Origin of the sequence: Duganella sp. 1411 (genome assembly GCF_017833525.1) — a bacterium.
GTDB lineage: Bacteria > Pseudomonadota > Gammaproteobacteria > Burkholderiales > Burkholderiaceae_D > Rugamonas.
Genome location: NZ_JAFICD010000001.1, coordinates 173,015 through 230,685 on the forward strand (window position 1 = coordinate 173,015; position 57,671 = coordinate 230,685).

At 65.6% G+C, this 57,671-nt stretch carries 45 protein-coding genes (2 of these 45 running past the window's edge); 20 read left to right on the forward strand and 25 right to left on the reverse strand.

Annotated elements, in window-relative coordinates:
• Together JOD97_RS00660 and JOD97_RS00665 are read right to left on the reverse strand one after the other, a co-directional pair.
• A protein-coding gene (locus JOD97_RS00660; protein WP_209712717.1) for an ATP-binding protein crosses the window boundary here: on the reverse strand, window positions 1-992 show its 5' portion. The gene continues 1,213 nt to the left of window position 1, outside the view; only the first 992 of its 2,205 coding nucleotides appear in the window; the start codon lies at window positions 990-992; its stop codon lies beyond the left edge, outside the window.
• A gap of 6 nt (window positions 993-998) precedes the next feature.
• The gene (locus JOD97_RS00665) at window positions 999-2,150 is read right to left on the reverse strand and encodes a pyridoxal phosphate-dependent aminotransferase (protein WP_209712718.1); all 1,152 of its coding nucleotides are present in this window, start codon (window positions 2,148-2,150) and stop codon (window positions 999-1,001) included.
• A gap of 123 nt (window positions 2,151-2,273) precedes the next feature.
• On the opposite strand from JOD97_RS00665, the gene JOD97_RS00670 reads away from it, so the two are divergent.
• On the forward strand, window positions 2,274-3,449 hold the full coding sequence (locus tag JOD97_RS00670) for a branched-chain amino acid ABC transporter substrate-binding protein (protein WP_209712719.1): 1,176 nt from the start codon (window positions 2,274-2,276) through the stop codon (window positions 3,447-3,449).
• Window positions 3,450-3,520: 71 nt separating this feature from the next.
• On the opposite strand, the gene JOD97_RS00675 is transcribed toward JOD97_RS00670, so the two are convergent.
• Window positions 3,521-5,779: an outer membrane beta-barrel family protein gene (locus JOD97_RS00675; RefSeq protein ID WP_209712720.1), complete on the reverse strand. Its 2,259-nt coding sequence runs from the start codon at window positions 5,777-5,779 to the stop codon at window positions 3,521-3,523.
• 223 nt (window positions 5,780-6,002) lie between these two features.
• Here JOD97_RS00675 and JOD97_RS00680 point away from each other — a divergent pair, with 223 nt between their 5' ends.
• The 4 genes from JOD97_RS00680 to JOD97_RS00695 all read left to right on the forward strand — a co-directional run bounded on the left by JOD97_RS00680 (window position 6,003) and on the right by JOD97_RS00695 (window position 10,064).
• Window positions 6,003-6,392 carry an OsmC family protein gene (locus tag JOD97_RS00680; protein ID WP_209712721.1) on the forward strand — a complete coding sequence of 130 codons (390 nt, stop codon included), beginning with the start codon at window positions 6,003-6,005 and terminating at the stop codon, window positions 6,390-6,392.
• 152 nt (window positions 6,393-6,544) lie between these two features.
• Entirely contained in the window at window positions 6,545-6,973 is a 429-nt protein-coding gene (locus JOD97_RS00685) for a post-PEP-CTERM-1 domain-containing protein (protein WP_209712722.1), read from the forward strand.
• A complete protein-coding gene (locus tag JOD97_RS00690; protein WP_209712723.1) occupies window positions 6,960-8,375 on the forward strand; it encodes a PA domain-containing protein in 1,416 nt (471 codons plus the stop codon). Before JOD97_RS00685 ends, JOD97_RS00690 begins: the two co-directional genes overlap by 14 nt.
• Window positions 8,376-8,483: 108 nt before the next feature.
• The gene (locus JOD97_RS00695; protein ID WP_209712724.1) at window positions 8,484-10,064 is read left to right on the forward strand and encodes an ATP-dependent DNA helicase RecQ; all 1,581 of its coding nucleotides are present in this window, start codon (window positions 8,484-8,486) and stop codon (window positions 10,062-10,064) included.
• On the opposite strand, the gene JOD97_RS00700 is transcribed toward JOD97_RS00695, so the two are convergent.
• The 8 genes from JOD97_RS00700 to hmpA form a co-directional block, all read right to left on the reverse strand.
• Entirely contained in the window at window positions 10,030-11,196 is a 1,167-nt protein-coding gene (locus JOD97_RS00700; RefSeq protein ID WP_209712725.1) for an esterase-like activity of phytase family protein, read from the reverse strand. The two genes, JOD97_RS00695 and JOD97_RS00700, sit on opposite strands and share 35 nt — an antisense overlap.
• 48 nt (window positions 11,197-11,244) lie before the next feature.
• On the reverse strand, window positions 11,245-12,738 hold the full coding sequence (locus tag JOD97_RS00705; RefSeq protein ID WP_209712726.1) for a DUF3526 domain-containing protein: 1,494 nt from the start codon (window positions 12,736-12,738) through the stop codon (window positions 11,245-11,247).
• A complete protein-coding gene (locus tag JOD97_RS00710; RefSeq protein WP_209712727.1) occupies window positions 12,735-14,237 on the reverse strand; it encodes a DUF3526 domain-containing protein in 1,503 nt (500 codons plus the stop codon). The genes JOD97_RS00705 and JOD97_RS00710 overlap by 4 nt, the downstream gene beginning before the upstream one ends.
• Window positions 14,185-14,889, reverse strand: coding sequence for an ABC transporter ATP-binding protein (locus tag JOD97_RS00715; protein WP_209712728.1), 705 nt, complete (start codon window positions 14,887-14,889; stop codon window positions 14,185-14,187). The genes JOD97_RS00710 and JOD97_RS00715 overlap by 53 nt, the downstream gene beginning before the upstream one ends.
• 19 nt (window positions 14,890-14,908) lie before the next feature.
• Complete coding sequence (locus JOD97_RS00720) at window positions 14,909-17,221, reverse strand: TonB-dependent receptor (protein WP_209712729.1); 2,313 nt, start codon at window positions 17,219-17,221, stop codon at window positions 14,909-14,911.
• Window positions 17,222-17,243: 22 nt separating this feature from the next.
• The gene (locus tag JOD97_RS00725) at window positions 17,244-18,512 is read right to left on the reverse strand and encodes a GTP-binding protein (RefSeq protein WP_209712730.1); all 1,269 of its coding nucleotides are present in this window, start codon (window positions 18,510-18,512) and stop codon (window positions 17,244-17,246) included.
• A gap of 126 nt (window positions 18,513-18,638) precedes the next feature.
• Complete coding sequence (locus JOD97_RS00730) at window positions 18,639-19,070, reverse strand: Fur family transcriptional regulator (RefSeq protein WP_209712731.1); 432 nt, start codon at window positions 19,068-19,070, stop codon at window positions 18,639-18,641.
• A gap of 177 nt (window positions 19,071-19,247) precedes the next feature.
• Complete coding sequence (gene hmpA, locus JOD97_RS00735) at window positions 19,248-20,429, reverse strand: NO-inducible flavohemoprotein (protein WP_209712732.1); 1,182 nt, start codon at window positions 20,427-20,429, stop codon at window positions 19,248-19,250.
• A 206-nt stretch (window positions 20,430-20,635) separates the two neighbouring features.
• On the opposite strand from hmpA, the gene JOD97_RS00740 reads away from it, so the two are divergent.
• Window positions 20,636-22,672 (forward strand): TonB-dependent siderophore receptor, encoded by a 2,037-nt coding sequence (locus tag JOD97_RS00740; RefSeq protein WP_209712733.1) that lies wholly within the window; start codon window positions 20,636-20,638, stop codon window positions 22,670-22,672.
• Between the two features lie 47 nt (window positions 22,673-22,719).
• Here the strand turns inward: JOD97_RS00740 and JOD97_RS00745 are convergent, their stop codons facing one another.
• Entirely contained in the window at window positions 22,720-23,640 is a 921-nt protein-coding gene (locus JOD97_RS00745; protein WP_373999763.1) for a transposase, read from the reverse strand.
• Window positions 23,641-23,877: 237 nt separating this feature from the next.
• Here JOD97_RS00745 and JOD97_RS00750 point away from each other — a divergent pair, with 237 nt between their 5' ends.
• A complete protein-coding gene (locus tag JOD97_RS00750) occupies window positions 23,878-24,648 on the forward strand; it encodes a Crp/Fnr family transcriptional regulator (RefSeq protein ID WP_209712735.1) in 771 nt (256 codons plus the stop codon).
• Window positions 24,649-24,664: 16 nt separating this feature from the next.
• On the opposite strand, the gene JOD97_RS00755 is transcribed toward JOD97_RS00750, so the two are convergent.
• Window positions 24,665-24,892, reverse strand: coding sequence for a hypothetical protein (locus JOD97_RS00755; protein WP_209712736.1), 228 nt, complete (start codon window positions 24,890-24,892; stop codon window positions 24,665-24,667).
• A 161-nt stretch (window positions 24,893-25,053) separates the two neighbouring features.
• Here JOD97_RS00755 and JOD97_RS00760 point away from each other — a divergent pair, with 161 nt between their 5' ends.
• Window positions 25,054-26,502 carry a SulP family inorganic anion transporter gene (locus tag JOD97_RS00760; protein WP_209712737.1) on the forward strand — a complete coding sequence of 483 codons (1,449 nt, stop codon included), beginning with the start codon at window positions 25,054-25,056 and terminating at the stop codon, window positions 26,500-26,502.
• Between the two features lies 1 nt (window position 26,503).
• On the opposite strand, the gene JOD97_RS00765 is transcribed toward JOD97_RS00760, so the two are convergent.
• The 6 genes from JOD97_RS00765 to JOD97_RS00790 all read right to left on the reverse strand — a co-directional run bounded on the left by JOD97_RS00765 (window position 26,504) and on the right by JOD97_RS00790 (window position 35,261).
• Window positions 26,504-28,846 (reverse strand): hypothetical protein, encoded by a 2,343-nt coding sequence (locus tag JOD97_RS00765; protein ID WP_209712738.1) that lies wholly within the window; start codon window positions 28,844-28,846, stop codon window positions 26,504-26,506.
• Window positions 28,843-29,586 (reverse strand): hypothetical protein, encoded by a 744-nt coding sequence (locus JOD97_RS00770; RefSeq protein ID WP_209712739.1) that lies wholly within the window; start codon window positions 29,584-29,586, stop codon window positions 28,843-28,845. Before JOD97_RS00770 ends, JOD97_RS00765 begins: the two co-directional genes overlap by 4 nt.
• 112 nt (window positions 29,587-29,698) lie before the next feature.
• Window positions 29,699-31,138: a catalase gene (locus JOD97_RS00775; RefSeq protein WP_209712740.1), complete on the reverse strand. Its 1,440-nt coding sequence runs from the start codon at window positions 31,136-31,138 to the stop codon at window positions 29,699-29,701.
• A 173-nt stretch (window positions 31,139-31,311) separates the two neighbouring features.
• Window positions 31,312-31,845 carry a peptidoglycan-associated lipoprotein Pal gene (gene pal / locus JOD97_RS00780; RefSeq protein WP_209712741.1) on the reverse strand — a complete coding sequence of 178 codons (534 nt, stop codon included), beginning with the start codon at window positions 31,843-31,845 and terminating at the stop codon, window positions 31,312-31,314.
• A gap of 113 nt (window positions 31,846-31,958) precedes the next feature.
• Entirely contained in the window at window positions 31,959-34,133 is a 2,175-nt protein-coding gene (locus JOD97_RS00785; protein ID WP_209712742.1) for an ATP-dependent helicase, read from the reverse strand.
• Window positions 34,134-34,136: 3 nt separating this feature from the next.
• Window positions 34,137-35,261, reverse strand: a complete 1,125-nt coding sequence (locus JOD97_RS00790) for a LacI family DNA-binding transcriptional regulator (RefSeq protein ID WP_209712743.1) — start codon at window positions 35,259-35,261, stop codon at window positions 34,137-34,139.
• 226 nt (window positions 35,262-35,487) lie between these two features.
• Here JOD97_RS00790 and JOD97_RS00795 point away from each other — a divergent pair, with 226 nt between their 5' ends.
• From JOD97_RS00795 to JOD97_RS00810, 4 genes are all read left to right on the forward strand, one after another.
• Window positions 35,488-36,738: an Hsp70 family protein gene (locus tag JOD97_RS00795; protein WP_209712744.1), complete on the forward strand. Its 1,251-nt coding sequence runs from the start codon at window positions 35,488-35,490 to the stop codon at window positions 36,736-36,738.
• Between the two features lie 61 nt (window positions 36,739-36,799).
• Window positions 36,800-37,420 (forward strand): PolC-type DNA polymerase III, encoded by a 621-nt coding sequence (locus JOD97_RS00800; RefSeq protein WP_209712745.1) that lies wholly within the window; start codon window positions 36,800-36,802, stop codon window positions 37,418-37,420.
• A 116-nt stretch (window positions 37,421-37,536) separates the two neighbouring features.
• Window positions 37,537-38,931, forward strand: coding sequence for a tetratricopeptide repeat protein (locus JOD97_RS33070; protein WP_209712746.1), 1,395 nt, complete (start codon window positions 37,537-37,539; stop codon window positions 38,929-38,931).
• 168 nt (window positions 38,932-39,099) lie between these two features.
• Window positions 39,100-39,375, forward strand: a complete 276-nt coding sequence (locus JOD97_RS00810) for a HigA family addiction module antitoxin (RefSeq protein WP_209716974.1) — start codon at window positions 39,100-39,102, stop codon at window positions 39,373-39,375.
• Here the strand turns inward: JOD97_RS00810 and JOD97_RS00815 are convergent.
• Window positions 39,372-41,129 (reverse strand): GGDEF domain-containing protein, encoded by a 1,758-nt coding sequence (locus JOD97_RS00815; protein WP_209716977.1) that lies wholly within the window; start codon window positions 41,127-41,129, stop codon window positions 39,372-39,374. The two genes, JOD97_RS00810 and JOD97_RS00815, sit on opposite strands and share 4 nt — an antisense overlap.
• Window positions 41,130-41,376: 247 nt before the next feature.
• Here JOD97_RS00815 and JOD97_RS00820 point away from each other — a divergent pair, with 247 nt between their 5' ends.
• The 6 genes from JOD97_RS00820 (at window position 41,377) to JOD97_RS00845 (ending at window position 51,988) form a co-directional block, all read left to right on the forward strand.
• A complete protein-coding gene (locus JOD97_RS00820) occupies window positions 41,377-42,021 on the forward strand; it encodes a methylamine utilization protein (protein ID WP_209712747.1) in 645 nt (214 codons plus the stop codon).
• A gap of 15 nt (window positions 42,022-42,036) precedes the next feature.
• Entirely contained in the window at window positions 42,037-44,442 is a 2,406-nt protein-coding gene (locus JOD97_RS00825; protein ID WP_209712748.1) for a bifunctional diguanylate cyclase/phosphodiesterase, read from the forward strand.
• Between the two features lie 215 nt (window positions 44,443-44,657).
• Complete coding sequence (locus JOD97_RS00830) at window positions 44,658-45,740, forward strand: DUF5694 domain-containing protein (RefSeq protein WP_209712749.1); 1,083 nt, start codon at window positions 44,658-44,660, stop codon at window positions 45,738-45,740.
• A 154-nt stretch (window positions 45,741-45,894) separates the two neighbouring features.
• Window positions 45,895-48,093, forward strand: coding sequence for a prolyl oligopeptidase family protein (locus JOD97_RS00835; protein WP_229264129.1), 2,199 nt, complete (start codon window positions 45,895-45,897; stop codon window positions 48,091-48,093).
• A complete protein-coding gene (locus JOD97_RS00840) occupies window positions 48,090-50,591 on the forward strand; it encodes a zinc-dependent metalloprotease (RefSeq protein WP_209712750.1) in 2,502 nt (833 codons plus the stop codon). The genes JOD97_RS00835 and JOD97_RS00840 overlap by 4 nt, the downstream gene beginning before the upstream one ends.
• 194 nt (window positions 50,592-50,785) lie before the next feature.
• Entirely contained in the window at window positions 50,786-51,988 is a 1,203-nt protein-coding gene (locus JOD97_RS00845) for an ammonium transporter (RefSeq protein ID WP_209712751.1), read from the forward strand.
• 110 nt (window positions 51,989-52,098) lie between these two features.
• Here JOD97_RS00845 and JOD97_RS00850 read toward each other — a convergent pair whose 3' ends face one another.
• The 4 genes from JOD97_RS00850 to JOD97_RS00865 form a co-directional block, all read right to left on the reverse strand.
• Window positions 52,099-52,590, reverse strand: a complete 492-nt coding sequence (locus tag JOD97_RS00850) for an SRPBCC family protein (RefSeq protein WP_209712752.1) — start codon at window positions 52,588-52,590, stop codon at window positions 52,099-52,101.
• A complete protein-coding gene (locus tag JOD97_RS00855) occupies window positions 52,587-52,760 on the reverse strand; it encodes a hypothetical protein (RefSeq protein ID WP_209712753.1) in 174 nt (57 codons plus the stop codon). Before JOD97_RS00855 ends, JOD97_RS00850 begins: the two co-directional genes overlap by 4 nt.
• A gap of 79 nt (window positions 52,761-52,839) precedes the next feature.
• Window positions 52,840-53,925 carry a PHB depolymerase family esterase gene (locus JOD97_RS00860; protein ID WP_209712754.1) on the reverse strand — a complete coding sequence of 362 codons (1,086 nt, stop codon included), beginning with the start codon at window positions 53,923-53,925 and terminating at the stop codon, window positions 52,840-52,842.
• Between the two features lie 62 nt (window positions 53,926-53,987).
• The gene (locus JOD97_RS00865) at window positions 53,988-54,956 is read right to left on the reverse strand and encodes a PHB depolymerase family esterase (RefSeq protein WP_209712755.1); all 969 of its coding nucleotides are present in this window, start codon (window positions 54,954-54,956) and stop codon (window positions 53,988-53,990) included.
• A 163-nt stretch (window positions 54,957-55,119) separates the two neighbouring features.
• On the opposite strand from JOD97_RS00865, the gene JOD97_RS00870 reads away from it, so the two are divergent.
• A complete protein-coding gene (locus JOD97_RS00870) occupies window positions 55,120-55,833 on the forward strand; it encodes a response regulator (protein WP_209712756.1) in 714 nt (237 codons plus the stop codon).
• On the forward strand, window positions 55,830-57,245 hold the full coding sequence (locus tag JOD97_RS33205) for an ATP-binding protein (protein ID WP_209712757.1): 1,416 nt from the start codon (window positions 55,830-55,832) through the stop codon (window positions 57,243-57,245). Before JOD97_RS00870 ends, JOD97_RS33205 begins: the two co-directional genes overlap by 4 nt.
• 88 nt (window positions 57,246-57,333) lie before the next feature.
• On the opposite strand, the gene JOD97_RS00880 is transcribed toward JOD97_RS33205, so the two are convergent.
• Window positions 57,334-57,671 carry the 3' portion of a helix-turn-helix domain-containing protein gene (locus JOD97_RS00880; protein WP_209712758.1) on the reverse strand. 238 nt of this gene lie beyond the right edge of the window, so 338 of the gene's 576 nt are visible here — the last part of the coding sequence; its start codon lies beyond the right edge, outside the window; its stop codon occupies window positions 57,334-57,336.

Below are 57,671 nucleotides of genomic sequence, written 5' to 3' on the forward strand. Positions count from 1 at the left end.
CTGCGCGCGCCCAGCGAGCCGGAGGCGATGCTGTTGGCGGTGGTGGCCAGCCGCTTGACCCGGCGCAGCACCAGCACGTCGCCGACGAACCACGCCGCCAGCAGCGCCAGGATCAGCGTCGCCGACAGCGCCAGCAGGTCGAGCTTCTGGTCGCGCCGCGCGGCCCGGGTGATGTCGTCGGCCGGGATGCCGATCGTGACGATGTAGTCCGACAGCCCCTTGGCGCCGACGCGGGCGAAGCGGTGCAGCCGTTCGACGCCGTCCGGCCCGGTCAGCAGCACCGGCTTGCCCGGTTCGCCGGCCATCGCCGCGCGCATTTCGGGCCACACCTGCTTGCCGTACCATTGTTCCGGATGGGGCTTGCGGGCGATGATCAGGCCCTCGGAGTCGGCGGTCATCAGCAGCGAACCGGGTGGCAGCTGGATATCGGCGACGAAGCGATCGAGCTTGGTCAGGTCGAGCGCGGCGAACAGCACGGCCTGCACCTGCTGGCCCTCGTCGAGCAGCGGATAGGTGAGGTTGACGGTGTGCTTCTGGATCACCCGGCCGAAGACGTAGCCGCCGGCGACGAAACGGCGCAAATGGACGGCGCGGCGGAAATGCGTGCGGTCGCCCAGGTTGACCGGGGTCTTGGACGGGATGGCGCTGCAGGTGACGTCGCCGTTGAGCTGGATCAGGCCGAAGTTGGCGTAGTCGGGGTTTTGCCGCTGTATGCCGGCCAGCAGGCGGCTGCAATGGGCCTGGTCGCCCGTCAGATCGGGCACGCCGGCCAGGTCGCGCAGGATCTGGCGCGCGCTTTCGATCGATTGGGCCTCGTTGGCGGCGGCCAGGTTGGTCAGCCGCTGCAGATTTTCCTCGGCCACGCGGATGGCGTGTTCGCGTTCGCGCACGCCGCTGACGATGGTCATTACGGCGATCGGCGCGATCGCCAGCGCCACCAGCAAAATCAGCCGGCCGCGCAGCGTATTGAGTTGAAAAAGGAGGAAGGCCACAGCGGCTCAGTGGGCGCGGTAAAGCGCGTTGCCGAATTCGACGATGGACAGCACGCCGCGCCGCAGCGTGGCCACGTCGTCCGAGATGTAGCCGAGGCGGATGTGGCCCGGCACGCCCAGCGCCTCGCCCGGCATCACCGCCACCGAGCGCTCGGCCAGCAGCCGCTCGGCCAGCGCGTTGGTGTCCATGGTCAGCCGCGAGACGTCGGCCCACAGGTAAGGCCCGGAGGCGGGAGCGTGCATCGTCAGCCAGGGCAGGCCGGCGGTCAGCTCGAGCACCAGGTCGCGTCGGGCGCGGTAATCGGCCATCATGCCGGGCGGCTCGTCCGATTCGAAGGCCGCCGCCAGCGCCAGTTGGGTGAGCATCGGCGCGGCGGCCGTGATCGGGCCCTGCAAGGTCTCCATGGCCGTCACCAGCTGCGGCGGCGCCACCGCGAAACCGGCGCGCCAGCCCATCATCGCGTGGCTTTGCGAGGCCGAGAACAAGGTGACGACGCCCAGTTCGCGCCAGTCCGGGCGCGAGGCCAGGCTGACGTGGGCGCCGTCGAAGATCAGCTTCTCGTAGCTTTCGTCGACGATGGCGCGGGTGCCGGTGCGCTTGAGCCACGCGCCGACGCAGTCGATTTCGGCCGGCGTGAGCACCGCGCCGGTCGGGTTGTGCGGGTTGTTGATGATGAGGATGGCGGCCGGCGGCAGGCAGTCGAGCAGCTCGGTGGTGATGACGTCGGGCAGGTCGACCAGCACCGGTTGCAGCCCCAGCAGGCGGCTGGTGGCCACGTAGGCCGGCCAGTGCGGTTTGAAGATGATGACCCGGTCGCCCGGATCGGCCATCACGTACAGCGCCTGGTACAGCGCCTGTTTGGCGCCGTTGGTGACCAGGATGTCGGCCGGCGTGGCGTCGATGCGATTTTCCTTGACCAGCTTGGCGGCCAGCCGCGCGCGCACCGCCGCGTCGCCGACGACGGCGGTGTAGGCCAGCGCCGGCTGGCGCAAGCCCTCGCTGACGGCTTCGAGCACCGTCGCAGGGGCCTGGAAATGCGAGATCGCGATGGAAAAATCGATCACCTCCTCGCCGCCCGCCTTCATCGCCTCGACCCGGCCGTGCATGGCCGTCGTCGCGAGCGGCCTGGAACGGGCTATGCGTTGGGAAATTTCCATCTTGATATCCCTGAGGCAATTGTTTCGATAAATTATTTTACTGCACTTATACCGGGAGCAACGCACGGATGGCGTGCTCTGGTGTCGAATGGTATCCTTGCCAAGTTAACCATGAAGGATTGTATGAAGTTCCCAACAAAAGCAAGCGCAATAAATCCCGCAACGATCGCCGGCGCCGCCGCGCTGGCCCTGGCCCTGGCGCCGGCCGCACAGGCGCAGGACATCATTAAAATCGGCCACGTGGCCGCCACGTCGGGCCCGATCGCCCACCTGGGCAAGGACAACGAGAACGGCGCCCGCATGGCGGTCGAGGAGCTCAATGCCCAAGGAGTGGTCATCGGCGGCAAAAAATACAAGATCGTGCTGCAGGCGGAAGACGACGCCGCCGATCCGAAGCAGGGCACGGCCGTCGCGCAAAAACTGGCCGACGCCGGCGTGCAGGGCGTGATCGGGCACGAGACGTCCGGCACCACCATTCCGGCCTCGCGGATTTACCACGACGCCGGCATCCCGCAGATTTCGCCGTCGGCCAGCAATCCGCAATACACGCGCCAGCGCTACAACACCGCCTTCCGCAACATCGCCAACGACGAGCAGCTGGGCGCCGCGCTGGCGCGCTACGCCGTGCAAAGCGTCAAGGCCAAGCGCATCGCCGTCATCGACGACCGCACCGCCTACGGCAAGGGGCTGGCCGATGAATTCATCAAGAACGTCAAGCGCGGCGGCGCGGCGTCCGGATCGGCGATCGTCTCGACCCAGTTCACCAACGACAAGGCCACCGACTTCAGCGCCATCCTCACGGCGATCAAGGCCACCAAGCCGGATATGATTTTCTTCGGCGGCATGGACGCGGTGGCCGGCCCGATGCTGCGCCAGATGAAGCAACTGGCGATCCCGATCAAGTTCATGGGCGGCGACGGCATGTGTTCGGACTCGGTGCCGAGGTTGGCCGGTGACGCCATGAGCGACGGCCAGGTGATTTGCGCGGAAGCGGGCGGGGTCGAGCCGTCGCAGGAAAAAGGCATGGCCGATTTCCGCGTGGCGTACAAGAAGCGCTATGGGATCGAGGTGCAGACGTACGCGCCGTACACCTACGACGCGCTGATGACGATGGTGGCGGCGATGCGCAAGGCCGGCTCGCCGGAACCGGCCAGGTATCTGCCGGAGCTGGCCAAGATCCAGTACAAGGGCGTGACCGGCAATATCTCGTTCGACGCGCGCGGCGACGTGCGCGATGGCGTGCTGACGATTTACACGTTCAAGAACGGCCGCCGCGACAAGCTGGCGGTGGTCAAGTAAGGAGACACGTAGGGCGGATTAGCGAAGCGTAATCCGCCATGCATGCGCCGCCGGCGGCCCAAGATGGGGGCTTACGCGCCCGGTGGCGGACCGCCGCCCGGCCCCGGCCCGCCCGGCCCCATGCGCGGACCGAAACCGCCGCCTTCGCGCTCCGTCGAGCCGCCGGCGCCGCCGAAGCGGTACGACAATCCCAAATAAAACACCCGCCCGTCGAACCGGCGCGTGCTGGTCTCGCGCAGCGTCGCGCTGTTGATCACCGTTTCCATCTTGTTTTGATTGAACACGTCGGTGACGGTGGCCACCAGGCTCAGTCGCGGCGTCACCGCCTGGCGCGCGCTCAGGTTGAGGGTGCGGTTCGGCGAGCGGTAGCCCTGGCCCGACAAGGTCTTGCCCATCATCTGCAGCGCCATCTGCAGCTGGGTGGCGGCGCTGAGCTGGTAGTTCAAGCGCACCCGCCCGCTCAGCGAATTGGCGGTGCGCGTGCTGTAGGCGCCCGTGTCGTCCTGCGTGCGTTGCTGGCTGCGCGCCAGGTTGCCGCTGCCGTTGATCGTCAGCGTGGGCAGCAGTTTGCCGCTGATCGTGAATTCCAGCCCGCTGGCGTGGCTGCCTTCGCCGTTTTGCTTGGTGGTCAGCAGCACGTTGTTGGCGATGAAGTAGCGGTAGTCGACGATGGCGTCGGTGTCCTCGCGGTAGTAGGCGCGCAGGTTGGTCTCCAGGCCGGCCACCTTGGTCTCGTAGCCCACCTCGAACGAATCGGTCTTGGTCGGCATCAGCTGCGGATTGCCGGCCGAGACGTTGAATTCATCGCGGTAGACCTGGTAGGGATTGAGGTCGTTGGCGCCGGGGCGGCGGATGCGGCGCGCGTACGCGAAGCGCAGGTTGGCCGTGTCGTTGACCTTGTAGGTGGCGAACAGGCTGGGGATGAAGTTGACGTAGCTGTTCTTGTCGTCCGTGCCGCTTGTGATCTGGCGGATGTCCATGTCGGTGTATTCGGTGCGCAGGCCGGCCAGCGCGCCCCAGTTCTCGCTCAGGCGCATCTGGTAGGAGCCGTACAAGGCGAACACCGTCTCGTCGACCTCGAAGCGGTTGCTGCGCGCCGGGTTGACGATGGCGACCGATGTCAGCGGATCGATATCGGTGTACAAGGTGTCGAAGGTGCTCGTGGTGCGGGCCGCCTTGTAGCCGGCCTTGGCCGAGCCGCCCCACAGCGGGCGCTCGTAGTCGCCGGTGAAATCGACCACCTTGATGGTGGTGTCGCTGTGCTGGAAGGCGCGCGTGTCGGCGATGCCGGGCGTGGTGTAGTCGTTGGCGTAGTTGCTGTCGTTGTCGTTGTCCGACGACGACACGCGCAGGTCGATCTTGAGCGTCTCGCCGGGCAGCTCGCCCTTGTGGTCGTAGCGTCCGCCCCAGCTATAGTTCTTGCTGTCGCCGTTGCGCACCGTCGAGCGCGTGTAGTCGCTGGCCGGGATGAAGGCGGTGGCGCCGTTGGCGTAGACGTCGGTGGCGCGCTGGTCGTTGCTGCGGCCGTTGTAGGTGGCGCTGGCGGTCAAGGTGTCGGTCTGGTTGAGGTTGTAGCTCAAGGTGCCGTTGGCGCCCAGCATGTCGTTGAGGCCCTTGCCGACCGACGACTGGCTGCTGTGGACGAAGCGGCCGGTGACCGGATCGAGGCGGTCGCGGCTGACTTCGGCGGTCGAGTCGCGGCCGTCGTGCCGCACGTTGAGGCCGCCCTGGAAGCCCCAGGCGCCCTCGTTGTAGCTGCCGTTGACGGCGCTGTTGTAGCGGCCGTCCTTGCCGGCGTTGGCGTTGACGGTGGCAAAGCCGCCCGGCTTGCGGTTGCGCCGCATCACCAGGTTGAGGATGGGGCCGCCGCCGCCCTCGTTGCCGAACTGGGCGCCGGGGTTGTTGATGACCTCGACCGATTCGATATCGTCGGCGCCCATGGCCTGCAGCGCGGCGCCGCGGTTCTCGCCCTGCAGCATGGCCGACGGCTTGCCATCGACCAGGATCTGCACATTGGTGCTGCCGCGCAAGGAGACGGTGCCATCCGGATCGACGGCCACCGACGGCACGTTGTTGAGGGCGTCGGCGGCGGTGCCGTTGGTGCTGGAGACGTCGGATTTGACGTCATATACCTGGCGGTCGATGCGGTTGGTGGGGCGTTCGCCGGCGACGGTGACGGAGGGCACGACGGCCGCTTCCTTCGGTTTCGCCGTGACCGGCTTGGTGTCGGCCGTGGTTTGGGCCAGCGCGCCGAGCGGGGCGGCCAGCAGCACCCCGAGGGAGCCGCCGGTCAGGCACTGGGACAGGAGTTTCTTTTGTTTCTTTTGCATTATGCTGGCGGGCCGCCGGGCGGCGCCGTCTTATTCGACGTTGGAAGCCTGCTATTTTACAGAAGGCCGCCGCCAATTATTTCCATTTACAAATCTTTACCAATATGAAGCTTGCGTGAAGGACGGGCCTGGGCTAGGCGGCAACGGCCCGGCGTGCCGGTCCCTCCTTCGGCATACCCGAACCGGTGCCCGGCGCGATAAAATGGTGCCAAGGAGAATGACTATGGCACAAGGTATTGCACGCATCGGCAGGGATACTTATCAGACGGCGATCGAGGTCGGCGGCCACGCGCTGACCGGCGACGAGCCGGCCCGCAACGGCGGTGCCAACACCGGCCCGGCGCCTTACGATTTCGTGCTGGCCGGGTTGGGCGCTTGCACCGCGATCACGCTGCGCATGTACGCCGACCGCAAACAGTGGCCGATGGAGGCGGTGGACGTGGCGCTGCACCTGGCGCCCGACGCCGACGGCGCGCTGCGGATCAAGCGCGTGCTGACCTTCCACGGCGCCCTCGACGCCGATCAAATCGCCCGCATGGCGGAAATCGCCGAGAAGACCCCCGTGACGCTGACGCTCAAGGGCGGCGTGCGCATCGATACGACCGTCGGCTGACACACCCCGTCCACCATCCCGCTGTTGAACCAGATCAGGGAATCTGTCGGCCTGAAGTGGAACCAAATCGCGCTTCGCCTCGTCTAACCGTGGCAAGTTGAGCCATACCGATGGTTTTTGTTCGATTTGATGTTCTTACCCAAGGGCTTGATATGAACCTGACTACACATCTGGCGGGACTGTTCGGCGTCGCCGCCAGTCTTGGCGCGTCCGCCGCGCCGCAAGCGGCCGACACCGGCATCATGCAATTTCCCAACGTAACGCTGGCCGCGCAGGCGCCGCCGGCGCAGGGGCGGGCGGCGCCGCCGGGCGGCGGCGCCATGGCCTACAAGGACCCCGCGACCGGCAAGCTGACCGGCCCCACGCCCCAGCAGGCGGCGGCATTGGCCGGCCCGCCCCGCGCCGCCGCCACCGCGGGCGCCACGCCGAGGCCGTCGCTCAGGCGGCTGCCCAACGGCGGCGTCGCCATCATGCTCGACGAGCGCCACCAGCGCCACGCCGTCGCGCACAAGGATGCCGACGGCAAACTGGGCGAGACTTGCGAACCGGCAGGCCAGGCGGGAGGCCATGATGAAAAATAAACTGATCGCCATCTGCGGCGCCTTGGCCATGCTGTGCTGCTCGGCCGGCTGGGCCGCCGCCACCCTCACCATCGTCAACGGCGATCCGGCCGGCGTCGGCTTCAACGATCCGACGCCGGTGGCGCCCGTCGGCGGCAACGCCGGCACCACCTTGGGCGCGCAGCGCCTCAACGCTTTCCAGGCGGCCGCCAGCATTTGGGGCGCGACGCTCGACAGCAGCGTGCCGATCCGCGTGCTGGCGACCTGGGAGTCCCTGGCCTGCAACGATACCGGCGCGGTGCTCGGTTCGGCCGGCGCGTTGCAGGTGTTCGCCAATTTCCCCGGCGCCCCGCAGACCAACGCCTGGTACGGCGAGGCCGAGGCCAACAAGTTGACGGGCGTCGACAACGACCCCGACACCCCCGAGATCCGGGCCCGCTTCAACGTCAACCTCGGCCAGCCGGGATGCCTGACCGGCTTGCCGTTCTATCTCGGCCTGGACAACAACCATGGCGACAACGTCGATCTGGTGGCGGTGTTGCTGCACGAGTTCGGGCACGGCCTCGGCTTCCAGACCTACACCGACGACGCCACCGGCGAGCTGCTGCAGGGTATCCCCAGCATCTGGGATTACTTCCTGCTCGACAATTCCACCAACAAGCTGTGGAAGGACATGAGCGACGCCGAGCGGGCCGCGTCGGCCACCCGCGCCGGCCGGCTGGTCTGGAACGGCCCGGTCGTCACCGACGCGGCGCGCATCGTGTTGCGGCCCGGCACGCCGTTGCTGACGATCCTGTCGCCGGCCCGCGTGGCCGGAATCCAGCGGGTGGGCGTGGCCCAGTTCGGCCCGCCGCTGGCCAGTCCGGGCGTGACCGGCGAGGTGATGCCGGTGGTCGACACGCCGCCCGACACGGGACTGGCCTGCACGCCGTTGGCGCCGGCCAACGCGCGCGCGGTGGCCGGCAAGATCGCGCTGATCGACCGCGGCGTGTGCCCGTTCGTGGACAAGGTCAAGAATGCGCAGAACGCCGGCGCCATCGGTGTGATCATCGTCGACAACGCGCCCGGCTCGCCGCCGCCGGACCTGGGCGGCGACGATCCCGCCATCGTCATTCCGGCCGTGCGCATCACCTTGGAGGACGGCCGGGCGCTGAAGGCGGTGCTGGCCACGCGCTCGCGCACCCGTTCCGGCCTGGTCGCCAACCTGGGTGTGAATCTGGCCGTGCGCGCCGGCACCGATCTGGCGGGCAGGGTGCTGATGTACGCGACCGACCCCAATCAGCCAGGGTCGTCGGTGTCGCACTACGACATCAGCGCCATTCCCAACCAGCTGATGGAGCCGGCGATCAACCAGGACCAGCCGCACGCGGTCGCACCGCCGCGCGACCTGACGTATCCCTTGCTGCGCGACATAGGCTGGTGATCGCGAACGCGCCGGCCGGCCGAAACCGCCGGGCGGTGCGTTGGCGTACATACCAACATGGCTGCCTTGTCTACTCTTTCAGCAGTCCCGCTGAATAGAAAGAGTGTCATGGCAGCCCCGAAAAACAAACAAATCAACGACGTCCTGCGCAAGGTGTTCGGCATGGAGTCGCTGCGCGACGGCCAGCGCCACGTCATCGACAGCGTGCTGGCCGGCCAGGACACGCTGGCCGTCATGCCCACCGGTAGCGGCAAGTCGCTGTGCTACCAGTTGCCGGCGCGGCTGATGAAGGGCGTGACGGTGGTGGTGTCGCCGCTGATCTCGCTGATGAAGGACCAGGCCGAGAAGCTGGAGGAGGCCGGCATCGCCAGCGCCGCGCAGATCAACAGCAGCCTGTCGCGCGGCGACGAGCTGGCGGCGCTGGAGGGCATCGAGAGCGCCAACAAGGACATTATCTTCTGCACGCCGGAGCGGCTGGTGACGCCGGACTTCCTGGCGCTGCTCAAAAACAGCGACATCGCGCTGATGGTCATCGACGAGGCGCACTGCATTTCGCAATGGGGCCATGATTTCCGCCCGGCCTACCTGGAGATCGGCGCCGCCCTCAACGCGCTGGGCCGCCCGCCGGTGCTGGCGCTGACGGCGACCGCCACCGACGAGGTGATCGCCGACATCCGCGCGCAGCTGGGACGCCCGCGCATGGCCGTCATCAACACCGGCATCTACCGCCCCAATCTGCACTACCGCGTGCGCCAGGTGACCAATCCCGGCGAGAAGTGCGCGCAGGCGCTGCAACTGGTGCGCGAGACGGCCGGCGTGGGCATCATCTACGCCGCCACCGTCAAGGCGGCCGAGGAAATGCACGAGATGCTGCGCAACGCCGGCGAGAGCGTGACGCTCTACCACGGCAAGCTGAAAGCGGCCGAACGCAGCGAAAACCAGAACCTGTTCATGAGCGGCGAACGCCGTGTGATGGTGGCCACCAACGCCTTCGGCATGGGCATCGACAAGACCGACACGCGCTTCGTGATCCATCTGCAGGTGCCCGCCAATCTGGAGGCCTACTACCAGGAGTCCGGCCGCGCGGGGCGCGACGGCCTCGATGCCGAATGCACGCTGCTGTACTACCACGCGGACAAGCGCCTGCAGCAGTTTTTCCTGATCAAACACTATCCATCGGCCGAGGAGTTGAGGGCGGTGTACGAGGCGGCCGCCGCGTCGGAACAGCCGACCTTCACCGAGGCCGACCTGAAGCCGCGCCTGGAGCAGCTGCCCGCCAGCCAGTTGAAGATCTGCCTGAAGATGCTCAAGGATGGCAAGCTGTTAAACCGGAACAGCAAGCTGGCCTACCTGCTGGCGAAACAGCCGAAAGGCCCGCCCAAGGCGGCGGACTTCGAGCGGATGGCGCAAGTGTATGTGGACAAGCATGAGCGCGACCGCGAGGGGCTGGAGCAGATGGTGGCCTACGCGCAGAGCGGCTACTGCCGCTGGAAGCTGCTGCTGGATTACTTCGGCGATCTGGCGCCCGGCTTCGAGCGTTGCTGCAAGTGCGACAACTGCCTGTCGCCGCCGTCGATCCAGGAAAGCGGGCCGCTGCTGGCGGGCGAGCCCGAACCGGTAGCGCCAACGCCGCCGCTGCCCGGGTTGTTGACCGCTACGGGATCAGTTCAAACAGCAGCAGCTGCGTGACCTGGTCCTTGCCGAAGTTATCGTCCGAGATCAGCACCACGCTGGCGTGGCCGTTCGGCAGCGCCGGTCCCAGGGAGATGCCTTCCAGGTTGTCCACCCGCGGCATCTTGAGCTGGTTCAGGTCCAGCACCAGGCGCTTTTTCAGCATCGTATAGGAGGCGCCCTTGAGCGTGGCCAGGTTCTGGATGTCGCTGGCGCCATCGGTGCTGATCTCGTAGATGCGGACGTAATCCTGATAGCTGCCGTCGTCGGCCTGGACGCCGGAGCGTTCCATCGCTAGCAGACGGGTGTCGCTCAGGGCCAGGATCTCGGAGATGCCGTTGTCGGCGAACTTGCCTTTGCCGGGGACGGCGGGAATCGGTTCGAGCGGGTAGGCGAACTGGCCGAGCACCTTGCCGTCGCGGGCGAAGCGCGTGATGCGGTTGACGGCGCCGGTTTGCGGATTGGGCAGCGGGCCGTCCTGGATCATCGGCCCTTCCATCGACACCCATAGCGTTTTGCCGTCCGGGGAAAAGCTCAGCCCCTCGAAACTCTGGTTGTTGCGCGGGCCGGATTTGCCGTCGGCGGGGACGTCGAACATATCCGGCAGCGGCAGCTCCGACATGAAAGCGCCATCGGGCTTGGCCTGCCGCACGAACGGCGGCAAGCCGGCGGGGGCGTCGCCCTCGCTGGTGTACCAGATGCTTCCGTTCTGCGGATCGACCCGGATCGCTTCCAGATCGGGCACCACGCCGCCATGCCGCCTGAAGTTTTCCTTCGACGGATAGGCTTTGCCGTCCGGTTGCAGCAGCGTGACGACACTGGTCAGCTCGACCGACTTGAACGACTTGTCATCGTACGCGAGCCGCGCGCGGTAGTAGCGGGCCGGATTGTGCTCGGAGCGGTCGTCGGAGATCATCACCCAGTCGCCATGCACGGCGTCGTAGTCGATGCCGGACAGGCCGCCCACCATCGTATCGCGGAACTGCACGCGCCACGGCAGCCGCTGCTCGCCGATAAGGCGCATCGACGAGACGGTATCGGGCGTGGTTTTGGCAGTCGGCAGCTGGGCGCAGCCGCCCAGCGCCAGAAGCAGGGAGAGCGAGCCGGCCAGGGTTCGGAGGGAGCGGCGCGAGGGGTTTTGGGCCTTCATATTCTCTTGTCGTAAGCAGCAAACCCAGCAGTATAACGTGAGCCGGTGCTAGCCCCGCCGAACGCGCGCCATCAGGCCCGCCGCGAGCGCCAGCAGGACCGCGATCCACGCCGCCAGCGCCGCCAGTTGCGCCGGCGCGGCGGGCGCCTCCACCAGCGCCGCCGAGGCACTGAAGCGCGGCACCCGGTCGAAATCGCGGAAGCCGTAGCCGCCCAGGCAGGTGGCGGGGCAGGGGTGCTGTTCGTCGCCCAGCGCCGCCAGCTGGATCGCGCGCTGGAAGTAGTCGCGCAGCCGCTGCTGGTGGCGCCGCACCTCCGCCATGAATTGCTGATGGCGCCCGCCGTCGTTGCCGGCGATGGCCGACAAGGTTTGATACACCAGCGTCACGGGGCTCAATACGATCGCCTGGTCGAACAGGTTTTGCTGGCGCAGCCTGGCCTGCTCGAACTGGCGCTCGACGCCGGCCATGACCCGCTCCAGCTCCTGCGCGCGCTGCAGCCGCGTTACGGTCGACGATACCTTGGACAGCGGCGTGGCGGCCGGCTTCCATTCCGGATGGCTGTCGTAGAAGCGCGCCAGGCTGCCCAGTTTATCGGCGTTGACCTGGTCGCCGGCGTCGCGCAAGGCCTGGACGTAGCGCTCCCGCACCGGCACCGGCGCCCCCAGCTGGATCGCCGCCGTCATCGCGCCGGGCAGCAGCACCGCCAGCATCAGCCAGGCGCCGAAGCCGGCGAAAGCGGCCGTCATCCGGTTGCCGCACACGGCGCAGATGACGATGGTGACGGCCGCCCAGAACATCGAATACAGCAGCACCACGCCGGCCCATGCCGCCAGCGCGGCCAGGCCGGCGCCGTCGGCACTTATCGCGCCGGTGGCGAGCGCCGCGCCGCCGGTGGCCAGCACCAGCAGCAAGCTGGCGGCCAGCGTGCGCGCCGTGACCTGCGCCGCCAGCATGCGGCCAAGGCGTACTCCTTGCAGTTTCAGGGCGCGCAGCCGGTGGCTTTCGCGGTCCTGCGTCAGCACGGAGGTGCACAGCGCCAGCAGGATCAACGGCCACAGATAGACCACGAAGAACATCAGGTCGAAACGGCCGACCGCAAGGCGGCCCGGATGTTCGATCTCCAGCGCGGTGCGTGTCGATTCCATCGATTCGGCGCGCACGCGGACGTAGGCCGGCAGCAGGTCGGCCTGGCCTATCGCCAGCGCGGCGCCGGCCACGGGAGGCTTGCCGGCGAATCCGACGTGTTCGCGAAAGGCGTAGCCGCGCACATCGATCGGTGTCCGGTACCATTGCAGCGCGCTGAATTCGGGCGCCGCCGGGTCGGCGAAGTAGCGCCGCGCCAGCGCGATGGCATCGGCGCGGGCGGTGATTTCCTGGGCAGTGGCGGCGGCCACCGCCTGGCGCTGGTGGCGTTCGAAGCGCGATCCTTCGAACAGGCCGAAGCCGGCCAGCGCCAGGGCGGCCAGCAGCAGCGCGACGGTGCCGCGCTCGCGCAGCTGGCCGCGCAAATCGTAAGCGATCAAGGTGAACATCTGTGTCATCGTAAGTTTCCGCTGCGGAGATGGCGCAAGCCGGCGCCGCACAGCAGCAGGCTTGCGATGAAGAGGGCGATCAGGGGCAGGCCCTGGCGCAGTGCCAGCGCCTTCAGGTCGAGCGCCGCGAAGGTGAATCTGAAAGTTGGCACCTTGTCCCACAACGCTTGGTCGCCGTCGTGGCGCACGCCGTCGCGCTCGGGATGCTCGGTGATCGCCTGGTTCAGCACTTCCTGGATGCGGCGCCGTTGCTGCTCCGCGCCGTCGATGAACTGCAAGTGGTGGTTGGTGTCGCTGCCCGCCGCCGCGCTGGACAACCCGGCCATCGCCACCGCCGGCGACAGCCAGCCGGCCAGCGCCGAGGCGTCGCTTTGGCGCCGCATGGCGTCGAACAGGCGGCCGTAATGTTCGTCGAAGATGCGGTCGCCGTGGTGTTCGCCGCGTTGCAGGCTGATGCCGGCCCAGTTGACCGGCAGGTCCTTGACGTCCTTGACGCCGTATTCGCGCAGCAGTTGCTGCTTGTCGCGATTGGCCTGTTCGGGGTCGTCGGGCATGCCGAGCGCCGCATCGAGGCCGGCGCGGAACTGCTGCATGGTCGGCAGCGGCGCCGCCATTTGCGACAGTTCCACCGCCGCGCGCGGGACCACCAGCGTGGTCGCCGCCCATAATCCGATCAGGATGGCCAGGCTGGCGCGCAGCGTCGGCGCGCGCGCCGAGACGGCGGCGATCAGCGCGGCCCAGGTGCACAAATAGATCAAGTAGCCGACGCCGAACAACGCCATGCGCATTACGCCGTCGCTGAACGGACTGCGCGCCTCCAGCGTCCATTCCAGCACGCCGACGGCGACGCAGGCCGGCAGCACCAGCACCATCGCCAGGCAAAGCAGCACGGCGCCGCGCGCCAGCGCCAGGGCGCCCAGCGGCGCGGCGTTGATGCGCAGCGCGGCGAGCGTGCCCCGTTCGCGCTCCGCCGCGAACATGCCGAAGCCGAGGAAGATCATCGCCATCGGCGCCAGCACCTGCAGCACGAAGGCGGGATTCAGGCGGAACTGGCGGGTGACGCCGGGTTCGTCGTTGGCGGGGCGGTACACCAGTTCATTTTGCTTGTGCGCCTCCAGCCACACGCTGGCGCCGACGTAGTGCTCGACGCCGGGGTCGAGCGCGGCCAGCGCCGACAGCGGCTTGAACACGTAGACGCCGTAATGGGCCGCCGCGTGCGGGTATTTTTTGCCCTGCTGCGACCAGCGATGTTGCTCGGCCTGTTGCGCGACGGCGCGGCCATCGAGCGTGGCGCGCAGCTCCATCGACGACAACAGCGCCGCGCACGCGGCCAGCGCCAGGCCGACGCCAACCACCAGCCACACGCGCCAGTCGCGCCGTCGCTCGCGCCAGTCGGCCTGCCAGGCGCCGTGCAGCGCCCGCAGCCAGCCGCGCGGGCGGTGCCGGTCCAGCGCCTCAGGCGCGGCCGGCGAGGATGCCAAGGTAATTGCGTTCAAGTTCGCCTGCATTCAAATCTCCCAATTTCCATTCACCGGCCAGGCGGCCGCCCACCAGCATGCCGCAACGGTCCGCCAGCTCCTGCGCCCGAAACAGGTCGTGCGTCGCCATCAGCACGGCGGCGCCATCGTCGGCCAGCGCCCGCACCAGCGCGCCGAAGGTCACGCTGGCTTCCGGATCGAGGCCGGAGGTCGGCTCGTCGAGCACCAGTACCTGCGCGCCCTTGGCCAGCGCCATCACGATCCCCACTTTTTGCCGCATGCCCTTGGAATAGCCGGAGGCCAGCCGGTGCCACGCGTGTTCCGGCAGCCCGGCGCGGTCCAGCAGGGCCTCGATCTCGTCGCGCCGGGGCTTACCGCCCAACAGGCGCATGAAGAATTCGACGTTTTCGACACCGGTGAGGCGTTCGTACAGCGCCACGTTTTCCGCGATGTAGGCCGCATGCCGGATCGCCGCCTTCGCGGGCGGCAGCGTGGAGCCGGCCAGCCGGATGGTGCCGGCGTCGGCGTCCACAAACCCCAGCAGGCAGCCGATGGTGGTGGATTTGCCGGCGCCGTTGGGGCCGAGCAGCGCGTAGATCTCGCCTTCCTTGACTTGCAGGTCGAGCCCATCGACCACGGTCCTGCCTTCGTAGCTTTTGCTCAGTTTTTCAATGTGTATCATCCGTGCTCCCTGATTGGCCTTAGAAGGCGTAACGCATTTCCGCGAACAGCGTGCGCCCCGGATAGGGATGCATCTGATAGGCGTGATAGTTGGTGACGTTGTCGATACCGACGGCCAGTTCGGTGCCGCCGGCAGGTTTGAACAGCAGCCGCGCATCCAGCTGGCTGACGCGCGAGATGGCGCCGTAGACGTCCGTGTTGTAGTCCGCGTTGTTGGTTTCGTTGAACTGCGCGCCGGAATAGCGGTAGGTCGCCGAGGCGCTCCACGTCGCGCCCGGGGCGTAGGTCAGCGTGGTTGCCGAGCGCACGCGCGGCACGCGGGTCCAGTTCTTGCCCACGGACGGTTGGTAATTGGCGTTTTCCAGTATCGTCGATTTGCTGAAGGCGATATTGGCGTCCGCGCTGAGCCCCGGCACGCCCAAGCGGTCGACTTGCGCCACCAGTTCCAGCCCGCGCGTGCGCACCCGGCCGACGTTTTGCACGTTGGTCACGTTGGGGAAGACGGTCAGATTGAGCTGGCTCCAAATGGCGTCGCGCACGTCGTCCTGGAACAGCGAGGCGCGCAGCGTGCCGAAGTCGTGCCGTTGTTCGCCCATCAGTTCGAGCGCGTTCGAGCGTTCCGGTTTCAGATTCGGATCGTTGACGACGATGGCGCTGCCGACGGCGGTTCCCTGGAACAGTTCCGCGACGGTGGCAAAGCGCGTGCCACGGCCGGCCGACAGCCGCAACGTGGTGTCGGCCGCCACGTCCCAGCCCAGCGAGAGTTTGGGCGACCAGGCCTGGTCGCTGCGGCGCGGGTAGTTCAGCGCGGTGCCCGGTGCGCGTTGCGCGCCGTTGGTGGCCTCCCACGATTCCGCGCGCAGGCCGAACGTGGCCTGCCAGCGCGGCGCGAAACGCCACGCGTCCTGGCCGTAAAGCGCCACGATGCGCGTCTCGCCGCCGATGAACTGGGTCTCCGGGCCGTCGGCATCGCGCCAGTCGGCGCTGGCGCGCGTCGATTGTTTGAGTTTGTAGTCGTCCGCGTGCAGGCCGACGGCCAGCGTGTGGGCGCCGCCGGTCCAGTCGCCGGCCGTGGGCGAGTAGGTGGTTTGCAGATCGACGGAATTGAAGCCGCTGCCGTCCCGCACCACTGCGTTGCCGGCGCCGCGGGCGGCCGCGAACGGATCGGCGCTGCCGGCGTTGCGCTGCACGTCTTCCATGATGCGGTAGGCGCTGGCCGACAGGCTGGCGTTCCAGCCGGCGCCGTTGCGGGTCTTGACGGTCACGCCGCTCTGGGCGTGGCGTTCGTCGCGCGTGTAAGGGGCGAAGGCAGCCACCGGCAGCACGAAGACATTGGCGCCGTCGGTGACGCGTCCGGACCAGACGGTGTTGCCGGCGGCGTCGCGCAGGAAGCTTTGATTGCGGGTCACGCTCTCGTTGCTCCACCAGGCGATGAAGCCTTCCGCGCTGACGGTCCGATTGAAGTCGTAGCCGAAAGTGGCTTTGGCGGTGTTTTGTTTGGTGTGGTCGATGGCGCCGGCGTTGGCGCCGAAAATCGCCCGCGTGGTGCCGAACGGGCCGTTGTCGTAGCGGATGCCGGTGACCGGCGTCGCCGCTCCCGCGCCCGCGCCGGCCGGCGTGGCGAAGACGCCGGCGCCATTGGCGGTGGCGGTGTAGTAGCCCATTGGCTGACTGGTCGAGTCCTGATGGTTGACCATCAGCTTGTACCACAGGCCGGACGCCAGCCGGTCGCCGATCAGCGCCGAGCCCTGGTAGTTGCGGTAGTGGTCTTTGAGGCCGTACTGGTCGAAGGACTGGTCCTGCATCGCCATCCGCACCGAGCCTTCGAATTTGGTCGGGCGGCTGGTGGTGATGGCGATCGTGGTGCCGATCGAGTTGCCGGGATAGAGGGCGGAGAAGGGCCCATACAGAACCTCGACGCGGCTCATTTCCTCCGGCGCGATCATGTTCCAGCGCGGCGCGTCGAAGCGGCCGAGGAAGTTCGACAGCAGGTAGCCGTCCATCGTGACGAGCGCGCGCGGCGCCTGCGTGGTGGAGAAACTGCGCCCGCCGACCAGCGCGTTGCGGTCGCCGCTATAGCGCTTGCGGATGGTCATGCTGGGCATGTTGCGCAGCGCGTCCTCGGGATTGAAGATGTTTTGCTGCTGCCGCAGTTCCTCCTGGGTCTTGGTGACGCTGGTGACCGGCAGGTCGGGATCGAGGCTGGCGCGGGTGCTGTTGATGGTGACCGTTTGCATGGCCGCGTCGGCGTCGGTTTCGTCCGCGTTGGCATATGCGCACGCGGACAGGGCGAGCGAGATCGCCGCGGCCAGCGGCCGTGTTGTTGTTTTCATTATGAGGGAGCGTAAAAAGGGATCAGGCGGGTTCGGGTTCGGCGTGTGCTTCGTCTTCCCGGCTCCAGTCCGGGAACGGATCGGCGTAGCCGCGCCATGTCAGCATGCCGGCGGCGAATTCGACGTCGGTGAGCACGCAAGCGTTGAAGGCCGCCTCGATGGCGGCGCGGTCCATGCGGCGGCCGATAAATACCAGCTCGTTGAGCCGGTCGCCATACGGTTCCTCCCAGATCGCTTCGATCGCCTGCCGGTCCGGATCGCCCGGCGACGGCCAGTTTGCACTGTCGCTGGCGGCCCACCATTGTCCGACCGGCTCCACGGCGGCGATGCGGCCGGCGCGCGAATACGCGACCGCCCAATCCGGCCGGCTGGCGAGCCAGATGTAGCCCTTGGCGCGGATCAGGCCCGGTAGCGCCTCGTCGAGGAAGGTGTTGAAGCGGGCCGGATGCAGCGGCCTGCGGTTGCGCAGCACGAAGCTGTCGATGCCATATTCCTCGGTTTCCGGCGTGTGATGGCCGGCCAGCTCGCGCGCCCAGCCGGCCATCTGGCTGGCTTTTTCCAGGTCGAATTTGCCGGTGCCCAGTATCGTATGCAGCGGCACGCTGCCTTTTTCCGCGTGGATGATGGTGGCCGTCGGGTTCAAGGCCTTGATGACGGCGCGCACCTCCGCCAGATGTTCCGGCGAGACCAGATCGGTTTTGCTGACGACGATGACGTTGGCGAACTCGATTTGCTCGGACAGCAGCGCGGCCAGCGTGCGGTCGTCGCCTTCACCGGCTGTTTCGCCGCGCTGGGCCAGGAAATCGGTGCTGTGGTAGTCCTTCAGCAGGTTGAGCGCGTCCACCACCGTGACCATGGTGTCGATGCGGGAGATGTGATTGAGCGAGTGGCCGTGTTCGTCCTCGAAATCGAAGGTGGCCGCCACCGGCATCGGTTCGCCGACGCCGGTCGACTCGATCAGCAGATAGTCGAAGCGGTTTTCGGCGGCCAGTTTGCGCACCTCCAGCAGCAAATCCTCGCGCAAGGTGCAGCAGATGCAGCCGTTGCTCATCTCGACCATTTTCTCCTCGGTGCGGGACAGCGCGGCGCCGGCGTTCTCGGCGCCTTTGCGCAGCAATGAGGCGTCGATATTCACTTCGCTCATGTCGTTGACGATGACGGCCACGCGCAAGCCTTCGCGGTTGGCCAGCACGTGATTGAGCAGGGTGGTTTTGCCGGCACCGAGAAAACCGGAAAGCACGGTGACGGGAAGCCGGTAATCCGGATGGCCGGAGCGGGAAGGAATAGACATGTGGACAGCTCGCTGAAAAGGCGCGGACGCGCAGGGTTGTGCAGGATTGTTAATGCAATTGAGTTGCATAATAAATCCGTTTGAAAGTTAATGCAACCCGGTTGCATTAACTATTTTCCCGTCGTTTTACTTTTTCGGTGCGCAGTGCGGGCAGGTGCCCTTGATGAGGAAGTCGATTTCCTGGCTCTGGAAGCCATCCGGCAGCTTGATTTTTTTCGGCAGCGCGACATCGGTGAAGCAGGTCACTTCTTCGCATTTGGTGCACTGGAAGTGCGCGTGTTCGTGCGAATGGTGGCCGGCGCCGGCGCTAAAGCGCCAGACCTGGTCGGCGCCGGCGATGCGGTGCACCAGCTCATTCTCGGTCAGCCATTCGAGCACGCGGTACAGCGTGACCGAATCGAGCGCCTCGCCGGACAGATGGTCCTGGATTTCGTGGTGGGTCAGCGACTTGTCCTGACCCAGCAAGAAGTCGAGCACAGTCACGCGCTGTCTGGTGACGCGCGCGCCGGTGGCGCGTATCAGCGTTTCTGCCTGGTCTGTGGTGGAGGTTTGCATCATGCCGCGATTTTACCAGTTCCGGCCGGGCGCCGCATATCCGGCCGGAGCGGTCAATCAAAGCTAACCACTGCCACCAACAATGGCTTACCTAAGAGACACGTAGGGCGGATTAGCGAAGCGTAATCCGCCACGCTCCGTCGGCGACGTGCTATCCCAGCACGATGGTAGCCAGCAATGTCAGGCCAGCGCCTCGGCCGGGCCGAAGAACTCGTAGTGGGTTTGCGCCGCCGGCACGCCCAGTTCCAGCAGATGCGATTTGACGGCCTTCATGAACGGCGTCGGCCCGAGGAAGTAGGCGTCGACGTCGCGCGTGGCCGGCAGCCATTCCGCCAGCTGCTGCCGATTCAGATAGCCGGTGGCATGCGGCTGGGGGCCGGCGTCGCTGGCGCTCTCGTAGCAGTAGAAGCGCCGCAGCTGCGGATGCTCTTGCGCCAGCGCGTCGACCTGGTCGCGGAAGGCGTGCACGCCGGCGTGACGGGCGGCGTGGATGAAATGGACGTCGCGGCCGGTGGACAGCGCCGTCGTCAGCATCGCCAGCGTCGGCGTGATGCCGACACCGCCGCTGATCAGCACCAGCGGCTTGTCGCCGTCCTTCAGCACGAAGTCGCCCGACGGCGGGAACAACTGGACGCTGTCGCCGACGCTGACCTGGTCGTGCAGGAAGTTCGACACCACGCCGCCCGCTTCGCGCTTGACGCTGATGCGGTAAGTGGCGCCGTTGCCGGCCGCCGACAACGAATACTGCCGGCGCGCCTCCTCACCGTTGATGGTGACGGCTATGCCGATGTACTGGCCCGGTTTGTGGGCGACGACGGCGCCGCCGTCGGCGGGACGCAGGACGAAGGAGGTGATCTCGTCGCTTTCGGCTTCTTTGGACACGACCTTGAATTCGCGCGCGCCCGTCCAACCGCCCGGCGCGCGGGCGTTTTCGTCGTAGACGCTTTGCTCGGCGTCGGCCAGGATGGCGGCCAACTGGCCGTAGGCGGCCGCCCAGGCGTCGATGACGGCGTCGGTCGCCACCTCGGCGCCGAGCACCTCGCGGATCGCCTTGAGCAGCGAGGCGCCCACCAGCGGATAGTGCTCGCGCTGGATCTGCAGCGACACGTGTTTGTTGACGATGGTCGACACCAGCGGTCCCAATTGTTCCAGGCGTTCGATATTGCGCGCATACATCAGCACCGCGTTGGCCAGCGCGCGCTGCTGGTTGCCGTCCTGCTGGTTGGCCTGGTTGAACAGCGGCTTCACCTGCGGGAAGTCGCGGAACAGCGTCAGGTAGAAATGGCGGGTCAGCGCCTCGCCGCCTTGTTCCAGGATGGGGACGGTCGCGGTGATGATGGCTTTTTGTTCTGCGCTCAGCATGGTGGTCTCTCGTTGTTGGGAAGTGGTGATTTAAAGAAGTATAACGTATGAATGTTTAAAGCGGATGAGTCATTTTGTCCAACTCGCCGCTAGCCGATGAGAATGAGAAGTGTTATCATCTTCGCCTTCGACGCCAACCTACCACGCTTATGTCCGATTTCGCCTTGTCCGCCGCGCGCCCTGGAGCGCATTTCCCCCTGACCGCGATGGCCGCGGCGATCGCGCTGCTGGCGGCGCCGGTCGCGCTGCACGCCCAGGAGGCCGCCGCGCCGATCGAATCGATCCAGGTCACCGGCAGCTGGCTCGGTTCGGGGCTGCAGAACAGCGTGAAAAACTTCCCCGGCGCGCGCACCGTGGTCGGCAAGGAGGAGATCGAGGATTCCGGCGCGCTCGACATCGGCGACGTGCTGCGCCGCATCCCTGGCGTGCAGGCGACGGATAATTCGGGCACGGCCGGCAGCGCCATTTCGCTCAACATCGGCGTGCGCGGGTTGACCGGACGCTACTCGCCGCGCTCGACCATCCTGCTCGACGGCATCCCGCTGGCGGTGGCGCCGTACGGCCAGCCGCAACTGTCGTTCGCGCCGGTGAGCCTGAACAACATCGAATCGATCGACGTCGTGCGCGGCGGCGGCGCGGTGCGCTACGGCCCGCAAAACGTCGGCGGCATCATCAACTTCCGCAGCCGCGCGATTCCGGACGGCCCCGGTGTCAGCGGCGACGTCTCGGTGCGCTACAACGACTTCAGCGAGGTCGGCCACAGCCGCCAATACAGCGCCTTCGTCGGCGGCACGCTCGACAGCGGCCTCGGCGTCGCGCTGATGTATTCGGGCATGGACGGCTCCGGCTGGCGCGTGGGCAGCGACGAAAAGGTCAACGACGTCGCGCTCAAGTTCCGCTACAAGATCGACCCGCAAAGCGAGGTGTACGGCAAGCTGACGTACTTCGACGTCAACTCGCGCACTCCCGGCGGCCTGACGGTGGCGCAATACAACGCCAACCCGTTCCAGAACACGCGCCCGACCGACTTCTGGAATGGCGACCGCAAAGGCGGCGACGTCGGCTACCTGAACACGTTGTCGGCCACGCAGGAGGTCGAAATCAAGGCGTACTACAACGAAAGCTTCCGCCAGAGCGCGCTGATCAACGTCGCCCGCACGCAGCTGACCTACCAGCCGCGCAACTACCAGGTGCTGGGCATCGAACCGCGCTACACGCAGCGTTTCGCCGCGTCCGGCATGACGCACGACGTCACGGTCGGCTACCGCTTCCTGCGCGAGCGGGGCGACGACAACAACTACGTGCGCAACGTCGCCACCGGCGTCGACGGCGCCACCGCCACTTTCGACAACAGCACCGACGCGCACGCGGTGTATGTCGACGACCGCATCGCGCTGGGGGCGTGGCGGGTCACGCCGGGCGTGCGCTACGAGCGCATCCGCTCGCAGCGGGATGACATCGCCGGCCACAACACCTTCGAATCGAACAACAACAAGGCGCTACCGTCGCTCAACGTCGCCTATCTGGTCAACCGGGCGCTGACGGTGTTCGCCAACTACACGACCTCGTTCGGACCGGTGCAGAACACGCAATTGAACTCGCAGACGCCGTCCAATCCGCTCAAGCCCGAGCTGGCGAAGACGGCCGAAGTGGGCGCGCGCTGGAAGAGCGCGGCCGTCGGCGCCGAGGTCACCGCCTTCAAGCTCAAGTTCGACAACCAGATCATCCAGGTGCCGGGCATCACGCCGGCCACGTTCCAGAACATCGGCGCGACCAACCATGAGGGCATCGAAACGGCGGCCGACTACAGCTTCCGCGACGGCGCGCTGGCCGGCCTGAACGTCTACGCCAACTACACGTACACCAAGGCGATCCAGGAATCGGGCGCGACGTCGGGGATGGATGTGCCGTTCTACTCGCGCAACACGGACACGGTGGGCGCGCGCTACCGGGTCGGCGCCTTCACGGCCAATATATCGAGCACCCACCAGGGCAAGCAATACTCGGACGCCGCCAACACGGTGGCCGAATCGGCCAACGGCGGCGTGGGAGAGATACCGGGCTTCCGGCTCTGGAACGCGCAGCTGGGCTGGAAGCTCGCGGGCAAGCCGGGCTACGAGATCATGGCCGGCATCAACAATCTGTCGGACAAGCGCTACTACACGCGCAACGTCGACGGCAACGCCGGCCGCATGGTCGGCGCCCCGCGCACCGCCTACCTGCAACTGCGCGCCACCTACTAAAGCAACTCCGGGGTCAGGTCCACCATTTCTACACGGCCTCGGCGCTACTATCTCTTTTGCGGCCGTGCGTTCCAGTTTTTTACTGCGCGGCTCGCGGTTGTGGGTGAAATTTTGAAGTGATGCGCTATCTCTTTGAATGAATAGGCGTTGCTGGCGTAAGCGTGCGCCATTGCTTCGTCGCGGTTGGCGTGCTGGTCTTGGTAGGCCTGCAGCGATAGTGCCTGAGTCCCCCGTTGGGAGCGCGATATCCCGCTCATGTCCGGTGCCGGATGGGTTACTTTTACGCGTTCGATGAAGTTGTCGTCGCCCAGCAGCAGCTGATTCCTGGTGCCGGATAGGGGACTCGCGACGCCGACGCCATCGAGTACAAACTGCCTGTATGCCGACACCGCGCTGGCGTGCTCGTCGCCGAATTTTTTCAAGGTGAAGGTCGTGTCCAGCCAACTAGGCGGAGGCGCGCTGCCCAAGGTGAGTTGATAGCTGCTCCAGGGCCAATGCGCCGCGTCGGCAACCAGCTTGGCGCGCACCGGATTGAGCACGATGTATCGCGCTAACTCCAGCAGGTAGCTCTCCTTCTGGACCAGAATCGCATGGTATCGTCCCTGGAAAACGTGGCCCACCAGATCGTGGCGACGGTTGAAATATTGCGCGTAAACACCGTTCAGCTGCCGCATCCCGTCCGACAAATTGCCGTCGATAGTTTCCAAAAGAAGGTGGTAGTGGTTGGTCATCTGGCAAAAAGCATGGACCACGTAGTTTGCTTGCGCGCAGACATCTGCCAGCGTTTGCAGCCACACCGCACGGTCGGTGTCGTCCAGATAAATATTCACTTTACGATCGCCTCGCGAGGTGATGTGGTAAAGCGCGCCTGGGTATTCGATTCTGAGGGGCCGGTTCATTTTGTGACGATAGCCAGACCTCCGCCGCCGCGTTTGCGACGGATCAGTTACCCAGCGATTTTTCAGCATTCCGGCCCGCGCGCCCGCGATAGCGATGAGCCCGTGTAGAAATGGTGGACCTGACCCCGGAGTGCGTAGGACAAAGATGACATTTTGCAATGTTCATAACCTACATTGGACTACAAGGTGGTCCTATACCGACGAGTTAGCCCTGTGGCTATAGTGTCATCAACGGTGCAGCAAATTGGCCACCGCGATCCACACGACATCATTCGAAGGATCAACAAGACACTTGAGGCAGATACCATGAACGCTTTCGATACCACTTCCGCAACTCGCTCCATCAACGTTGGCGCCGCTCCGCAACCGATCAGCCTGATCGGCGCGCAACAGAACGATTTGCTGCGCGCGCTGTCGCGTGACGATCTGCTGGCCCTGTTCAGCGATCTGGAATTGGTTGCGTTGCCGGCGGGTAAGCACCTGTTCGATTATGGCGACAAGGTCGAGTACACCTACTTCCCGACCAACGCCATCGTGTCGCTGCAGTACGTGATGGAGGACGGAGCGACCACCGAGATCGCCGTCGTCGGCCGCGAGGGCGTGGTCGGCGTGGCGCTGTATCCGACCGAGCGCGCCAGCTATTCGGCCGTCGTCGAGGCCGATGGCTATGGCTATCGCCTGCGCACCGAAACCCTGCGCGAAGCGTTCTATGCCGGCGGTCCGCTGGCCCAGCAACTGATGCGCTACACCAGCGCCATGTTCGCCCAGTTGGCGCAAAGCGTGGCCGGCAGCCGCCACACCAGCATCGAGCAGAAGCTGTGCCGCTGGTTGCTCGAACGCCTGGACCGCTCGATGACCAGCGAACTCAAAGTGACGCAGGAAATGATCGCCAATATGCTGGGCGTGCGCCGCGAAAGCGTGACGGGCGCGGCAGGCAAGCTGTCCGAAGAGGGTTTGATCACGTACCGTCGCGGCTGCGTGACGGTGCTGGATCGGGCGGGAATGGAACGCCGCGCCGGAAGCTGCTACCAGGCAAGCCGCAACAAGGCGGCGCAGGTCGAACAGCGGGCGGCGTGAAACAAGGTGTGATTAATTAGTGCAGGACGCGGGAGGCGGGCGGATTCACCAGGAATCCGCTGAACTCCACCCGCGCGACAGGACGGGCGGCCAAGTGATCGAGCTTGCGCTGCACCAACTTATGCCAGGCGCTGGCCCAACGGGCGGCCAGTTGCGACTCCTCGGCCGAACGCGCGTACAGCGTTCTTTCCACAGCGATTTTCTGTCTGTTCAGGGCGCGGGTGGCGGAGGTCAGAGTAGTCATGGCGGTATGTCTTACGGGCAAGTGGTTGAGAAGTTCGCAAGCTTATTTTGCCGCGCTCGCCGCTTTTTGAATGTGCGCCAGTTCACCCATAACGCCGAGAAAACGAACTCTGCCGTGTAAAATACGCGCACTGTTGCGTTTTCACCTCTTCTTTCCTCCTTATGTGGTCATCCAATCTTTCTAAAAATGCATTAGCCGGTCTGACCACGTCCTTTGCTTTAGTTCCAGAATGCATCGCTTTCGCGCTGGTTGCCCACCTCAATCCGCTGACCGGGCTGTATGGCGCCTTCTTTATTTGTACGTTGACGGCCGTTTTCGGCGGCCGCCCCGGCATGATTTCCGGCGCGGCCGGTTCGATGGCGGTCGTCATCGTCGCGCTGGTGGCCCAGCACGGCCTGCAATATTTCCTGGCCACGGTTGTCTTGAGCGGGCTGATCATGTTGCTGTTCGGCGTCCTCAGGATGGGGAAACTGGTCAGCATGGTGCCGCATCCGGTGATGCTGGGCTTCGTCAACGGCCTGGCGATCGTCATCGCCTGGTCGCAATTGCAGCATTTCAAGGCCGACGGCCGGTGGCTGCACGGCGCGCAGTTGGCCTGGATGTGCGGCCTGGTGGCGCTGACGATGCTGATCGTCTATTTCCTTCCCCGCTTGACCAAGGCGGTGCCGCCGGCGCTGGTGGCGATCGTCGGTGTCGGCCTGCTGTCGGAGGGCTTGCACCTGCCGGCGCGCACGCTGGGCGACATGGCGCAAATCGCCGGCGGCCTGCCGGTGTTTCAAATTCCCGCTTTGCCGATGACGATGGAGACGCTGCACATCGTGCTGCCGTACGCCTTGCTGATGGCGGTCGTGGGCCTGCTGGAAACCCTGCTCACCTTTAATCTGACCGACGAGATCACCGAAACCCGGGGTTTGCCGAACCGCGAATGCGTGGCGCTCGGCGCCGCCAACGTCGTCTCCGGCCTGTTCGGCGGCATGGGCGGCTGCGCGATGATCGGACAGACCATGATCAATCTGAGCTCCGGCGGCCGCACGCGCGTTTCCGGCGCCGTCAGCGGCATCATGATTTTATTGTTTATATTGTTTTTGTCGCCGCTGATCGAGCGGATTCCGCTGGCCGCGCTGGTCGGCGTGATGTTCGTCGTGGCGCAGCAGACGTTCGCCTGGGGCTCGCTGCGCGTGCTGGGCAAGGTGCCCCGGCATGACGCGCTGTTGATCGTGGTCGTCACCTGCATCACCGTCGCGACCGACCTGGCGGTGGCGGTGCTGTGCGGGATCGTCATCGCCGCGCTCAGTTTCGCCTGGCGCCATGCGCGTGAAATCCGCGCCGACGTGGCCGAGGGCGCCGACGGCGTCAAAACCTATACGCCGCACGGCACCTTGTTCTTCGCCTCGATCGCGCATTTCAACGATTTGTTCGATCCGCCGGGCGATCCGCAAAAAGTGGTGCTCGATTGCCGCTATCTGCGCCTGGCGGACCACTCGGCGGTGGTGGCGGTGTCCACGCTCCACGAGCGCTATGCCAAGGCCGGCAAGGCGCTGGAAGTCCAGCACCTGTCGAAGCGATGCGAATTGCTGCTGCATCGCGCCGGCGTGGTGGTTACCGCCTGAATCAGTAGAAGTAGGGCGTCTTGCCCGCCCATTCGCTTTTGCCATAACGTTTGTGCAGCAGCGTGAAGGCGCGCTTGGACAGCGACTTGGCGTCGTCGTCCAGGCAGCCGCCGCGCGTCGACTGCACCACCACATGCAGCAGCCATGGCAGGTCCGGGTCGTTCGGCGCCTTCACCGCCCGCTGCATCACATGCTCGCCGAGGAAGCCGGTGGCGGTTTTCAGGGCGCCCAATTGCGCCAGCTCCTTGTCACGCGCGGCGACATCGCCGGTTTGCGGCATGGCCGGCGCCTTTTCCAGCTTGACGTCCTCCGAGTATTCCGCTCCCGCCTTGGCTGGCATCTTGCACCACATGCTGGCGGTGGCGTCATCGGCCGGCTGCAGCGAAATGTCGCCCGGGACGTAGGCGCCTGCCATCGGCGTCAGATTGTAGCGGGTGGCGTTGAGCATCATCCAGTGGCGTTTTTCCTGCGCGTCGGGCAGCGCGCGGTACTTGCGCATCACCGGCGCCAGTATCGTCGAATTTTGCTCGACCTGCTGCGCGGCCTTGACCGCTTCGTCGCCCTGGCCGAGCAGGTCGAAACGCATCCATGCGGCCACGCCGATGCGCGCGCGTAGTATTTGTGGCAGGCGGGTGTCGGCGCCCAGCGCGTACAGGTCGGCCGCCGCCAGTCCCGAATTGAGCCAGCGTTGGCCGTCCGCCGCCAGCGTTTCGGGCTTGAGCGGCGCGGCTTTGGCCTGCTCGCCGGTGTCGGCGTCGTATTCGTTGTTCTCCTTGCGCATCAGGTACGCGGCGGCTTCCGTCGGCGTGGCGGCGATGGAAAAGCGCTCCTGCAGAAACAGGTTGCGCGCGCTGGTCGATTCGCGGTTGGACAGCGCCGCCTCGCTGATCGCGCGGGCTTTTTCCGGCTGTTGGCTCAAGCGGTAGTGGCGCGCCAGCGCCAGCCGCAGCGTGGCATATTCCGGCGCCTCCGGCTGGACCTGCAGCATGGCCTTCTCCAGCTCCGGCGTCAGGGTCGTCGACAACATGGCGACGGCCATCAGCCACACGCGGGCCTGCGGCGCGTTACCCTTTTTGAGATGGCGCGCCCATTGATCGGCGGCGTGCGCGCGTTCCGCCGCGCAGGTCGGCGCGGCGCCGGCATCGACGCACTGCACGCTCAGTATCCAGTCGACGAAACCGTAGGCGGCGCGCAGCGCGACGCGGTCGTCTTTCTGGCCCGGCTGCGGCGCTTGCAGCAATTGATCCGCCAGTACCGCCCAGTCGCCCAGGTGGTCGTCGACGTACGGATCGGCGCGCGCATCGTCCAGCAGTTTGCTCAGGTGCGCGAATTGCGTCTCCGGCGTCAGGCGCGCCAGCATCGAACGCCCGATGACGCGGCTGTCCTCGTGGCGCTCCTTCAGTGCGGGGTCGGCGACGATGCGGTCGATGCTGGCCTGGATCGCGGCCATTTTCCGCTGGTCCGACGCTTGGCGCAGCGCGGCGGCGGCCGGCGTTTCCGGTTTCGCCTCCTGTTGCGCCTTCCAGCGCTCCTCGTCCGTGCCCGGAACAAACAGCGCGGCGCGCGCCTGCGAGCGCAGGCTCAGATAGGCGCCCCACGGTTGCATCGGGTGCTTGTCGGTGGCGCCGATCTTGGCGAACAGCGAGTCGCTGAGCGCATAGTTCTGGCTGTAGAACGCGGCCGACGCCAGCTGGTACTCGCGCAGTTGGCGCCAGTACAGCGCTTCGGTCGCCGGCAGCATTGCCGGTGGCGCGACGACCGGCTTCGGCTGGCCGTAACCGCGGCGCTGCGCTTCCGGATCGTCGCCGCAGGCCTTGAACACTTGCCGCTGCGCCGACACCCAGTCGGCAAGGCGGGCCGGCGTCGCGTCGGCGCGCTTGACCAGCGCCGTCAACGTGGTGGTGGCGAAGGTGTAGCTGGCGCCGGGGCAGTTCAGATAGCTTTCGAGCACCAGATCCTTGTCCCTGGGTGGCGACATCTCGCGCTTGAGCCCCACGGCCACCGCGTCGCGCCAGGCGACATACACTTCCCGTCCCGGCGCGCTGCCGGTCCAGCCGCCCTGGCGCAGCGCGAGCAGGTCGGCCAGGCCCCCTTTCGGATTGGGCGCCGACTTCAATCCGGCCGGGCCGAGGACGACGTCGCGCCAGGCGGTGTACAGGTAGGCCCGTTCGTAGCTGGGCAGCACCACGCCGAGGGCGCCGGCCTGATAGCGGTCGACGGCGATGTCGCTGCTATTGCGTTTGACGTAGCTGTCGCGCGGCACGTCGCTGCTGGCGACCGCGTGGGACCCGGCGAGCAACGCGGCGGCGGCGAGGATGAAACGGGGTATGGAGCGCAATATCATGGTGAGGCCTTGGGTTGTGGAGAGCTGGCCGTCGCGCCGCGCTTCCATGCGTAGCGGTCGAACCAGTAGGTTTTGCGATAACGTTCATGCACCTGCGGCGCGAACGGCTCCTGCGGCGAGAAGCCGGCGCTGCCGGCGCGGCAACTGGCGTGCAGCGTGGCCGGCGATTGTTCGATGATGGCGCGCAGGGGCGCGTTGTCCCGGCCCATGCGGAAGAACATCGGCACCACTTCGTCGGCGGCCAGGCCGTCGAGCCATGCGGGGGAGCGGCACCACCAGGCCAGCGCGGTCACGCTCAGCTTGACGTCGGGCGGCAGCTGTGCGCGCACCTGGCGCACCAGCGAGCGATAGAATTCGCGCTGCGACGGTTTGGCCTCCATGTCGAGCTGCACCCAGCCCGAGGTGCTGGCGCCGGCCGCTTCCAGCATGGCGCGCACAATCATCGCGCGGCGCGATTCGATGTCGATCGGGGGATTGACGGTGCTCACTTCAACGTGCAGCACCGGCGTGACGCGCGTCGAGGCGGGCATCGCGGGCCAGCGCTGGCGCGGGCGGGTGAGGGCGGTGTCGCCGGAGAGCAGGATGTGACGTTGCAGGACGGCCGCTTCCGGCGTCGACCACGCCGGCAGGCGCGCCCCGTCCCAGAGCCAGGCCACGGCCGGCGCGGCGTCGGCGGCGCCGGCATGGCATAGCAGCGCGGCTAGCGCCAGAAGCAGCGGGGAGAGCGATTTGCGTGTCATTCGGTTGAGCGTTGGGTTGGATGGACCGCCGGGGCGGCCCACACTGACTACGCTTCACCGGGCGTCTTCAGGTTGCTGAAAACGCCATTTTACACAAATGTTATTTGATTTACTACTTGGCCTCGAGCGCGTTGATGGCCGCAGCGACGCCCGCGCCGTAGGCCGGATCGGCCTGCGTGCAGTTGTAGATATGGCGTTCCTGCACCGGCTTCGAGACGCCGTGGATGGCCCGCGCCGTGTTCTCGAACAGCAGTTGCTTCTTCTCGTCCGTCAGCAGGCGGAACAGGTTGCCGGGCTGCGAGTAGTAGTCGGCGTCGACCCGGTGGTCCCAGTGCGCGGCCGCGCCCTCGATCGACAGCGGCGGTTCGGCGAACTGCGGTTGCTGCAGCCATTCGCCACGGCTGTTCGGCTCATACGAGGTGCCGGCGCCGTGGTTGCCGTCGGTGCGCATGGCGCCGTCGCGGTGATAGCTGTGGAACGGGCATTTCGGCGCGTTGACCGGGATCGCGTGGTGGTTCACGCCCAAGCGGTAGCGCGCCGCGTCGCCGTACGAGAACAGGCGCGATTGCAGCATCTTGTCCGGCGAGAAGCTGATCCCCGGGACCACGTTGGCCGGCGAGAAGGCCGACTGCTCGACGTCGGCGAAGTAGTTTTCGGCGTTGCGGTTCAATTCCAGGACGCCGACATCGATCAGCGGGTAATCCTTGTGCGGCCAGACCTTGGTCAGGTCGAACGGGTTGTATGGCACCTTGGAGGCGTCGGCTTCCGGCATGATCTGCACCGCCAGTTTCCAGCGCGGGAAGTCGCCGTTTTCGATGGCGTCGAACAGGTCGCGCTGCGAGCTTTCGCGGTCCACCGCGACCACCGCCGCCGCCTCGGCGTCGCTGAAGTTGGCGATGCCCTGCTGGCAGACGAAGTGGAATTTGACCCAGAAGCGCTGGTTGTCAGGGCTGATGAAGCTGAACGTGTGGCTGCCGAAACCGTGCATGTGGCGGTAGCCCTTGGGGATGCCGCGATCGCTCATGACGATGGTGATCTGGTGCAGCGCCTCCGGCAGCAGCGTCCAGAAGTCCCAGTTGTTCTCGGCGCTGCGCAGATTGGTCTTGGGGTCGCGCTTGACGACGTGGTTCAGGTCCGGGAACTTGAGCGGATCGCGGAAGAAGAACACCGGCGTGTTGTTGCCGACCACGTCCCAGTTGCCTTGCTCGGTGTAGAACTTGACGGCGAAGCCGCGGATATCGCGTTCGGCGTCGGCCGCGCCGCGCTCACCGGCGACGGTGGAAAAGCGCATGAAGATCTCGGTCTTCTTGCCGATCTCCGAGAACAGCGCCGCCCGCGTGTATTGCGTGATGTCGTGGGTGACGGTGAAGGTGCCGAAGGCGCCCGAGCCCTTGGCGTGCATGCGGCGCTCGGGGATCACTTCGCGCGCGAAGTGGGCCAGCTTCTCGAGGTGCCAGACGTCCTGCAGCAGCACCGGGCCGTGCGGACCGGCGGTCTGGGTGTTCTGGTTGTCGACGACCGGCGCGCCCGCCGCAGTGGTAAGGTTTTTCATGTACGTCCTTCAGCAAATGAAGATAAATGGAAACTTCCAGCATAACCAAGGCGTTGCTTTTGCGCAGCTCTCTTTAGGGAGAGCCCAAAACAAAAACGCCCGACTGTTGAGTCGGGCGTTTAGGGTACTAATATGACTGCCGCGTTGAACAGCGGCAATTCATATTCATCATATTACTTGCTTGGGTAGGCCAGGTCGGCGCGGCGGTTCTGGGCGCGGGCGGCGTCGTCGGTACCGGCGGCTTTTGGCTTCTCTTTACCGAAGCTGACGGCTTCCATCTGGCTGTCCTTCACGCCTTGCGATTTCAGCGCGGTGATGACGGCCTGGGCGCGCTTCTGGCCCAGGGCCAGGTTGTACTCGGCGCTGCCCTGGTCATCGGTGTTGCCTTCGACTTTGATCGAAATGTTAGGGTTCGCGGCCAGGAACTTGCCGTGGTCGGCGATCACCGCGTCGAATTCCGGCTTGACGGTGTACTTGTCGAAGTCGAAGTAGACGCTACGGTTTTTGTAGATCGAGCTGTTCGGGTCCAGGTAGGCTGGCAGCGCGGCGGCGGCCGGTGCGGCCACTGGCGCTGGCGCGGCAGGAGCCGGTGCCGGGGCGGCGGCGACTGGTGCCGGGGCCGGAGCGACGACAGGAGCTGGGGTGGAGCAGGCGCTCAGCAGGGCTACGGTGCAGGCTGCCAGCAGGATGTTGGTTTTTACGTTCATCGAAATACTCCCGAATTGTATTTTGTTATTGACACATTGGTGTAGTGAGGCTGTTCAGCCAGCCGCGAGCGGTATTATATAAGTATTTTTCTACTAGAAATTGGCTCAATGCATTATTTTTTCAGCCAACGTGAGAATGGTGACATATCCCGGCCCGATTCGACGTACCAGGCGCGCCGCGCGATGTCGAATTGCGCCCCCAGCGCCTTGACTTCGTCCTTCTCGTGGAAGCTTGCGGTCAGATACTGGCGGCCCGACGGCGCCGCCGGTTTGGCCTCGTTGCGGGCGATGGCGGCGTCGGCGGCCGGCGCCGATTGCTGCAGGCGCATGGCGGCGATGAAGGCGCTGCGCCGGGCCGGGTCGGCCGGCGAGAGCAGCGTCAGGCGCGCGCGCGCGCGGGTGGCGCCCACGTAGAACAGGTTTTCCTCGTCGCGCTTGGGCTGCGTCGGGTTGGGGAACTCGTCGTCCTGCAAAAACGGCAGGATCACGTGCTCGAACTCCTTGCCCTTGGCGTTGGCGACGCATTCGATCAGCACCGCCTTGCGTTCGCGCTTGCGGCGGATGAAGGCTTCGCGGGCGTTCATCGCGCTCCAGAAGTCGCGCAGGCTCTGGCCCGAGGCGGCGGCCGATTCCAGCAGGCCGGCCACCGACTTGTTGACCACCCCGGCGTCGTACGGCCGCACGAAGATGCGGCGCGCGGTGGCCACCAGCTTGACCCGTTCGCACAGCTCCGTCAGCACGGCGGCCGCCGGCGTGGCCGGGTCGAGCGCCGTCAGCCAGGCGATGGCGTCGATGACGGCGCGCTTGGTGGCCTGGCTGGCGACGTCGCGGTAGCCGCCGTCGCCGCCGCCGCCGCTGCGGTCATCCTCGATCAGGAACAGTTCCCCCAGCAGCGCCGGGTCCTTGAGGATCTGCGCCTTGAAGTTGTCCAGCCGTCGCGAAGAGAACTTCATTTCGCTAAAGGCGGTCATGGCGTCGACGATGGCGCCGCGCACCTGGTCCGATTTGACGGCGGCGAAGTCCTTGAGGGCGATGGCCAGCATGCCGCGCAAGAACAGGATCTCGTCGCGCTGCAGGTAGCCGGCCATGGCGGGCGTGCGGTAGTCGATGTCGGCCTCGATCAGCGCGTTCTCGATCGCCATCGACTGGTGGCGGTCGCGGATCAGGATCGCGCAGCCGTCGTAGGCGTGGCCGTCGGCCTTCCACTGGCGCACCGCCGCCACCGCCTGCTGCGCGCAGTCGGCCGGCGTGGCGTAGTGCGCCTGCCGGATCTGCGTGTGCGTCGGCAGGCTCGATTCGACCGCCTTGTGTTTGAACTCGGCCATCGCGTACGCCAGGTGGGGGCCATGGCGGTAGCTGTAGGTGAGCGGATAGCGCGCCAGCTTCGGATAGCGTTCGGCGAAGCGGCGGTTCAGGTATTCCTCGCTGGCGCCCAGTTTGGCGTGGATCACCTGGTCCTTGTCGCCGGCGCCGACGAAGAAGCATTGCGGCCGGCCGATCAGCGCGTCGAGGATGCGGAAGGCCGCCTCGTTCAGATCGTGCAGTTCGTCGCACAGCACCAGCCGGTAGTCGGGGAAGCGCTCGGCCAGGCGGCCGCCGGCGTCCAGGTTGCAGGCCAGGTCGTAGGTGGCGTCGAACGGGCCGCGGAACACGGCGCCGGCGCCGCCGTCCAGGCGCAGCGTTTCGTATTCCACCGTCGTCAGGTAGTCCGACAGCGGCACGCCGAGCAGCTCGGCGATCTCGTCGAGGCCCATGTACTCGACGTCGGTGGCCAGCGCCATCGTCGCCTTCAACCCCAGTTGGACGTCGAGGAACTGGCTGAGCGCGATGCTGTGGGTGTGCAGTTCCAGGCCGTCGACGCGGCCGGCGTAGCGGTCGCCGGCGCGGTCGACGGCGGCCAGCGCGTATTGCTTCAACTGGCGCGCCTCGGCGCACAGGCGCACGTTGTCGCCGTCGATGGCGTCCAGCTGGCGCGCGGCGAAGTCCTCGAACGTCAGCACCGCCAGGCGCGCCACCAGCGCCTGCGGCACGCCGACGTCGATCAGGCGTTGGCGCATGACGTCGCGCGCCTCCGGCGTGAACGTCAGCGCCAGGATCTGTTCGGGCGCCAGTTTGCGCGCCAGCGCCTCGCCGATGCGGATCGCCAGCGTGGTGGTCTTGGCCGCGCCGGCGTTGGCGTCGACCAGCACGATCTTGTTCTGGGACAGCTGGATCGCCGTCTGTTCCGGCGTCGGAATCAGGCCTTGCGGCGTAAAGCGGGGGGAATTGGAGGATTCGGGTGCGTTCATCCGCTACATTATAGCGACCAGCGCGCGCATGCCGCCGCTCGTCGCGACCACCGGCGTCGGCACCGGCGTCAATCGGGCCGTCGCACCCTCGATGAACTGGGCGCTGAACACGCGCCGCTCGGCCTGCGATTCGTGGCGGTCGATGACGGCGCACAGCAGGTCGGCCGCCGCCGTGGCCATTTTGGGCATCGGCTGGCGCAGCGTGGTCAGGTTGTAGCTCAACCAGTTGGATGGTTCGACGGCGTCGAAGCCGGCCACCGATAGCCGCCCAGGCACGTCGATGCCCAGTTCGTGGCGGGCGCAATCGAGGCAGCCGATGGCCATCACGTCGCTGCCGCAGATGATGGCGTCGGGCACCCGGCCCATTTGCTCGATGATGGCCTTGAGGCCGGCGCCGCCGCTGCGGTAGTCGGACTGGCCGGGCACCACCACCGGCGGCGGCAGTCCCAGTTCGGCCAGGCGCTCGCAGGCGCCGCGGCGGCGTTCGTTGGCCACCGTGGAGTCCTCGGTGCCGGCGATGATGCCGAAGCGGCGGTGGCCGGCGGCGGCCAGGCGCGAGACCAGCATGCGGCCGGCTTCGAGGTGGTCGCAGGTGACGGTGTTGACGGCGCGCTCGCGCAGGGTGCGGTTGAACAGCACCAGCGGCATGTGGCGCCGTTCGAATTCGGCGATGTGCAGGTCGGTCAGGCGGGCGGCGGCGATCACGCCGTCGACCTGGAATTGCCAGACGTCGGCCAGCACGCGGTCGACGTCGGTCTCGCGCGCCAGGGTGAACAGCAGCACGCGCTTGCCGCGCGCGGTGAGCTGCTGGCTCAACTCGGCCAGCAGTTCCGGATAATAGAGGTTGGCCTGGTTGGTGATGATCACCGCGACCATGTTGGAGCGCCGCGTGATCAGGCTGCGGGCGGCGGCGTTGGGGATGTAATCGAGCAGCGAGGCGGCCTTCATCACCCGCGCGTAGGTCGATTTGGAGACGCTGGCGCCGGGCTTGAAGCAGCGCGAGACGGCCGATTGCGACACCCCGGCCACCAGGGCGACATCGTAGGAGGTGACGCGGCGGGCCTCGCGGGCGATGGTGGCTTTGTGTTCGGTGGCGCTGATCTCAACTGTCGGCTTGGATTTCGTCATTATCTTTTTATCATCGTGGTGACCGCCGCCTTGCCGGGTGCGCCGGTCGCGCTGTTCTGATTGCTATAGCGGTCACGTCGAGGATAATCAAAAACTTACTCTATAACAACAAATATCGTGTTTCCATGTGGAAATTACTTACGTGGTGTGGTGGCACAGCAATTTTCACTGATGAGGGCGTTTTTCTGATAGCATAACGCCCCTTTATCACGTGTGAAGGGGCGACATGGCCAATGCTTGCGGCGTCGATTTCGGCACGTCAAATTCCACGGTGGGCTGGGTGCGTCCCGGCCAGGCCGTGATGTTGGGACTTGAGGACGGCAAGACCACCTTGCCGTCGGTCGTCTTCTTCAACGCGGAGGACGAGCAGGTCACCTTCGGACGTGCGGCGCTGGCCGAATATCTGGCCGGCTATGAGGGGCGCTTGATGCGCTCATTGAAGAGTTTGCTCGGGACCAGTCTGATCGACGGTCAGACCGAGGTGGGTGGCCGCGCGCTGCCGTTCCGCATGCTGCTGGCCCAGTTCATCGGCGAGGTCAAGCAGCGCGCCGAGCGCTCGGCCGGGCGCGAGTTCACGTCGGCCGTGTTCGGCCGGCCCGTGCATTTCATCGACGACAGCCAGGAAAACGACCAGCTGGCCGAGGATACGCTGGCCGAGGTGGCCCGTTCGGTCGGCTTCAAGGACATCGCCTTCCAGTTCGAGCCGATCGCCGCCGCGTTCGACTACGAGTCGCAGATCGACCGCGAGGAACTGGTGCTGATCGCCGACATCGGCGGCGGCACGTCGGACTTCTCGCTGGTGCGGCTGTCGCCCGCGCGCGCCAAGAAAACCGAGCGGCGCGACGACATCCTGGCCAACGGCGGCGTGCACATCGGCGGCACCGACTTCGATAAATACCTCAGCCTGTCGTCGGTGATGCCGCTGCTGGGCTACGGCAGCCGGCTGCGCAACAACAGCGAAGTGCCGTCCAGCTACTTCTTCAACCTGGCGACGTGGCACACGATCAACCAGGCCTACACCAAGAAGATGTGGACCCAGCTGTCGGACCTGCTGCGCGATTCGGCCGAGCAGGAAAAGCTGGGCCGGCTGCAGCGCCTGATCGACGAGCGTGCCGGCCACTGGCTGGCGATGAAGGTGGAGGAGGGCAAGATCGCCCTGTCCGACGCCGTCAAGGTGCAGCTGGAGCTGGACCGCTTGTCGCCGGCCGTCACGCTCGAGCTCGATCGCGCGCAGTTCGACGACGCCATCGGCCATCTGGTCGGTTCGGTCGAGAACACCGTGCTCAAGCTGCTGGCCGACGCCGGCGTGGCGCCGGCCGACGTCGACACGGTATTCTTTACCGGCGGATCGAGCGGCGTGCGTATGCTGCGCGAGCGCATCGGCGCGCTGGTGCCGGGGGCGCGCAAGGTCGAGGGCGATCTGTTCGGCAGCATCGGCGCCGGCCTGGCGCTCGACGCGGTCCGCAAATTCGGCTAATAATTCGGCGAACAATCCGGCTAACAATCCGGCTAACAATTCGGCTAACCCAGGGACGCAAATGCTCGACAAATCCATCGTCATGCTCGACTTCGAGACCACCGGCCTGTCGCCCGCCATGGGCGACCGCATCACCGAGGTGGCGGCGTTGCGCATCGTCGGCGGGCGGGTGGTCGAGCGCTACGTCTCCCTGATCAACTGTAATGTGCGCATTCCCTCCTTCATCACCGGGCTGACCGGCATCACCCAGGCGATGGTCGACAACGCGCCGCCGGTCGGGCGCGTGGTGCCCGAGCTGCTCGATTTCATCGGCGGCGACGCGCTGTCGGCCCACAACGCCAGTTTCGATGAAAAATTCCTGCGCGCCGAGGCGGCACGGCTCAACCTGACGCCCGGCCACCAGTCGCTGGTGTGTTCGCTCAAGCTGTCGCGCCGGGTGTTTCCCAACCTGGCCAGCTACAAGCTGGGCAACCTGTCCGGCCAACTGGGCATCCGCTTCAAGAGCGCGGCCCACCGGGCCGAGTCCGACGCCGAGGTGGCGGCCGAGGTGCTGATCCACATCGGCAAGCATATCGGCGCGACCTACGGCATCGCCGGCGTCGATCCTGCTCTGCTCGTCTCAGTAAACAAGCTGGCCGCTGCCAAAGTGCACCAATTCTTGCAAAAACAGTCCCCTCAGTAAGTTTGCGCTGAAGCGATAGCATTTTATCATCACTCGTTTGATGGCGCTCAAATCTGAAGCCGCCGCCACGCTTACACTTTAGTCAACATAGTTGCAGTGTAGGCAAGGGGTGCGCGATGAAAAACCAGAGCTCCGCCAGAGATGGCTACGACAGTTATGTGTGGTACAAAGAGGCGGCCGAACGTGGTAACCCCTACGCGCAATTCAACCTCGCGATGGTCTATAAAAAAGGCCAGGGCGTCGCGCGCGACGACAAATTGGCGTTCCACTGGATGCAGCTGGCGGCGCAGCAGGGCCTCGTGTTCGCCCAAAACCATCTTGGCGTCATGTATTACAACGGACGGGGCGTCGCCAACAACGACAAGGAGGCGGTGCGCTGGTTTCGCGCCGCCGCCCAGCAGGGCGACGCGTCGGCCCAGCAAAATCTCGGCCAGATGTATAAAAAGGGGCGCGGCGTCGCGCGCAGCGACGAGATCGCGCTGTCGTGGTTCTACCGGGCGTCGGAACAGGGCATCGCCAGCGCGCAGACCTTGCTTGGCGAGGCCTATGTCCATGGCATGGGCGTGCGCCGTAACTTCTCTCTGGCGCTGGCGTGGTTTCGCAAGGCCGCGCTGCAAAACGACGCCAACGCCCAGCTCAATCTCGGCTTGATGTACAAGCACGGCCACGGCGTCACGCGCAGCGATACGCAGGCGCTGGCGTGGTTCCGGCAGGCCGCCGCGCAGGGTGACGCGGTGGCCCAGCGTCTGGTCGGCGTCGCCTATTCCGAAGGCCTGGGCGTCGAGGCCGACCAGTTGCGCGCCTACGCCTGGCTGTCGCGCGCGGCCGAGCAGGAGGACGCCGACGCCCAGTTCAACCTCGGCATCATGCTGGCCAACGGCAAGGGCGTCGACCGCGACGACGAGCTGGCGTTTTCATGGTACCGGCGCGCGGCCGAGTCCGGCCATGTGCTGGCCCAGTACAACCTGGGCGGCATGTATGCGCGCGGGCGCGGCGTCGGCCGCGACGAGCAGCGCGCGCTCGAGTGGTACCGCATGGCCGCCGAGCAGGGCGCGCCGAACGCCCAGTTCAACGTCGGCGTCATGTACGCCAACGGCCATGGCGTGGCCAAGGACGAGGAGCGCGCCGTGGCCTGGTACCGCAGCGCGGCCGAGCAGGGCGACGCCAGCGCGCAAAACAACCTGGGCGTCATGTACGCCAACGGCCTGGGCGTGGCGCAGGACGACGTGCAGGCGGTCAAATGGTACGGCAAGGCGGCCGAGCAGGGGCACGCGCTGGCGCAGTTCAATCTGGGCGGGATGTATGGCAACGGGCGCGGCGTCAAGCGCGACGAAGTGCGCTCCTTCATGTGGCTGACGCTCGCGGAGGAAGGTGGCGACGTGGCGGCCGCCAGCAACCGCAAGAAGGTCGAGCTGAACATGGCGCCGGAAGCGATCGCCCAGGCGTTGGAGCTGGCGCGCCTCTGGCGTGCGCAGCAGCGCAGGACGGCGCCGCGCGGGCGACCGCGTTGATTAGCGCTTCCAAGGTCAGTTTGCTTGAATCGCATATCCCTGCGAGCTACAATCCAATCTAAGTCACGTAGGGCGGATTAGCGCGCAGCGCGTAATCCGCCAAGCGCCGCCGACGGCTTAACGATGGCCGATTGCAGCGTTCCAGAAATTTCTCAATATGGATTAAAAATGACTCGTATGCATAATCCTCCGCATCCGGGCGAAGTATTGAAAGAGTATCTCGCGAACGTTAGCGTGACAAAGGCCGCGATGCAGATGGGTGTCGGGCGAGCCACTCTCCAACGGGTTGTATCGGGCGCAGGTGGCATTTCGGCAGACATGGCCTATCGGTTGGCGGCCGCCTTCGGTACCAGCCCCGAACTATGGGCCGGTATGCAACTGCAGTACGACCTGTATCAAGCAGGCAAGCTCAAGCGACCGAAAATCGAACGCATCGCGGGCTAGCCCTGCGGTTGCTGGCGGCGGTCGAGGAATAGGCTGTTGCCGTGGATTTTCTTTGCTTGCCGCTTCGATTCGGCCGCCGCCGTGGCGATCTGGTGGTGCGTGTAATACTGGCGCGGCTCGACGCGGATCGCGCCGATCGACAGACTCATCAACGAATAAAACACCTTCTTGCCCTGCCGGTCCTCGCTCAGATAGCCGCCGCGCTCGCGGTCCTCGATGCTGTAGAACTCCTGTACGTTGTGTTCGAAATCGGCCAGTATGCTCTCGCAGCGCAGCTCCCAATCCTCGCTTTGGAACAGCACCATGAAATCGTCGCCGCCGATGTGGCCGACGAAATCGCGGTTGGGGTCGCAGCGCTCGCTGAGCATGACGCCGGTCAGCTGGATCACGTCGTCGCCGCGGCGGTAGCCGTAGACGTCGTTGAACGGCTTGAAATGGTCGAGATCGACGTAGCAGGCCCAGAAGCGCGTGCCGCTCTCCAGCAGCCGGTCGATGTGCTCGTTTATCGGCACGTTGCCCGGCAGTTGGGTCAGCGGATTGGCGTAGCGCGCCGCGTTGATCTGCATCTGCGTGATCTCGCGCATCAGGTCGTGCCCGGTGCCCAGGCCCAGATAGCGGCCCTGGTCGGTGATGATGAAGCCGTTGAACAGGTGGTGGGCGTCGGCCTGCACCATGCGGAAGCTCAGCTCCTGCATGGTGGTGCCCTGGTCGGCGATCAGCGGGTTGCGGTCCATGAACTGCTTGCACGATTTCTTGCCGTACAGCTCGCGCTGATACGGCCTGGCGAAGTGGTCGATCATGTCGAAGCGGCTGATCAGGCCCAGCGGCGCGTCGCCGTCGACCACGGGGATGATCAGCAGCTTGGGCTCCTTCAAGAAGATCTCGTAGACCTCGTTGTTGGTCATGACCGGCGGCACCGCCTGCACCTGGTTCAACAGCTTGACGATGGTGGCGGCGTGCTTTTCGGCGCCGCGCTGCGGATACACGGCCACGCCGTGGCGCGCCAGCGCCTTGACCACCTCGGCCGACGAGGCGCGCGCCGGCTGCGGATGCGGGCGGCCCAGATGATAGCCCTGGCCGTAGGCGACGCCGACATCGCGTATCACCAACAGTTCGGCCTGGGTCTCGATGCCCTCGGCGATGACCAGCGTGTTCGATTTTTCGGCGATCTCCTGGATCGAGCGGACAAACTGCAGCTTGACGGGATCGTCGTTGATACCTTGCGTGAAATGCATGTCGATCTTGACATACTCCGGCCGCAACTCCGACCACAGGCGCAGGCTGGAAAAGCCCTCGCCCAGATCGTCGATGGCGATCTGGAAGCCCATCGCCCGGTAGTGCCGCACCGCTTCCCGCATCAGTTCGTAGTCGTAGGTCGGCTGGTTCTCGGTCAGCTCGATGATCACGCGCTCCGGATTGATGCCGATGTGCTGGATGTGGTCGAGCGTGTCGCCGTGGCGCGGCTCGCGCCGCAGCAGGCATTCCGGGCTGACGTTGAGAAACAGCTTGCCCGGCAAGTCGAGCTCGGCGAAGCGCTCCAGGATCACCTGGCTGCACAGGTGCTCGACCCGCGTCGTCAGGCCGGCGGCGCGCGCCACCTTGAACAAGTTCATCGGCGCGTGCAGCGGGCTGTCGGACGGGCCCCGTATCAAGCCCTCGTAGGCGATGATGTCGCCGGTTTGCATGTTGACGATCGGCTGGAACAGCGCGCTGAGCTGGCGGCGCGCGAGAATGTCGGACAGGTGCGCGCGCAACACGGCCTCCTCGTCCTCGCCGTCCAGGGGGATGGGCGCGGCGCCGGGGGCGGCGGAGGCGTTGCTACGGTGCAGCGTCTGGCTGGCGGTTTTCACGATTATCGCTTGCGAAATGTGGGTTTAACTGTACGATTCTATGACGCGTATATGACACCAGCGTGAAATCCGTCGCGTATTGCAATAAGTATTTCCGTGTCGCATTGTTGTCGCGCTACAATAGAAGCACCATGTTTTCACCAGGCCCGCCATGTACCGTGTCCACCATCGCTTCCATGTCTTTTGCCTGACGCTGCTGGGCGCCGCCTCGGCCGGCGCCACCGGGGTCGCCGTGCAGGTGCAGGACGCGGCCGGCAACGCGCTGCCCGACACGGTGATCTACGTCGAGGCCGAAGCCGGCCCGGCCGGCGCCAAGGCGCCCGCCAACGCCGAGATCGAACAGAAAAACTTGAAGTTCATGCCGCTGGTGACCGTGGTGCAGACCGGCGGCAAGGTGTTTTTCCCGAATAACGACCGGGTCCGCCATCACATTTACTCGTTTTCGGCGGCCCACAAGTTCGACCAAAAACTGTACTCCGGCCAGTCGGCCGCGCCGCAGGTGTTCGACAAGGCCGGCACGGTGGTCCTCGGCTGTAACATCCACGACAAGATGCTGGCCTACGTCAAGGTCGTCGATACCCCGTACTTCGCCAAGACCGACGGCGCCGGCGCGGCCCGCATCGAGCTGCCGGCCGGCGGCAGGTATGTGGTCAAGGCCTGGCACTACAACACCGCCGGCGGCGCCACGCCCGAGCAGGTGTTGACGGTGAAGGCGGGCGACGCGCTGTCGACGGCCGTCTTCAAACTGCCGATGAAGCCGCCGGTGGCGGTCGACACCACTTCCTCCGCTTATTAAAGGAACCGTCTGAGCATGCGTATGCGTTTTCGCAGCCTGGAGAGCCGGATCGTCACGCTGTTCCTGGTCCTGATCGTGGCCGTGCAGGTGATCGGCTTGATGGTGATCCAGCGCGGCATCGACAGCAACGCGCGCCTCGCCATCAGTGGTGAGCTCAATAACGGCACCAAGGTATTCCGCCGCCTGCTGGACCAGAATGCGCAGAACCTGCGCTTCGGCGCCCGGCTGCTGGCGCGCGACACCGCTTTTCTGGCCGCCATCGGCAACAACGACGAGGGCGACCGCGCCACCATCGAATCGGCGCTGGCCAACAGCGGCCGCCGCATCAAGGCGTCGTTGACGATGCTGATCGGCGCCGATCGCAAGATCAGCGTCTCGACCAACACCAGCCAGGCCGCCGGCCTGGAAAATATGGCCGTCAGCATGCTCGACGCGGCCGAGGCGGCCGACGGCGCCAACGGCATCGCCATCATCGAGCGCCGCCCGTACCAGATCGTCGTCATGCCGGTCAAGGCGCCGGTCACCATCGGCTGGATCGTGATGACGTTCCCGATCGACCGCCAACTGGCCAACGAGATGCGCGAGGTCAGTTCGCTGCACACCACCGTGCTGACGCGCGACCAGCACGGCAAATGGATGTCGGCCGGCTCTACCTACGTCGGGACCTCGGCGCAATCGGTGGTCGAGCAGCTGCAGGCCTTGCCGGCCGCGCCCACCGGGCCGTTCGACATCGAGGTGGAGACCGGCCGGTACAGCGCGCGCCTGATGTCGATCGGCGACGACAACGGCCAGACCGCCAGCGTGCTGCTGGCACGCTCGATCGACGAGGCCACCGCCGAATACGCGCGACTGGAGCGCTGGCTGATCTTCCTGACCGTCGGCGGCATCGCCATTTCGGCGCTGGCCATCATCTTCACCGCCAAGCGCATCGCCCAGCCGATCAGCGAGCTGGCCGACACCGCCAGGCGCCTGGAGCGGGGCGACTACAAGGGCCAGATCGACACCAGCCGCGAGGACGAAATCGGCGCGCTGGCCCACGCCTTCGATTCGATGCGCGAGGGGATCGCCAAGCGCGAACAGGAGATCCGCCGCCTGGCCTACTGGGACACGCTGACCAACCTGCCCAACCGCGCGCAGTTCCTGCTGCTGCTGAACGACGCAATGGAGGACGCGCGCAAACGCGAGGAGGCCGTGTTCGTGCTGATGATGGACCTGGACCGCTTCAAGCATGTCAACGACGTCATGGGCCACAATTTCGGCGACGCGCTACTGCGCCAGGTGGCCGGGCGCCTGCAGCTGCTGCTGGCCAACCGCCGGCAATCGTCGGCGCAGGTGGCGCGCCTGGGCGGCGACGAATTCGCGGTGCTGCTGCCTGCGTCGGACGTGGACGCGGCCCGGCGCATGGCGGCCGAAATCCTGCAGGCGCTGGAGACGCCGCTGTCGTTGGAGGACCAGATGGTCGACATCGGCGCCGGGCTGGGGATCGCCGGCTATCCGGTTCACGGCAGCGACGGCGAAGCCTTGTTAAGCATGGCCGAGGTGGCGATGTACGCGGCCAAGCAGCGCAACGACGGCGCCGTGGTGTATGACGCGGCGATGGACAAGTCCAGCGAAAAGAGCCTGTCGCTGCTGACGGAGCTGCGCAACGCGATCGAACGCAACGAGTTCCGCCTGCACGTGCAGCCCAAGATCATGCTCGATACCGGCAAGGTGGTCGGCATGGAATCGCTGGTGCGCTGGGCGCATCCGGTGCGCGGCAACGTGTTCCCGGACGAATTCATCCCGTTCGCCGAGCAGACCGGTTTTATCCGCGTGCTCACCCGGTGGGTAATGGAGAGGTCGGCCGAGCTGTGTCAGGAACTGGCCGCCCGCGGACATCACCTGAAAGTGTCGGTCAACCTGTCGACGCGCGACTTGCTGGACCAGGACCTGCCGGCCAAGTTCGGCGATCTGCTCGAGCGGCACAAGCTGTCTCCCGGCTCGTTCTGCCTGGAGATCACCGAGAGCGCCATCATGGACGACCCGGTGCGCGCGCAAGCGACGCTGGAGCGCCTCAGCGCCATGGGTGTGGACTTGTCGATCGACGATTTCGGTACCGGCTACTCGTCGCTGGCGTACCTCAAACGGCTGCCGGTCAATGAACTCAAGATCGACAAATCCTTCGTGCTCAATATGGAGCACGATGTCGGCGACACCAAGATCGTACGTTCGACCATCGACCTGGGGCACAATATGGGCCTGCGCGTGGTGGCAGAGGGCATCGAGAGCGAAGCCGTATGGCGGTTGCTGGCCGACCTGGGATGCGACCAGGGGCAGGGCTACTTCATGAGCCGTCCGATCCCGGGCGATCAGTTGATCGGCTGGCTGGAGAAGTGGCAAGCGCCGATTACCGTCTCCGATGGCATGGTCGGAATCACGTAGGGCGGATTAGGCGGAACGCCGTAATCCGCCAATGCATGCGCCGTCGAGACGCACGCATTGGCGGATTACGCTGCGCTAATCCGCCCTACGTGATTCAGACAACGGCCCATCCCCGTAATTTGCATTTCGTACAACGAATTCCGCAGAATATCGCACGTCCGCCCAGCGGGCGCCGCTCCGCGCATACAATCCTGCCATCCCATTCAGGAGCCAATATGCACCGCCTGTTAGCCACCATTTTCATCACGGCCGCCTGCCAAATCCCCGCGCTGGCCGCCGATTCCTCCCCACCGCCGTTCGCGCCCGGCGCCCACAAGCTGCAAAACGGCCGACCAAATGAACTAATGGTGCTCGGCTCATCGCACCTGTCGCAGATGCCGAAGTCCTTCGACCTCGCCCAACTAAGCCTGCTGAACGACCGCCTGACAGCGTGGCAACCGCAGGCCGTTGGTATCGAAGAAATCTCCGGCCTGCAGTGCGCCTTCATGCGCACCTATCCCGAGCGCTACGCCGATACAATCAAGACCTATTGCTGGGATCCGGCGGTTGCCAAGACCGCGACCGGCCTCGATGTGCCGGAGGCGAATGCGCAGGCCGAACATCTGCTGGCGGCGTGGCCGGCGGCGCCGACTCCCGGCGAGCGCCGCAAGCTGGCGTCGTTGTTCCTCGCCGCCGGCGAGCGCGCGTCCGCCTTGGTGCAATGGCTACGCTTACCAACCGAAGAACGGCGCGCCGGCGACGGCCTGTCCGACGGCCTCGCGTCGCTGCTGAACGGGCTTGCCCAGCGCCGGGACGAGAGCTATCAAATCGCCGCCGTGGTAGCCGCCCGCAGTGGGCTCGAACGGGTATATCCGATCGACGATCAATCGGCGGCCGCCCCGGGCGGTGATGAAAAGGCCTACGGCGCCGCCATCATGAAGGCCTGGGACAACCCGTTCAACGCCGCCCGCGCGCGGCAATCCAGGGAACTCCAAAGCCGCCTCGATACGCCGGCCGGTGTGCTGGCGATGTACCGCGCCTATAACGCCGCCGACGCCGCCGAGCAGACCTTCCGCAGCGATTTCGGCGCCGCGCTGGAGGAGCCGTCGCCGCAGCGTTTCGGGCGCGGCTACGTCGGCTACTGGGAGACGCGCAATTTGCGGATGGCCTCCAACATCCGCGACCTCATGACCGCGCGCCCCGGCGTGCGCGTGCTGGTGGTGGTCGGCGCCTCCCATAAGGCGTATCTGGAGGCGTACCTCGATCAAATGCACGACGTGCGTATCGTCGCCACCGACCGGGTGCTGCGCGCCGAATAAAACATGATCAGATCGCTTGCCTAACATTGCTAATTTGTCACAAAGCAAGCTATCATCGACCTGGCCGCCCGTCGCGGAACGGGCGCCATTGAACACCGGTGGTGGGCTTACCCGTTCCGCCGTTCCCGAATATTCTACGACCACGGAACCTCGAATGAAGCAATTGAAACGCGCCGCGCTGACGGCCGCCGTCCTGCTGGCGCAAGGCGCCATGGCACAAACCTGCGCCACCACCGGCGCCGGCCTGACCTATCCAGTCACCCGCACGGTCGACCAGACCGACGATTACCACGGTGTCAAGGTGGCCGATCCCTATCGCTGGCTGGAAGACGCCAACAGCGGCGACACCAAGGATTGGGTCGACGCCCAGAACAAGCTCACGCAAGGCTACCTGTCGCAGATCCCCGGCCGCGAGGCGATCAAGACGCGCCTGACCAAGCTGTGGAACTTCGAACGCTTCAGCGTGCCGTTCAAGGAAGGCGGGCGCTATTTCTACAGCCGTAACGACGGCCTGCAGAACCAGTCGGTGCTCTACACGATGAAAACGCTGGCCGACGTGCCGCGCATGCTGCTCGACCCGAACACGCTGGCCGCCGACGGCACCGTGGCCCTGGCCGGACTGGCCGTGAGCCCCAACGGCAAATACCTCGCCTACAGCACGGCGGCATCGGGCTCCGACTGGAACGAGATCAAGGTGCGCGATATCGACAGCGGCAAGGACGTCGAAGATCATATCAAATGGGTCAAGTTCTCCAATACGGCATGGCTGCACGACGGCTCCGGCTTCTTCTACAGCCGCTACGACGAGCCGAAAGAGGCGACCAAACTGGCCGACGTCAATTACTTCCAGAAGCTGTACTTCCACAAACTGGGCACGCCGCAAAGCGCGGACACGCTGGTCTACGACCGCCCGGACCACAAGGACTGGGGCTTCGGCGCCGAAGTGACGCAGGATGGCCGCTACCTGATCATCACCGCCTCGCAGGGCACCGAGAACAAGAATCGCGTGTTCTACAAGGATTTGACCCGCAAGGACGCGAAAGTCGTCGGCCTGCTGGAGGACTTCGACGCCGCCTATAATTTCGTCGGCAACGACGGCCCGGTATTCTGGTTCCACACCGAGCGCAACGCGCCGCGCGGACGCATCGTCAGCATCGACACGCGCAAGCCGGCGGTGCTGAACTGGCGGCAGATCGTGCCGGAGACCTCCAACACGCTGGTGTCGGCGTCCATCGTCAATCAGCAACTGCTGGTCGATTATCTGAGCGACGCGCACAGCCTGGTCAAGGTGTTCGACCTCAAAGGCAAGCCGCTGCACGATATCGAATTGCCGGGACTGGGCACGGCCGCCGGTTTTGGCGGCAAGCGCGTCGACACCGAGACCTTCTATTCGTACACCAGCTTCACCACGCCGACCACCATCTACCGCTATGACCTGAAGGCCAACCAGAGCAGCGTGTATCGCCAGCCGAAGGTGGACTTCGATCCGGCCGGCTTCGAGACGCGCCAGGAATTCTTCACCAGCCGTGACGGCACCAAGGTGCCGATGTTCATCGTCGCCAAGAAGGGCTTGAAGCTGGACGGCACCAATCCGACCTATTTGTATGGCTACGGCGGCTTCAACATCTCGCTGACGCCCGCATTTTCGGTCGCCAACCTGGCGTGGCTGGAGATGGGCGGCGTCTACGTCATGGCCAATCTGCGCGGCGGCGGCGAGTACGGCGAATCGTGGCACGAGGCGGGCACCAAGCTGCACAAACAGAACGTATTCGACGATTTCATCGGCGCGGCCGAATGGCTGATCGCGCACAAGGTGACGTCGCCGGCCAAGCTGGCCATCGGCGGCGGCAGCAACGGCGGCCTGCTGGTGGGCGCGGCGATGACGCAGCGTCCGGAATTGTTCGCCGCGGCGATCCCGCAGGTGGGGGTGCTCGATATGCTGCGCTTCCATAAATTCACGATCGGCTGGGCGTGGACGTCGGATTACGGCTCGTCGGACAACGCCGAGGAGTTCAAGGCGCTGGTCAAGTACTCGCCGCTGCACAACCTGAAGAAGGGCACCTGCTATCCGGCCACGATGATCACCACCGCCGATCACGACGACCGCGTGGTGCCTGCGCACAGCTTCAAGTTCGCCGCCACCGCGCAGGCCGACCAAGCCGGCGCCGCACCGATCCTGATCCGCATCGACACCAAGGCCGGCCACGGCGCCGGCAAGCCGACCACCAAGCAGATCGAAGAGGTGGCGGATCGCTGGGGCTTCCTGAGTCACGCGCTGGGCATGGACAAGGTGGCGCCGGCGACGCAAACCACCGCGTCGGCGGCGGTCAAGCCGGCGGCGGGCCCGCGATGAGGGCCGCGCCAGCCGCCGGGCCGCTGCTGCTCGCCCTCTTGATGCTGGGCGCGGTGCCGGTGGCGCCGGCGCTGGCGCAATCGAACAATCCCGCCGGCGCGCCGGCCGCCAAGTCGGTGTCCGACGTCACGCGCGGCCTGCAATCGCAACCGGGCTTCATCGACGTCTGGCGCGACGCCGCCAAGGGCAGGGTGCTGCTCTCGGTCGCCATGCTGGAGCAGCCGTTCCTGCTATTGAGTTCCCTGCCTTACGCATTGGGCTCGAACGACGTCGGCCTCGATCGCGGCCAGGCCGGCGACATGCGCATGGTCCATTTCGAAAAGCACGGCGCCAAGCTGTTCCTGGTTCAGGACAACACCGGCTACATCGCCGCGTCGGCGGACAAGGACGAGCGGGCCGCCGTCACGGAATCGTTCGCCAACGCCGTGCTGTGGTCGGGCGACATCCTGGCCAGCGACGGCGGCGCGCACCTGGTCGACTTCTCCGGCTTCCTGCTGGCCGACCGCCACGGCATCGCCGCCCGGCTGACGGCCGCAAAACAGGGCGCCTACGTGGTCGATCCTGGCCGCAGCGCGGTTCTGGCCGAGCAGGCCAAAGCCTTTCCCGACAATGTGGAACTCGAATCGCTGCTGACCTTTGCCGGTGCGGGCCAGGGCGAATACGTGCGCCAGGTCGCCGCCGATCCGGCCAGCCTGTCGATGCGCCAGCGTATCAGCATGGTGCGCCTGCCGGCGGCCGACGGCCAATCCGGCTGGCGGCCGCGCATCTATCATCCGTTCTCCGGCGGTTTCGATGTCAGCTACTACGACTTCGCCACGCCGCTCTCCAGCAGCATCGACGTGCACTGGCAGGTGCGGCATTGCCTGGAAAAGACCGATCCGACGGCGGCGGTCGGCACCGTCAAAAAGCCCATCGTCTACTACGTCGACCGTGGCGCGCCGGAGCCGGTGCGCAGCGCGCTGCTGCAAGGTGCCTCGTGGTGGGCCAGCGCGTTCGAAAAGGCCGGCTTCAAGGATGCCTACCGGGTCGAGCTGCTGCCGGAAGGCGTGGACGCCATGGACATCCGCTACAACGTCATCCACTGGGTGCACCGCGCCACGCGCGGCTGGTCGTACGGGAACGCACTGGCCGATCCGCGCACCGGCCAGATCATCCGTGGCGCCGTCACGCTGGGATCGCAACGCGTGCGCCAGGACATCCTGATCGCCGAAAGCCTGCTCGCGCCGTACGGCAAAAACGCTCCGGCCGACAAACACAAACTGGCCGAGGAAATGGCGCTGGCGCGCCTTAGGCAGTTGGCCGCGCACGAGGTCGGCCACACGCTCGGCTTCGCGCACAACTTCGCCGCCAGCCGCATGGCGGGCGGTAACGGCTCCGTGATGGACTATCCGCACCCGCTGCTGAAGCTCGACGCGCGGGGCGAAATCGACTTGGCCGACGCGTATGGCGTGGGCGTCGGCCCCTGGGACGACTACATCGTCAAATATGTCTACGGCGATTTCGGCGGCGGCGCGCAGGAGCAGGCCGCCCTGGCCAAGCTGCGCGGCGACGCCAGGGCGGCGGGCATGTTGTACTCCAGCGACCAGGACGACCGCACGCCGGGCGCCAGCCACCCGGACGGCCTGCTGTGGGACTTCGGTCCGGACTCGCTCAAGACCTGGGATCAACTGGGCGCGGTGCGCCAGCGCGCGCTGCAGACCTTCTCGGTCGGCGTGTTGCCCGATGCGCGCCAGATCGGCGAGCTGGAAGCGCGTCTGGTCCCCGTCTACCTGCTGCAGCGCTATCAAGGCGAGGCGGTGGCGCGCCTGATCGGTGGCGGCGATTTCGATTACACCACCGGCGGCGACGTCAAGGCCGGCATCGGCAAGGCCGGCGTCAACATCACTCCCGCCGCCGTGCAGCGCCAGGCGCTGAACCGCCTGGCCGACAGCCTGCGCGCCGAATATCTGGCGCTGCCGGCGAACGTGCTCGATGTGCTGACGCCGCCGGCGATGGGGCATGACCGGGGCCGCGAGTACTTCGCCACCCGCATGGGTTCCGTGTTCGACGCCTTCTCGATCGCCGAGGCGGGGGCCGCGCAAACGACCGGCTTCCTGCTGGACCCGGGCCGCGTTAACCGTCTCTCGTGGCAGCATGCGCGGGACGGGCAGCAGCCCGGCGTGCAGGAGGCGCTGTCGCTGCTGCTGCAAAGGACCTGGAAGCGTGAGCCGGTGCCGGCATCGGTGATTGGCGGCGAGGCGGTGCAACTGGCGGCCAATTGGGTGCTGCTCGACGGCGTGCTGAATTTACTGGACGGCGGCAAACTGCATCCGAACGTGGCGGCCGAAGTCACGCAGTCGGCGCGCGAGCTGGCGCAGTGGCTGCAAAAGAACCCCGGCAAAGGCGTCACGGCCACCAGCCGCAAGGAGGCGGCCGAACTCATTACCGCCTATTTGAGGGACCCGCGCAGCGTCAAATTGCGCGCCACGCCAGCGGTTCCGCCGGGCGCCCCGATCTGAGGCGGGACACGACCGGAGTTCGCGCGCGCACCAAAATGATGCCATTTTTCGGTGCGCACGGCGGTGGTGCGCGCGCGAGCACCAAAACAAAATACAGTTAAATCATAGACTTAAAATTTGCACCAAGTTGGAACAAATATTGCTTATACAGGTATTCGTTTTCAAATCGTGCATTATTTTGGGGAGTGATTTTGATGGGTTTACACAAAGACGGCGCCGATGCATTGTTCATTTTGCTAGGTGCCATCATGATTTTGGCGATGCACGCCGGCTTCGCTTTCCTGGAGCTTGGCACCGTGCGCAAGAAGAACCAAGTCAACGCGCTGGTCAAGATTCTGGTGGATTTCGCGGTATCGACGATCGCCTACTTCTTCGTCGGTTACAGCATCGCCTACGGCGTCAATTTCTTCTCGTCGGCCGACGTTTTGGCCGCCAAAAACGGCTATGAGCTGGTCAAGTTCTTCTTCCTGCTGACGTTCGCGGCGGCCATCCCGGCGATCATCTCCGGCGGCATCGCCGAGCGGGCGCGCTTCCACCCGCAACTGATCGCCACCGCGCTGCTGGTCGGCTTGGTCTATCCGTTCTTCGAGGGGATCGTCTGGAACCGCCGCTTCGGCATCCAGGATAGTCTGCTGCAGGCCTTCGGCGCCGAGTTCCACGACTTCGCCGGTTCGGTGGTGGTGCACGCGGTGGGCGGCTGGATCGCGCTGCCGGCGGTGCTGCTGCTGGGCGCGCGGCGTGGGCGCTATATGAAGAACGGCGCGATCGCCGCGCATCCGCCGTCGTCGATTCCGTTCCTGGCGCTGGGCGCTTGGATCTTGACGGTGGGCTGGTTCGGTTTCAACGTCATGAGCGCGCAGTCGCTCGACAAGATGAACGGCCTGGTCGCGGTCAATTCGCTGATGGCGATGGTCGGCGGCACCCTGGTCGCGCTGCTGATGGGGAAAAACGATCCGGGCTTTGCCTACAACGGGCCGCTGGCGGGGTTGGTGGCGGTGTGCGCCGGGTCTGACCTGATGCATCCGCTGGGGGCGCTGGTTACCGGCGGTATCGCGGGCGCCATCTTCGTCTGGATGTTCACGCTGGCGCAGAACAAATGGAAGATCGACGATGTGCTGGGTGTGTGGCCGCTGCATGGCCTGTGCGGGGCGTGGGGCGGGATCGCGGCGGGGATCTTCGGGTTGAAGGCGCTGGGTGGCGTGGGCGGCGTGTCGTTTGCCGCGCAGGTGACAGGCACGTTGATGGGCGTGGCGATCGCGCTGGCGGGCGGCTTCGCCATCTATGGCGTGTTGAAAGCCACGCTGGGCCTGCGCCTCGATCCGGAAGATGAATTCCAGGGCGCCGACCTGGCCATCCACCGCATCAGTTCCACGCCGGAGCGTGAATCGAATTGGTAGAGGTGGTCATTCGCCATGGCCGGTGGCGGCTCTTGGCGGATTGGCGCAGCGAAATCGGCCACGATCCGCCGGACAGCGACCGCGCAAGGAGGGCTGGCCCGCACGACACATTATCTGGCTTCGACTTTTCTGGCAACGTCCTCGAGGTATGCTCGTATCGTCCGTTCATGTGAAAACACATACGCGGAGAAGAAACGCATTATCGGATTCGGAACGCTGCCCCGTTCAGTAATCCTCAGCTGCGCTTTGCCGTTCTGCTCCGAGACTTCAAAAGTCCATGTGCCGGAAAATGGAAGATTGGCGTCGTCGATCCTCGATACCAGTCGTGTGTCTGCGAGCTCCTCGACAATTTGGTAGGGAATCTTTCCGTGAGCGGACTCCTCAACGTAGCGTGCCGCGCCGTCGCGGGTCATCGATTTGACGCCCGTTCGCCATTTGGGGTATTCCTCGTAGTTTCGCACCAGGTCATATACCGCTTTGACAGGAGCGTTATAGGCTCGCGTCATTGAAGTTTCATGGTCCTTGGCGGTACACATGCCAACGACAGTGATGACGATTCCAACCGCAAGAATTACCCCCAAGAATACCAATGCATACTTCATTGTTTCTCCTTGTTCTTCAGCGTTAGTTTGAATGTCGCCGCCGCGAGCAATTCAAGTCCTGCCAGGGCTTTCATTAATTCCGGCCCGCTTAGCACCGATAACAGGGCCGAGAGCCTCTCGGCCTCCAAAACCGAGCCCGCGCTCATGGCCTTCTGACCGGCTTCGCTCATTGGGGGGGGCGACGCCGTTGGCGAACGACCATATCGGTGCAGGAAAATTAGCGCTACACCGGAGCAAAGCAATGCCGACTCAAAACATTTTCAAGAAATCGACCAGCAGCGATTTGTAATCAACCCCGGTATCGCCTGCGAGAGTGGTGATGCACGGGCCACTAAGATTGCGCAGACAATGATCGCCCCCGGAAGGGGTGCCGTTGACGACGGTTTGTGCAATAACGATCGAGCGCAGGGTGTCATTGCAGTCGGAGTAGGTGGTGATCTGGCCATTAACGGTTGGCGTACCGGGCACGCCAGCGCAGCGCATCGCTACACGCCGCGTGTGAAATAATTGGTCGTTAAGCACCGATGACAGCGCGTCTATCCACGATACGGAATTTGTATGTAGCGCGGGATTGATAATCCAGTACTTATTGCCCATGTTGCCGGTGCTTCGCAATACCTGGTCTGAATCGCCAACCACGCTGATGTAAGGTTTTACGGTGATCGGATTGCACGGATGGTTGGTGCTGGAGGCAGCCAAACCGGGATCGAGATGGATCGATGGAGGGCCGGCCAGCGCACCATATCCGTCGAACGTGGTTGGCGATTCGCACCAGATGCGGTTCGTCATCATGCCACCATTGGAATGTCCGACCAAATAGATCTTGGAAATTGCCGGCAGCGTGGGATCCGTCCTGATCGCAGTCGCCAGCGACTGCAAGAATGCCACGTCGTCCTGGCCGGAGTCCATCACGTAGTTGCTCCACGTCCAGGCGTTGTAGCCGGGCTGTGTTTGCCCTTGCGGGAATATGGCCATTACTTTTTTCGATATCAGCCACGAATCGCCGGTCGGCGAAGTCATGGAGGTAACAGCGCCCGCGTCGTTTTTAATTCCCAGCTCGTACGCAAAGTTCTCTTTGCGTCCGCCGCCGCCATGCAAAAAAATCACCGCGACCTGCGCATTACTCGGCACATACATATCGATTGCATTAGGGAACCCACTGATCTTTTGGTTCGCCTTTACAGCCACCACGGGAACCTCCTTCATCGACGCAGTGGTATCGGTGCGGCCAACAGCGCTGGTCCCACCACCGCCGCAGCCCCCAATAAAAACAGCGAATGCGCTGAAGATCCATGCCCCGGCTATTGAGGCTGTGTGTGCCGTGTTGATTGTCATTGCTGCTATCCTTTCAGATTAGTATGCGATTTATTGCAGCCGCGTTGTTGAAACGTGGCGGATTAGGGGCCCACGTCGCGCGCGCGGGTTTTGAAAAAGTCCCAGATCACGTTGGTGGCGTCGATCTCGTCATAGCGCAGGCGTTCCAGCATCGGCATCTCGCCATTGCCGGGGCCGGGCCAGCCGTGGTCGGCCGAGGCCAGGCGGTAGAACCGCACCTCGCCGCCGGCGCTGCAGGCGTTGCTGATCTCTGTGGTCACATCGCCCCGCGTGGTCACGGTGGGCGCATCGCCGCAGCCGTCCACATGGCGCCAGAAATCGACCGCGTAGCTTACCGGTTTGAACGGTTTGGACTGCGCCCTGGCGATACGGCCCGTCGGGCTCATGCCGCCGTCGAAGCCGACCACCCGATCCTTCATGCCATGCATGATGAGGATCGCTACCGGTGCGCGCGGCGCCGGTTCGTCGCCGAACAGCGCACCCGCCACGACGGCCACGCCGGCTAGCCGCTGCGGGTAGGCGATGGCCACGCGGTGCGCCAGCATGGCGCCATTGGACAGGCCGGCGACGTAGACACGGGCGGCGTCCACCCTGGCCGTCCTGATCACGTCGTCCATGACGGCGCCGACAAAGCGCACGTCGGCGCTGGCGCTGGTCATGGCTTGGCCGCAACAGCCGCCAGCGTTCCAGGTGCCGCTGCCGGGCCGCCGGCCAATGCCGTTTGGCGCCACCAGGATCAACCCCTCTGCGGCGGCTTTGGCCTGCCAGCGCGCGATCATCGTTGCGCCGCTGCCGCCACCGCCATGCAGCAACAGCACCAAGGGAGCAGGTGCGCCGCCATGGCTGGCATCGAGCACCAGGTAGCTGCGCCGCGCCCCGCCGAACGTCAGCGTGGTCTCGATCACGCCCGGGATGGCCGTGTTGCGCTCCGCCATCCGATCGCGCAGGCGGGGGCGGTCAGGTTGCCGGGCAAAGGCACAGGCGGATGCCAGCAGCGTCAGCACCGCCAGGCTTGCGATCTTCAGTTTCATCCAAACTCCCTGGGTTGTCGATGATGGGAGCTTAACGGCGCGGCGTCGTGCCAGTACGACTGTGCCGTTGCGGAGCGTAACGAAGTGTAACAATGGCATATTGGGCTTTCCCGGAAAAACCAGGCAATTTACACTCGGCTGTACCTCGTTTATGGACGCATCTATGACACAGACCACCCTGATCGCTGTTGTCGAAGACGACCCTGAAATCCGCCCCTTGATTGCCGGCCTGCTGCAGCGGGAGGGCTTCGAGGTGGTGGCCTGTGCCGGCGGCAAGGACCTGGACCGCGCCATGGCCCACCGCCGCGTCGACCTGGTGATACTTGACCTGATGATGCCAGGCGAGGACGGCCTGTCGATTTGCCGCCGCCTGCGCAGCGGCCCGCTGGCGATGCCGATCATCATGGTCACCGCGAAAGGCGACGCGGTGGACCGCGTCATTGGCATCGAGCTGGGCGCCGACGACTACCTGGCCAAGCCGTTCGACCCGCGCGAACTGGTCGCCAGGACGCGCGCGGTACTGCGCCGCACCCGCGACACCTACCTGCCGCCGCAGCCCGCCGCCCGGCTCTACGCCTTCGCCGGCTGGACGCTAAACGCCGGTTCGCGCCGCCTGACCAATACGCAGGGTCAACCGGTGGAGTTGACCGGTGCCGAGTTCGACCTGCTGATGGTGTTCCTGACGCATCCGCAACGGGTGCTGAACCGCGATCAATTGTTGGACTGGACGCGTCGGCGCTCCGCCATGCCATTCGACCGCGCCATCGACGTCCAGCTGAGCCGCTTGCGGCGTAAGCTCGACAACGCCGAATCCGAGATGATCAAGACCGTGCGCGGCGGTGGCTATCTGTTCGCGCCGGCCGTGGAGAACCTGTGAGACAACCGCGTTTCGACACGCTGGCCGTGCGCATCGGCGGCACCGTGCTGGCCGGCGCGCTGCTGTTCCAGTTCGTGCTGCTGGCGGTAGTGTTCTGGCCGGGCGGCCCGGCGCGGCCGGTGTTCCTGCTGCCGTCGCCGAGGCAGGCGCTGGCCATGGCCGCCGCGCTGGAAAAAGCCCCGCCGGCCCTGCGCCCCGACATCGTGCGCGCCTTGAACAGCGACGCCTTGCTGGTTCGTCTGCAAGCGGCCGGCGCGGCGTCGGCCGGCGCACCGCCCAACCGCGGTTCGGCGCGGCTGGAGCGGCTGTTCGCCCACTACGCCGACGGTTTGGAGGGCAGGCCATTCCACGTCGAAGTGCGCCCCGGCGAGCGGCTCAACGCGGTCAGCGCGGACGATATCGGCACGGCGGCGCCGGTGAGCCTGGTGCTGACGCTGACGAGCGGCGACAGCCTGGTGCTGGAGCGCACTCGCGCTCCGGCGCTGCGGCGACTCATGGACCGCGCGCTGTTGATCGGCCTGCTTGGCTGCGCGATCCTGGTCGCCGTGCTGCTGGTGGCGCTGCGGCAAACGGCGCGGCCGCTGCGGGCGTTGAACGCCGCCTCGCGCCAGTTGGCCGCCAATCTGTCGATGCCGGACCTGCCGCTGGACGGGCCGGCCGAAATCAAGGACCTGTCGCGCGCTTTCAACGACATGAAGCACACGATACGCTCGCTGATCGACGACCGCACGCGCATGCTGGCCGCGCTGGCCCATGACTTCCGCACCTATCTGACGCGGCTGCGGTTGCGCGCTGAATTCATCGACGATGCGGACCAGCGCGCCCGCGCCGTCGCCGACCTCGACGAGATGAACATGCTGCTCGACGATACGTTGACTTTCGCCCGCGAAGTGTCGGCCTCGGGCGCGCCGGCACCGCGCTTGGTGGACCTTGCCGTCGAGATCGCGGCGCTGGTGGCGGTGCGGCGGGAGCTGGGGCAGGACGTCGAATGGCACGGGGAACAGGCCACGTTGCCGGTCGCCTGCGCACCGCTCGCTCTCAGGCGCATGCTGGACAACCTGATCGACAATGCGGTCCGCTACGCGCACGGCGCGCGGCTGACGGCGATTAGCGACGGTGGCGACGTGTTGGTGACGGTGGAAGACGACGGCCCCGGCGTGCCGGAAGAGGCGCTGCCGCGTCTGACCTTGCCGTTCGAGCGGCTGGAGAGTTCGCGCGCGCGCGCAACCGGCGGCAGTGGGTTGGGGCTGTCCATCGTGCTGGCACTGGCGACCAGCCAGGGCGGCAAGCTTGCGCTTGAAAACCGCGCGGAAGGCGGCCTGCGCGCGACGCTCCGCCTACCCGGCTATACCTTGCCGCCCCAGGGCGCGGACGGCCGCATCGCGCAGCTGATCAAACCGAAAATCAAATAAGTCCGCGGGAGGTTGGGGGATGTCAGGATAACATTGGAGGAGCCGCCTCCGTAGCCTTATGACAATACTCAACCGGCCTGATTCACATTCACCGGTGTATCACAACCAACAACGCCTTCGCTTCGGTCTTGCCGACGTTGCGGATGGTGTGCTGCTGGTCGCCGGGGTAGCGCGCCGTGCCGCCCAGCTTGACCTTCTTCTTGGTATTGCCGACCTCCACCTCCACCGACCCGTGCAGCAAGGTGACATGCTCCTGCGCGCCCGGATCATGTCCCTGCGACGCCAGCTCGCCGCCCGGCGCCAAGGTCAGCTCATACCACTCGTACTTCCCCGCCAACTCCATCGGCCCCAGGATGCGCAGCACGTAGCCGGCGTGGTTGCCGGGCAGGGTGGGAGTCTCGTGCGCGTCGAGCACGCGGATGGTCT

Excerpts from the sequence above, each read along its gene's own strand:
- JOD97_RS00670 (WP_209712719.1), top strand. The coding sequence starts at position 2,274 with ATGAAGTTCCCAACAAAAGCAAGCGCAATAAATCCCGCAACGATCGCC.
- JOD97_RS00720 (WP_209712729.1), bottom strand. The coding sequence starts at position 17,221 with ATGAAAACAACAACACGGCCGCTGGCCGCGGCGATCTCGCTCGCCCTG.
- JOD97_RS00865 (WP_209712755.1), bottom strand. The coding sequence starts at position 54,956 with ATGAAACTGAAGATCGCAAGCCTGGCGGTGCTGACGCTGCTGGCATCC.
- JOD97_RS00820 (WP_209712747.1), top strand. The coding sequence starts at position 41,377 with ATGTACCGTGTCCACCATCGCTTCCATGTCTTTTGCCTGACGCTGCTG.
- JOD97_RS00770 (WP_209712739.1), bottom strand. The coding sequence starts at position 29,586 with ATGACACGCAAATCGCTCTCCCCGCTGCTTCTGGCGCTAGCCGCGCTG.
- JOD97_RS00870 (WP_209712756.1), top strand. The coding sequence starts at position 55,120 with ATGACACAGACCACCCTGATCGCTGTTGTCGAAGACGACCCTGAAATC.
- JOD97_RS00730 (WP_209712731.1), bottom strand. The coding sequence starts at position 19,070 with ATGATGCAAACCTCCACCACAGACCAGGCAGAAACGCTGATACGCGCC.
- JOD97_RS00750 (WP_209712735.1), top strand. The coding sequence starts at position 23,878 with ATGAACGCTTTCGATACCACTTCCGCAACTCGCTCCATCAACGTTGGC.
- JOD97_RS00700 (WP_209712725.1), bottom strand. The coding sequence starts at position 11,196 with ATGAAGGCCCAAAACCCCTCGCGCCGCTCCCTCCGAACCCTGGCCGGC.
- pal (WP_209712741.1), bottom strand. The coding sequence starts at position 31,845 with ATGAACGTAAAAACCAACATCCTGCTGGCAGCCTGCACCGTAGCCCTG.
- JOD97_RS00745 (WP_373999763.1), bottom strand. The coding sequence starts at position 23,640 with ATGCTGAAAAATCGCTGGGTAACTGATCCGTCGCAAACGCGGCGGCGG.
- JOD97_RS00685 (WP_209712722.1), top strand. The coding sequence starts at position 6,545 with ATGAACCTGACTACACATCTGGCGGGACTGTTCGGCGTCGCCGCCAGT.
- JOD97_RS00675 (WP_209712720.1), bottom strand. The coding sequence starts at position 5,779 with ATGCAAAAGAAACAAAAGAAACTCCTGTCCCAGTGCCTGACCGGCGGC.
- JOD97_RS00845 (WP_209712751.1), top strand. The coding sequence starts at position 50,786 with ATGGGTTTACACAAAGACGGCGCCGATGCATTGTTCATTTTGCTAGGT.
- JOD97_RS00785 (WP_209712742.1), bottom strand. The coding sequence starts at position 34,133 with ATGAACGCACCCGAATCCTCCAATTCCCCCCGCTTTACGCCGCAAGGC.
- JOD97_RS00760 (WP_209712737.1), top strand. The coding sequence starts at position 25,054 with ATGTGGTCATCCAATCTTTCTAAAAATGCATTAGCCGGTCTGACCACG.
- JOD97_RS00795 (WP_209712744.1), top strand. The coding sequence starts at position 35,488 with ATGGCCAATGCTTGCGGCGTCGATTTCGGCACGTCAAATTCCACGGTG.
- hmpA (WP_209712732.1), bottom strand. The coding sequence starts at position 20,429 with ATGCTGAGCGCAGAACAAAAAGCCATCATCACCGCGACCGTCCCCATC.
- JOD97_RS00705 (WP_209712726.1), bottom strand. The coding sequence starts at position 12,738 with ATGACACAGATGTTCACCTTGATCGCTTACGATTTGCGCGGCCAGCTG.
- JOD97_RS00765 (WP_209712738.1), bottom strand. The coding sequence starts at position 28,846 with ATGATATTGCGCTCCATACCCCGTTTCATCCTCGCCGCCGCCGCGTTG.
- JOD97_RS00755 (WP_209712736.1), bottom strand. The coding sequence starts at position 24,892 with ATGACTACTCTGACCTCCGCCACCCGCGCCCTGAACAGACAGAAAATC.
- JOD97_RS00800 (WP_209712745.1), top strand. The coding sequence starts at position 36,800 with ATGCTCGACAAATCCATCGTCATGCTCGACTTCGAGACCACCGGCCTG.
- JOD97_RS00850 (WP_209712752.1), bottom strand. The coding sequence starts at position 52,590 with ATGAAGTATGCATTGGTATTCTTGGGGGTAATTCTTGCGGTTGGAATC.
- JOD97_RS00825 (WP_209712748.1), top strand. The coding sequence starts at position 42,037 with ATGCGTATGCGTTTTCGCAGCCTGGAGAGCCGGATCGTCACGCTGTTC.
- JOD97_RS00690 (WP_209712723.1), top strand. The coding sequence starts at position 6,960 with ATGATGAAAAATAAACTGATCGCCATCTGCGGCGCCTTGGCCATGCTG.
- JOD97_RS00830 (WP_209712749.1), top strand. The coding sequence starts at position 44,658 with ATGCACCGCCTGTTAGCCACCATTTTCATCACGGCCGCCTGCCAAATC.
- JOD97_RS00860 (WP_209712754.1), bottom strand. The coding sequence starts at position 53,925 with ATGACAATCAACACGGCACACACAGCCTCAATAGCCGGGGCATGGATC.
- JOD97_RS00810 (WP_209716974.1), top strand. The coding sequence starts at position 39,100 with ATGACTCGTATGCATAATCCTCCGCATCCGGGCGAAGTATTGAAAGAG.
- JOD97_RS00835 (WP_229264129.1), top strand. The coding sequence starts at position 45,895 with ATGAAGCAATTGAAACGCGCCGCGCTGACGGCCGCCGTCCTGCTGGCG.
- JOD97_RS00710 (WP_209712727.1), bottom strand. The coding sequence starts at position 14,237 with ATGCAGGCGAACTTGAACGCAATTACCTTGGCATCCTCGCCGGCCGCG.
- JOD97_RS00855 (WP_209712753.1), bottom strand. The coding sequence starts at position 52,760 with ATGAGCGAAGCCGGTCAGAAGGCCATGAGCGCGGGCTCGGTTTTGGAG.
- JOD97_RS00680 (WP_209712721.1), top strand. The coding sequence starts at position 6,003 with ATGGCACAAGGTATTGCACGCATCGGCAGGGATACTTATCAGACGGCG.
- JOD97_RS33070 (WP_209712746.1), top strand. The coding sequence starts at position 37,537 with ATGAAAAACCAGAGCTCCGCCAGAGATGGCTACGACAGTTATGTGTGG.
- JOD97_RS00790 (WP_209712743.1), bottom strand. The coding sequence starts at position 35,261 with ATGACGAAATCCAAGCCGACAGTTGAGATCAGCGCCACCGAACACAAA.
- JOD97_RS00695 (WP_209712724.1), top strand. The coding sequence starts at position 8,484 with ATGGCAGCCCCGAAAAACAAACAAATCAACGACGTCCTGCGCAAGGTG.
- JOD97_RS00775 (WP_209712740.1), bottom strand. The coding sequence starts at position 31,138 with ATGAAAAACCTTACCACTGCGGCGGGCGCGCCGGTCGTCGACAACCAG.
- JOD97_RS00725 (WP_209712730.1), bottom strand. The coding sequence starts at position 18,512 with ATGTCTATTCCTTCCCGCTCCGGCCATCCGGATTACCGGCTTCCCGTC.
- JOD97_RS00840 (WP_209712750.1), top strand. The coding sequence starts at position 48,090 with ATGAGGGCCGCGCCAGCCGCCGGGCCGCTGCTGCTCGCCCTCTTGATG.
- JOD97_RS00740 (WP_209712733.1), top strand. The coding sequence starts at position 20,636 with ATGGCCGCGGCGATCGCGCTGCTGGCGGCGCCGGTCGCGCTGCACGCC.
- JOD97_RS00665 (WP_209712718.1), bottom strand. The coding sequence starts at position 2,150 with ATGGAAATTTCCCAACGCATAGCCCGTTCCAGGCCGCTCGCGACGACG.
- JOD97_RS00715 (WP_209712728.1), bottom strand. The coding sequence starts at position 14,889 with ATGATACACATTGAAAAACTGAGCAAAAGCTACGAAGGCAGGACCGTG.